Below are 56,341 nucleotides of genomic sequence, written 5' to 3' on the forward strand. Positions count from 1 at the left end.
GATCAAGCGGTGACGCTTGCCCGCAACCCCGGCCTTCACCTTGCCAGTGGCCGTGAATTTGAAGCGCTTCTTGGCGCCCGACTTCGTCTTCAGTTTCGGCATTTCAGTCTCCATATTGGAGGGGCGACCGTCCTTCGGACTGTTTGAGCCCGTCGGGGGAGGTGTCTCTCCAGAGTTATGAACCGCCCAGGCATGCCTGTTCGCCCGGCGGTTCGGTACGCGAAGGCGCGGCTTCTACGCGAAGACCGAGGCCAGCGCAAGATGAGTCAGGCCGGGGCTTTCACGCCGTCATCGACCTTGCGAATGACCCGCCCCGCATTCAGCGCCATCACCGCCGCCGGAACTGTCAAGAGCGCGCCGATCAGGAAGGGCCAGTCATGCCCCAGGCCGGAGAACAGGCCCCCAGCGACCATGGGGCCGAAGATGCGCGCCACCGAGCTGGAGGCCATGTTGAGCCCCAGCATGGCCCCCTGCCGATCCGGCGGCGAGGCCCGGCTGATCATGGCCGAGATATTGGGCATAGCCAGGGACATGCCGCAGGCGCCCACGGCCATGATGATCGGAACGACCCATCCCTGCACCACCGGCAGGGACAGGCCGCCCAGCTCCAGCCGGGCCGCCGGGAACCACTCGACCGGCGCCAGCACCTGAAGCACCAGCGAGGCCCCGAACAGCAGCATGCCGGTCGCCAGCACCCGCGCCTCGCCGAACCGGCGCGCCAGCCGCCCTGCCAGGAAGCCCTGATTCAGGACCGAAATCACGCCCACGATCATGAAGCTGAGCCCCACCTCGCGCGCACCCCACGCGTAGCGGCTTTCGGACCACAGGCCGAAGACGCTCTCCATGGCCGAGAAGCCGGCCATATAGATCAGGGTGACGACCAGAACCCGCGACACCACCGGATTGGTCCGCGCGTCCTTCAACCCCGCCAGGAAGGCCGGACGCGCCGCCGTGGGATCGGCCTTGGCCCGGCTTTCGCGCAGAAAGACCATCACCCCGACGGCCGCCAGGGCCGCCAGGGCTGCGGCCAGGAAGATCGGCAACTGGTAGCCCAGCCGCCCCAGCTGCGGCTGGGTCAGCAGTCCGCCCAGCCCCGGCCCGACGATGAAGCCCAGGCCGAAGGCCGCGCCGATCAGCCCCATCCGCCCCGCCCGCTGTTCCGGCGGGGTGACGTCGGCCACATAGCCCTGGACCGTCGAAATATTGCCCGCCCCCAGGCCGGTGAACAGCCTGACCGCGACGGCCAGCCAGATATTGGGCACGAAGGCCAGCATCAGATAGCCCAGCGCATTGGCCACGAGCGTGACCAGCAGCACAGGTTTTCTTCCCACCCGATCCGACAGCCGCCCCCAGAAGGGTTCGGCGAAGAACTGGCCGAGCGAATAGGCCGAAAACATCAGGGTGATCTGCCAGGCCTCGGCCTTCAGGCTCTGGGCGAAGAAGGGCAGCAGCGGCACGACCAGCCCGAACCCCACCAGATTGATGAAGACCACCGCAAACAGAACCGCCAGGGCGGGCGCACGAACGGCGGGGCTCGGGGTCGTCTGGGTCATGCCCCACGCTTAGCGCGACGCTTGGCCTGCGAGAAGCGCCGTCCTGACGTCGTCGATCGAATCCCCGCCGGATGCGCCGCCCAAACCTTCACTGTCCTCCGAGCCACGCCACGAGGCCGCCCGCCAAGGCTTTCCAGACAGGATTGGGATAGAGCGACGTGGCCACGACCAACCAACCGATCGCCCAGGCAGTGGCCCATGCCACACCCGCCGATATCCGTCGATGCATGACGAGGTCGAGGAACATAGGGGCGAGCAGGGCGAGAGCGCTGAACCCGCAACCGGTGATGAAGGCACAGGCGAATCCATCGCCTAGCACTGGCTGTAAGGACTGGCCCAGAAGCGCGAAACTCCAACGTCCGAAACCTGCGTCGGCGAGCGCCAGGGTCGATAACAGCATCAGCCGTTTGTGCAGCGCGCCCTTGGCGCGATTGATGAAGCCCGCGCAGACCAGACCGGCGAAGCTGATCATGTCGCTCATGGACACGGCCAGGAAGGCGGGATCCGCCGCCGGGGAACCCAGGCGATTCACTTGGACGATGAGCGCCGTCGCCGGCCCCAGGACCAACATTACCCCCGCGAGCGCCATCGCCGCCAAGCCCAGGGTCCGATGCAGGCCGAACCTGCCTTGACGGATAAAGACGACCTGGGCGGTAAACACCACCAGCCAGCCCGTGAACACCAAGGCGTGAATATGCACGATCAGCGGGTAGGTGAGATCGCCGGCGCGAGACTGGCGCACCATTTCGCCGCCGAACCCCATGATCACGCCCAGCCAGACCACTGCGGTCATGACGGGAAAGAACCAGGCGTCCGCCTTGGGCCGCGGCGCCGCAGCCGTGGCGAGATGATTCATCGGACCCCCCCTCGCGCCGATCCCCATCGACTTCGCGAAACTTAGAAGTCCTTTAGACGCGGCGCCAGTCTCAAGGACGGGCCGTCAGAAAATTTGCCTGAGACCGGCGTCAGTTCGCGCCCACTGGATTGTTCATTTCCAGGAACCGCACCGTCTCGCGCAGCATCTGCATCCGGGTGTCGGCGCGCGACAGCCAGTGATCCTCGCCCCTCAGCTCGATGAACTCGACCGGCTTGTCCGCCCGTCGCAGGGCCTCGGCCATGACCCGGCTCTGTTCGATCGGAACGACCGTATCGTCGCGGCCATGGAGCAGCAGCAGAGGGCCGGCGCTCGCCTGGGCCTGATAGGCCGGCGACAGGGCGTCCAGCCCGCGATCGTTCAGGCGTTCGGCCCCCATGAACCGGTTCCAATAGCGAACGGTCTGGCTGTCGCGGCGGGCCTCCTGGCGCGCCTCCCAGTTGACCATGCGGCGCAGATCTGAGACGCCCGCCACGGCGACGCCGCAGCGATAGACCCCCGCGTCCAGGGTCATGCCCGCCATGGCCGCATAGCCGCCGTAGCTGGCGCCCACGATACAGACCCGCTCGGGGTCGATGATCCCTTCGGACGCCAGCCAGCGGACGCCGTCCGACAGGTCGGTCTGCATCTTGCGGCCCCATTCGCCGTAGCCGGCCTCCATGAAGCTGCGGCCGTAGCCGGTGGAGCCGCGGAAGTTGGCCTGGAGCACCGCATAGCCGCGCGACGCCAGGGCCTGGGCCCACCAGTCGAAGCCCGCCTCGTCGCGAGCGGCCGGCCCCCCGTGGGCCAGGACGATCAGAGGCAGGGCCTTGGGCGTCTCTACGCCCGGCGGCAGGGTGAGATAGGCGGGGATCTCCAACCCGTCGGCGGCCTTATAGGCCACCCGTCGTGTCGCGCCGACCTGTTCGGGCAGGACCGTCGGATAGGGTTCGGCCAGAATCTCCGCCACGCCGCGGCGGAAGTCGATCAGCTGATAGACACCCGCCTCGCCCTGATCCGTGAAGACCACAATCTGGTCTTGCGCGTCGTTCCACGACACCAGCTTCGGCCGCTTGCCGGCAAAGGCGCGCTCGATGGCGGCCCAGCGACGCGCCGCATCCGCGTCGATGAACTCATAATGGACGCCGTCGTCCTCGGTCCGGCCCGCGCCGATCAGAAGTTGGGTGACGGGATGATGCACCAGAAAGTCAGGATGGTGTTCGAAAGGCAGGGGGCTCCACTCGCCGCTGTCCACATCCACCTCGAAAAGCACGTCCAGGGTTTCCGCCTCCGGATCCGCAGGCGCCAGATCGGGTCGATCCGCCCCGATGATTATCGATCGCGCCGTGCGGCCCAGACCATAGAAGGCCGGGGTGTCGATCGGCGCCTCAGTCGACCAGCCGTCGCGGAAGAAATTCCCCTGCTTGAGGCGCAGCGTCCATTGTTTGCTGCGCTCGACATAGCGGCCCATGGCGATCACGTCGCCGGACGGGTCCTGCACGAAGTCTTCGATCTCCCGGTCCATGCCCTTGACGGGACGGCCGCGCCCGGAGGTCAGGCTGATGGCGTGAAGATCGATCTGATTGGTCACCAGATTGACGCCGCGCGCATAAAGCGTCGCGCCCTCATCCGAGCGACGGATCGTAGCCGGGCCGTACAGAACGGCCAGCACGTCCGGCGTCCGGTTCAGAACCTGGACCATTCGTTGGGTCTGAAGGTCGAGGATCTGACCGAAATACAGTTCGGACCTGGGCACCCCCAGAGAGGCGATGCTCTCGGTGCGAGAGGTGACGACCAGCACCTTGTCCTCGCCGAGCCAGCGCAGGTCGCGGACCTTCACATCCCCGACGTCGGCGACGAACAGGAGCCCGCCGCTCATATCCGTAACGACCAGGGCGCGGATTTCGCCGGCGACGGTGATGCGGGCCAGGCGATCGCCGCTCGGCGACAGCTCCAGATATTCGATCGCCGGCAAGGCGCCGTAGGCCTCCAGCGGCGGCGCGTTCTGAGCCGAAGCCTGAGCCGGAATCGCACCGCCCCCGCACACGGCCGCCGCGACCGCCACGGCGGCCGCCCAAATCCTCAATCCGAACACCACGCCCGTCCTCCCCCGAGTCCCGGCTCCTTTTCAGACCCTCAAAGCCCAGGTTGCAAGACCTCTTCGCTCAGGACGCAAAAAAGAAAACGCCCCGGCCGTTTCCGACCGGGGCTTTCAGAACTCGGCGATGAATCGGTCGATCAGCGCGGGGCCAGGATCATGATCATCTGGCGGCCTTCCATCTTGGGCGCGAACTCGACCTTGGCGATTTCGTCGAAATCGGCCTGGACCTTGTTCAGCAGCTTCATGCCCAGTTCGGGGTGGGCCATTTCACGACCGCGGAAGCGCAGGGTGACCTTCACCTTGTCGCCCTCGTCGAAGAAGCGGTGCATGGCCTTGGCCTTCACCTCATAATCGTGGGTGTCGATGTTGGGACGGAGCTTGATCTCCTTCAGCTCGACGACCTTCTGGCGCTTGCGCTGCTCGGCCTTCTTCTTCTGTTCCTGGAAACGGTGCTTGCCGTAGTCGAGGATCTTGGCCACCGGCGGCTCGGAGGTGGAGACGATCTCGACCAGATCCAGCCCGGCTTCCTCGGCGGCTTCCAAAGCGGCGGAGGTGGGCATGACGCCCTGCTTTTCCCCGTTCTGGTCGATGAGAAGAACGCGAGGGGCGCGGATATCCTGGTTCATACGCGGCCCGTCTTTCACGGGTGGCGCTTGCATGGGACGGCGAATGGGCGTCGTTTCCTTATGTGGTCAAAGAAGGCGTGTGTCGTGATGAGCGAACGGGCGCGGCTGTGGCCACGGTCCCCTCTCGCCCGGCAATATGCGTCAGGAAGCCCTATTTTTCAAGGCTCGGCGGGCGCTCCGGCGATATAGGCGTCGTGCAGGGCCAGCACGGCCTCGAAGACGTGATCGACCGTCAGGTCCTCGATCGGGGCGAACTGGCCGCGCGTTTCGTTCGAGGCGGCGGTGCGCGTCTTGGCCCCCCAGGGCCCGTACAACCACCATTCCGTGGGCCCGAACAGGCCCAGGGTCGGGCGCCCCAGCGCGGCCGAGACGTGCATCAGGCCCGAGTCATTGCCGACGAACAGATCGGCCCGGTCGATGGCGGCGGCCGAGGCTAGTATGTCGCCCTTGCCGACGAAGTCGATCCCCCGCAGCCCCGCCGCCTCCAGGGCCGGGGTCGCCGGCGGCCGGTCGCCCGGTCCGCCCACGGGCATGAAGCGCCAGCCGTCGAAACGGGGCTCGGCCTTCAGCTTCTCGACCAGGGCGCCCCAGCGGTCGGCGGGCCAGCTCTTGCCCGGCTGGTGGGCGATGGGGGCGAGCGCAATGATCGGTCCGGGACCGGCGCCGCCGGCCAGCTGCGGATCGATGACGGCGGCGGCCTCGGCCCGCGCCTGGTCGTCCAGGAAGATTTCGGGATCGAGCGGCGTCTGCGACCCCATCAGGCGCGACACCATCTCGACCTTGCGCAGGCCGGTCTCCCAGGATCGGTTGTAGACGATGCGCCGTTTCGCCGGGATCAGATAGGCCAGGGCCGAACCGCGAATGTCGATCACCAGGTCCCAGCGCGTACCGACGACCTGTTTCCAAAGATCGACCCAGTGACCGGCCATCTTCTTCTTGTCGAGCACGAGGGTCCGGACCACGCCCGGCGCCGAGCGGAAGAAGGGGGCGGGCGGGCGACCGCAGGCGACGGTGATCTGCGCCCCCGGAACCTGACGCGCGATCTCTCGGATCACGCCCGAGGAAATCACGCAGTCGCCGATGCGGTTGGAGGTGACGAACAGGACCTGGGGTGCGGACAAACGACTGACCTTTCACACCGTCATCCTCGGGCTTGACCCGAGGATCGGGTGCGCCGCGAAAGACTGCGGATGGAGTGGCGACTGTCGCCGCCTTCAGCCGTCCGTGTGCGTCACGCCCGATCCTCGGGTCAAGCCCGAGGATGACGAAGACGCGAACAGGAGGATGACGCCCATACAAAGTCGCGGCACAAGAGCCCCATGAACGATCTTCAACACCTGTCCCGCCCCGATGGCGAAACGCTCGCCTTCAAACGGATCAACGGCTCCGGTCCCACCGTCGTTTGGATCGGCGGCTTCCGTTCGGACATGGAGGGGACCAAGGCCCTCGCCCTGGACGCCGCCGCGCGCGACCGCGGTTGGAGCTTCATCCGCTACGACCATTTCGCCCACGGCCAGTCGTCCGGCGACTGGCGCCGGGCCACCATCGGTCGCTGGCGCGAGGATGCGATCGCCCTGATCGACAGCCTGTCGGGCCCGGTCATCCCGGTCGGCTCGTCGATGGGCGGCTGGGTCTCGCTGCTGGCGGCCTTGGCGCGGCCACAGCGGATCAAGGGTCTGGTCCTGATCAATCCGGCCCAGGACTTTACCGAACGGCTGATGTGGCCAGGCCTGGCCGACCACGAGCGCCAGGCCATAGTGCGCGAGGGCGAGACCCTGATCGTCGAGGAGGGCCTGGGCGAATACGTCCTGACCCGTCGCATGTTCGAGGAGGCGCGGAACTGGCTGCTGCTGGACGGCGTCATCGACATCGCCGCCCCGGTCCATATCCTCCAGGGGCGGGCCGACGACGTGGTGCCCTGGCGCCATCAGGTCGAACTGATCGAGCGGCTGACGGGCGGCGACGTGCGCCTGGACCTGATCGACGGCGGCGACCACCGGCTGTCGTCGCCGGCGGACCTGACCCGGCTGGTCGAGGCGGTGGAGGGGATGCGGGGCTGATCGACCCAACTCCTCCGTCACCCTCGGGTCAAGCCCGAGGATGACGGAATCAGGGACCGCCTACTTCGCGCCCGTCAGCGCCCCATAGAGATCCGTCCGCCGATCGCGGAAGAAGCCCCAGGCCGCGCGGTACTGGTCCAGTTCGTCCAGGTCGAAGCGGTGCACCAGCACCCCCTCCTCCTCGGCGCCCAGGCTCTCGACCAGCGTTCCCTGCTGATCGGCGATGAAGGAATGGCCGTAGAAGGTCTGGCCGACCTCGGTCACCGTCTCATGGCCGATGCGATTGGCCCCGACCACCGGCACGGCGTTGGACACGGCGTGGCCCTGCATGGCCCGACGCCACGGCTCGGCCGTGTGCAGGCTGGCGTCGTGCGGCTCGGTGCCGATGGCGGTCGGATACATCAGCACGTCGGCGCCCATCAGCATCATGGCCCGCGCGGCCTCGGGGAACCACTGGTCCCAGCAGATGCCGACCCCGACCTTGCCGAATCGCGTCTTCCAGACCTTGAAGCCCGTATCGCCCGGCCGGAAGTAATATTTCTCCTGATAGCCGGGGCCGTCGGGGATATGGCTCTTGCGATAGACGCCCAAGGCCTCGCCGTCGGCGTCCAGCATGACCAGCGAATTGTAGTATTGCGGCCCGTCCTTTTCGAAGATCGAGACCGGGATGGCCACGCCCAGCGCCTTGGCCACCGGCGCCAACGCCGTGACACAGGGATGCTCGCGCCACTCATAGGCTTGGCTGAACCAGTGCTCCTCCTGCGACACGCAGAAATACGGCCCCTGGAACAGTTCCGACGGCAGGATCACCTGCGCGCCCTTCGCCGCCGCTTCGCGGATGAAGCCGACGGTCTTGGCGATATTGGCCTGCATGTCCTCGCCGTAAGAGGTCTGGATGCCGGCTACGGTGATGGTGCGGGTCATGCGGGCTCCTGCTGGGAGATACAGTGGAACGAGCCGCCGCCGGTCAGGATAGCCTTGGACGGAAGCGGGATGATCTCGCGATCGGGAAAAGCGGTCTTCAGCGCCTCGCAGGCGAAACGCGCCGCCTCGTCGTCGCCATAGGTCGGCACGATCACCGCCCCGTTGGCGATCAGGAAGTTCATGTGGCTGGCCGGGATCGGGCGCTCGTCCTCGTCCAGGACGAGGCCCGGCGACGGGATCCTCAGCACACGGATCTTGCGTCCCGCTGCGTCGGTCATGCCCGACAGGTCGCGGGCCACGGCGTCATAGACTTCGGCGTTCGGATCGTTGCGACCCCAGGCGATCGGGCAGGCCACGACACCCGGCGCGACGAAACGCGCCAGATTGTCGACATGACCGTCGGTATGGTCGTTCAGCAGCCCGTCGCCCAGCCAGAGCACCTTTTTCGCCCCGATGGCGGCTTCCAGGGCGGCGGTCGCGACCGCCTCGTCCTGGTTCCAGGCCGGGTTGCGGTTCGGGTTCAGCAGGCACTGGCGCGTGGTCAGGACCGTGCCCTCCCCGTCATGATCCAGCGATCCGCCCTCCATGACGAAGTCGTTCCAGCTCAGGGTCGCGCCGGAATGAACGCCGATCTGTTCGGCCACCGTCTCGTCGCCGGGCATCACATATTTCTCGCCCCAGCCGTTGAAGCGGAAGGCGGCGGCCGTCTTCGATCCCGCCCAGAACAGAGGACCGGTGTCGCGCAGCCAGACGTCGCCGAACACGCCCGCCACCACCTCGACGTTCGCGCCGTCGGCGAAACGCGCCCGCACGCCCTCCGCCAGCTCCGGCGCCCCGACCATCAGCTTCACCCGTTCGCGCCCCGGCCCGGCCAGGGCCCGCACCAGAGCCTCGACCTCGTCCTGGGCCTGTTCGAAGGGTTCGAACCAGTATTCGGCATGGCTGGGCCAGCCCACCCAGATGGCGCGGTGCGGAGCCCATTCGGCGGGGAGAGGAGCGGTCATGGGCGGGCGAGAGTCCTGTCAGGGTTCGAAGGCGACGGGCGGGCGACCCGCGAGCCGCGCCATATGGCCCCAACCGCCCCCGACTTCAACGGCGCCGGACGCCCAGGGGCCGCCCCCAAAGAAAAAGGGCGGCCCGCGAACGGACCGCCCTTCGTCAGCACATTGCTCGCTTCACTCAGAACGAGATGCGGGCGCCGAACTTAATCTGCCAGGTCGAGGCCGGCAGTTGGGCGTTCGGGCGCTTAGCCTCACCACCGAGCGGCGTTCCGGCAGCGCCTGCGCTTTGCAGCGAGGAGTACTGGTACACTGCATTGGGGGCGGCGCAGGAGGAGGCGACGCCGGCCGTCTGGCAGTTCAGCACAACCGTACCGACGCCGCGATAGAACGGATACTGCTCCAGAACGCCCCACTTCTCGTTGAGTAGGTTCCCGAAGTTCTCGATGTCCATGTACAGCTTCAGCTTGCCGGTCGGCAGAACCGGAACCGGGATTTCCTGCGACAGGCGCAGGTCCACCGTGGTGACGGCGCCGGTGCGGAAGGCGTTCCGCGGCGCAATCGAGCCGGCGTACTTGATCAGACCCGTGTTGTTCAGGAAGGCGTTGAAGTCCGTCAGATTAAAGCCCGACGCATAGGTGATGCGGGGATCGCTCGTGGCGGTGACGACGCCGTTGCCGTCGGTCTGGGGCACGTAGAAGAGCTGGTTCGACGTACCCAGGGCGCCGGAGTACGACTGCGGAACGGCGTTGCCGAAATCGTTGTCGTAGTTGCCCGTGCGGCTGCTGTGATAAACGTAGGAGAAGGGCAGGCCCGAGCGGCGTTGGGCGAAGACGTTGATGGACGTTTCGTTGTCGCCGAAGAAGGCGCGGGTGTAGTTCGCGTTGACCGTGAACTTGTGACGGATTTCGTAGTCCGACGTCGCCAGCACCGGGTTGTTGTGATCAGCCGAAGCGAAGCGGACATAGGACGAGTCCGGCTGCGAGCTGGTCATCGGATTGCCGTCTTCCGATTCCGTGTAGGTGTAGGTGCTGCGGACGTCCAGACCTTCGAACACACCGTCGCGCCACGTCTTCTGACCCGTCAGAGCGACCGAGGTGGAGGATCCGCCGTCCTTCAGATTATCCAGCAGCAGATCGAAGACCACCGGGCCGGTCGGGTGGGTATAGACCGGACGACCGTCCGGCGCTGAACCCGAGCGGGTTGCGAGCAGATCTCGGTAATAGAGGGCGTTCTCGAAATCCGTACGGATGACGTCCGCCTGCAGACGGAAGTCTTCGATCAGCGGCAGGCGGAAATCGCGGGCGACCGTCAGGTTGTACTTCCAGGCGCTGGGGATTTCGAAGTTCGGATCCAGCGCCACCACGCTGCCGTTGCCGGGCGTGAAGGTGCAGTTCGCGCCGGTGGGAACGACGGAGAGATCCGTCACGCCCCGAATGGCGCCGGTGCAGACCGCATTGGTGATCCGCGCGCCGTCGTTGCCGAAGGGGTTGCCGATCTGGACGTTGGTGCCGATGGCCGAGAAGCGACCGACGCCGCCCGAGATCGACCAGTCGCTGGGCGTCCAGTTGAAGCCAAGGCGCGGCATCAGCAGGTCACGACCGTCCAGATTGGCGGTGTTGTCGAAGCCGTTGCGGGTGCGGAAGTTGGTGTTCAGCACCGGACGGTCGTCCATGGCGAACCAGTCGTAGCGCAGGCCGTAATTCAGGCGAAGCGTGTCGCTGATCTGCCAAGTGTCTTCGGCGTACAGCGAGTTCACGTCGTAACCGAATTCGACGGCCCCGTCGCGCGCAGTGCCGAACCGAGCGGGAACGGTGCCGCCGGTCGGGTTGACGGCGCCGCGAATGACCAGACCGGAAGCGTTACCGGCCAGGAAGTCGGCATAGCTGTTGAACGTCCACTGACCCAGCGACTGCGACACGAAGACGTTGGTGAAGTCGCGCGTTTCAATCCGCGCGCCGGCCATGAAGTCGTGCGAACCCCAGCTATAGCGGCCGATCAGTTCGGCGTTCTTCACTTCACTGTACAGATAGTTGTCGTGACGGAAGTTGTCGGCGCCGAACTGGATTTGCGGCGTGCCCGAGCCGGCTTGAACACCCGCCAGATCGGAAACGTTGACCGTGACTTGGCCGACAGTCAGTCCGCCGACAGGCAGCTGGGTGGTTTCAGTTTCCTTGTAGCCGACCCGCAGTTCGGTCGAGAAGGCGTCCGTCCACTGCGAGTTCAACTGAGCGTTCCAGGTCGTGAGGCGCTCATCCTTGACATACTGGCTGGATTCCAGCGCCAACCGCGGCTGCGTGGTCGAGCCGCCGTTAATGAAGGCCGACGTGGTCGAACCGTTGAACGAGGTGCCGGTCGTCTCTTGGAAGGTCACGGCCAACCGGTGGTTGGCGTTGATGTTCCAGTCGATTTTCGCAAGGTACTTCTCGTCCTGGACGGGAGGCGCCACATTGACGAAAGAACCGGTTTCATAGCCGTAGCGCGTCTTGGCGCCTTGCCGGAAGGTTTCGACGGCCGAAGTGGTGATGCGCGGAATCGGATTTGCGAAGCCGGCGTCGACCGGACCTTCGTTCAGCGAGAACTGCGACTCAAACTTTTCGTAAGACGCGAAGAAGAACAGGGTGTCGCGGATGATCGGACCGCCCAGGGTGGCGCCCCAGGTCTTTTCGTCGAAGACGCGGTTATAGTCTTGGCGGGCGCGGAAACCGTTGCCGCGCGGGCCGTAACCCCAGTACCGGTCGCCCAGCAGGCTGTCGTCCGACTTCTCATAGAAGGCCGAGCCCGAGAAGGTGTTGGTGCCGGACTTGGTGACGGCGTTGATCGAACCGCCGACAAAGCCGTTGTTGATGACGCTGAAGGGCGCCACCGAAACGTTCAAAGCCTGAATGGCGTCGATGGAGATCGGCGACCGTTGGGTGGGATAGCCGTTGCCGTTCAAGCCGAACTCGTCGTTCTGGCGAATGCCGTCGACGGTGAACTGGTTCTGGCGCGTATTGGTGCCGGCGAACGACAGGGCGTCTTCGTTCGAGGGGTCAAGCGTCACAAACGGATCGAGGCGCGCGATGTCCTTCGGATCACGGCTGATCGAGGCGGCGGCGGCGATGTCGCCCGCGCCGTAGTTCGAGCCGGTGCCGTAGCCGAAGTCGTTGGAGAAGCGCTGGCCGGTCACCGTAATGGCTTCCAGCTCGGCGGCGGCCTGATTGACGATCACGTCGCCGTTGACGGCGTCGCCCACACCGATGCTGTCCAGCTGAATGCCGCCTTCACCGGCCGCGCTTGACACCGTCACCGTGTATGGTCCGCCGGCGCGCAGACCCCGCGCGCTGTAGAAGCCCGACGAGTCCGACATGGTGGTGACGGTCGTGCCGGTGGGCTCGTGAACGATGGTCACCGAGCCGACCACGGCCGCGCCGGAGCCGTCCAGGATGCGGCCGCGGATAGCGCCGGTCGTCTCTTGAGCAAAGACGGCCGTCGAGGCCGACATCATGATGGCGGCGGCCGAAACGCCATACGCCAATTTACGGAAGGTCATTCGCTATCCCCAGCTGGTGGACCAAAAAAGTCGGAAACGTGGTCGTCACGTCTAAATCCGGCCCCGTGTACGATCCATCTTGTAATGCTAGGTGACACATATGTGTCAGAATCGTGACAACACGCTTGGGTGGCTCAGAGAGCACACCCTTGACGCCCTTAAGCGCAAATTTTGTTCAGGAAACCCGTTCGAACACGTCCGCTACGCCTTCTGCGGTGCGCCGAATGGCGCGCGGCTCGTGGAAATTGCCGTTGACCTGGCTCTGGGCGATCACATGGGCGCGGAACCGGGCGAACAGAGCAGGGTCCGGGGCCTGGGGTTTGGACCAGAAGTCGGTCAGCGCCTGCTGATCCGTCAGACCGTCGAAGTTGAAGAAGGCGTCGCCCAACACCTTGACCGGCGTCTGGAACCCCAGGGCCGAAAGCGCGGCCGAAGAGTTGTTGACCACCATGCCCCGAGACGCGCGGCACAGCTGGGCCAGGTTTCCGCCGTCTATGAAATCAACCCGGCCTTGCAGCTCCCGCTCGATGACTAGGCGCCGCGTCACCGCCTCCAGGTCAATCAAGCCGGGATCCAAGGGGTGGTTCTTGATCACCAGCCGCGCCGCCTTTGGCGCATGGGTGGCGAAACTGGTCATCACCTCGGCGAGGAACGCCGTATTGTCGGCATATCGGGAATAGCGCAGCAGCTGGGCGTCGCCCTCCCGCTGAAGACAGGCGATGAAGAAGGGGCCCCGCGCCGCAATCACCTCCACATCGTTGCGTGACGGCGACTGAAGGGCCAGGCCGAAATATCGCCGGACGTGACCCAGGCACTGGCTGAGCGGAGAGGCGGTGTAGTGGTTGGCGTGGCGCGGAAAGAGAAAGCCCCCCACGGCCTGAGCCAGATGATAGGCGGTGATGTTGACCACATGGTGCGGCAGGATTCGCCCCACGGGTTTCGGATCAGGCAAAAGCGGCGCCGGCTCCGGATAGCCGTCCTTAAAACGCGGCAGGCCGCTTGAGGCGTTCACGCCGTTCTGTTCGACGGTGATCCAGTCCGGGCGGAAATAGCCGTTCTCCAACACCCAAACGCGTGGCCCAAGTCCTTCCGCCGCGGACAGAACCGCGCGATTGTAAGGGCCGCCCTCGCCGAACAGCAGAAGATCGGTGAAATCGGCCGTCAGTTCCGCCAGTCGCGAAGCCCAGACCTGGGCGGAGTGTTTGAACACCCTTCCCCCCGCTCGCGGCCAGTTCAAGGCGTCGCCCGCATTGAAGATCATTCGCTGGACGGTCGCGCCGCGGGCTTCGAGAGTCTGCGCCAAGGCGACGCCGAACGGCCCGAACGGCGCCGAGACGATAAGGAATCTCCGGCCATCCAAGCTTTGGATCGCACGACCTGGCCCGGCCTCCGCGCTGGTTCTTTGAGGCGTGGGGAAGACGGAGATTTCGGCCGCCCGCTGCGGCGTGGGGGTGCGAAGGCGAAGCTGAGGTCGAGGCGCGCTCATGACCTCTCCGCGAAGCCGGTAGCGCCTGCGCCGCCGGCCCAAGAAGGTTCGATTGGAGTGTCTTAAATCGACCATCTAAGGGGTTCCACGCCGTCTGGCCTGGCGATCATACAACGCCGGGTCGCCTCACCTCTCCGATCAAGTCGTCTGGCGCAAGAGAGATTGTTCGAGGGCTTTGTCGCGCTTAGCCGCATGGGGATCAACCCACTAAAGCTGAGCGATGGGGAAATTGCGGGGGCGGCTGAGGCAGGCGCACGAAGAAGCCGGCGCCCGGAATGCAAGGGCGCCGGCTCTCCAACTTTACGCTGACAGACTTCCAAGAACGAGACCCGATCTGACGATGTCAGACCGAGTCTTGCCTGTCTTAGAAGTTGATGTCGATGGTGGCGCGACGGTTGAGCGGTTCGCGCACGCCGTCGGCGGTGGGCTTGGCCAGGGCGGTTTCACCCTTGCCGTCCAGGGCGATGACGCCGCCGTTGACGCCTTGGGCGACCAGGGCGTCCGCGACGGTGCGCGAACGACGGTTCGACAGGCCGACGTTATAGGCGGCCGAGCCCGAGGTGTCGGTGTAGCCGACGATCAGGACGCGGGTCGGACGGCCCGTCTTGGCGTAGTTGGCGGCCTGAGCGACCACCGAACGGGCTTCAGCCGTCAGGTCCGAGCGATCCCAGTCGAAATAGACCACGAACTGACGCGCGGCCGGGGTCTGCGGAACCGGCGGCGGGGGCGGCGGGGGCGGAGGCGGCGGGGGCGGCGGGGGCGGCGGAGGCGGCGGAGGCGGCGGGGCCGCTTCTTCGGCGCCGAAGCTGTAGCGCAGGCCCAGGGTCACGGTGTGCGACTGATCGTAGTCGCCGTCCCATTCGCCGAAGGCGGTGGCGCCGGCACCCGTGCCGGCCGTGGTCGATTCCCACGAGGCGTCGCCCGTCAGATAGCGGTAGGTCAGGTCGATGTTGGCGCGGTCGCCAATGGCCCAGGCCAGACCGGCGATCGCCTGAGCGGCGAACTTGGTCGAGCTGTCGTCAATGGCGAACGCGGCGCCGCGGTTAGCGCGCAGATTGCCGATGGTGTCGACGTTGACGCGGTTCACGCCGGCGCCCAGGCCGACGAAGGGACGCACGCCCCAGGCTTCATAGCCGAAGTCATAGATGACGTTGGCCATCAGGGTGGCGGACTCGATGTCGCCTTCCGGCGAGAAGCAGCCGCCCGTCGCCGGGGTCAGGTTGCACAGGCCCTGGGTGCCCGAAACGGCGCGCACCTTGCCGATATCGCCCGAGCGGTAGCCGCCTTCGAGTTCGACGCGCCAGTTGGGGTTGAAGCGATAGCCGAGGCGAGCAAAGGCCGCCCAGCCGTCGTTCACTTCATAGTTCCAGTTCGCGCCCGTCGTCGACGACTCGGCGTTGATGTCGTCGATCATGTGGTAGCCGGCGTCGATCGCGCCATACCAACCGTTGGGATCTGCCGAGGCCGCGCCAGCTGAGAACAGCCCGGCGACAGCGACGGATGCGAGAAGTTTGAGCTTCATAGCTTCCTCGTTCTGTAAAAAATGCCCGAAGCCGAGCTGTCCGCCCGACGTTCAGGAGCCGAACGGCAGGCTGCGGCTGCGGTTCCCTCGCATCTGCGAACAATGTGGCGACTGTGGCGCCGTTTCAACACAAAAGACCTGTGCGCCGACGGCCCCTCGAGCCTCTCCGCTTGCCTTACCGCAGGGGGAGGCGCCTAAGTTCCGCCCATGAGGAAACACGGCCGCGCCTCCAAAGCGGCGAACGAAACCGGGAAGGACTCTCCATGCGCGAAGCCGTCATCGTCTCCACCGCCCGCACCCCGATAGGCCGGGCCTATCGCGGGGCCTTCAACGACACCCAGGCCCAACAGCTGGGCGCCCATGCCGTCAGACACGCGGTCCAGCGCGCCGGCGTCGAGCCGGCCGAGATCGAGGACGTGATCATGGGCGCGGCCCTGCAGCAGGGCTCGACCGGAACCAATGTCGCCCGCCAGGTCGCCCTGGCGGCCGGTCTGCCGTCTTCGGTTCCGGGCATGAGCCTGGATCGTCAATGCGCCTCGGGCCTGATGGCCATCGCCACGGCGGCCAAACAGGTGATCTTCGACCAGCAGAAGATGGCGGTCGGCGGCGGGCTGGAGAGCATCTCCCTGGTCCAGAACCAGTATATAAACCTGTACCGCGGCAAGGACGAGGCCCTGCTGAAGCTGGCGCCCCATATATATATGTCGATGCTGGAGACGGCCGAGGTCGTGGCCCGCCGCTACAACATCAGCCGCGACCGCCAGGACGAATACGCCCTTCAGTCCCAGCAGCGCACGGCGGCGGCCCAGGCGGAAGGGCGACTGGACGCCGAGATCGTGCCCATGACGACCACCATGCTGGTCACGGACAAGGCCACCGGCGAGACCGCTTCGAAAGAGGTGACCCTGTCCAAGGACGAGGGCAACCGGCCCGAAACCACTCTGGAAGGGTTGAAGGCGCTGAAACCCGTCTTCGGCAGCGGCGAGGCGATCCAGCAGGGCGAATACATCACCGCCGGCAATGCGTCCCAGTTGTCCGACGGCGCCTCGGCCTGTGTGATCATGGAGGCCGGCGAGGCGGTGAAACGCAATCTTCAGCCGCTCGGCGCCTATCGCGGCATGGCGGTGGCGGGGGTGGAGCCGGACGAGATGGGCATCGGCCCCGTCTACGCCGTGCCCAAATTGCTGAAGCGCCACGGGCTGACGGTGGACGACATCGGCATCTGGGAGCTGAACGAGGCCTTCGCCGTCCAGGTTCTCTATTGTCGCGACACCCTGGGCATCCCCGACGAGCTGCTGAACGTCTCAGGCGGCGCCATCTCCATCGGCCACCCCTATGGCATGTCGGGCGCCCGGATGACCGGCCACGTCCTGATCGAGGGCAAGCGGCGCGGGGCCAAATACGGCGTCGTCACCATGTGCGTCGGCGGCGGCATGGGCGCGGCGGGGCTGTTCGAGATTTATTAAGGCGCGGCCCCGCCCCATTCCAAATCCGTCATCCTCGGGCTTGACCCGAGGACCGGGCGTGGATCGGGCTGTGCATCGCCCTTGGCGCAAGTCGGCGGACCACCCGGCCCTCGGTCAAGCCCGAGGGTGACGGTGGCGCGGGATCAAACCTTCTCGCTGATCTTGATCGCCGCGCGGCACCCAGCCTTGATCACCCCGCTCAGCAGCCGATAGGCCGGCGCGTCGCGGCTGCCGTGCTCGACGGCGTGATCGTGGTGGGCCAGCTCCTCGTCCCGGAACTGTTTCAGCTCGGCCGCCAGGGCCGGGTCGCGGTCGCCGATCTCGGCGATCTGGTCGGCGTAGTGTTTCTCGATCACGCTCTCGACCGCCTCGGTGCAGGCGTGGGCCGCCTTTTCGCCGATCAGGGCCGTGCCGGCGCCCAGGGCCGAGGCGGCGATGCGCCACAGCGGCGTCATGGCCGTCGGCCGCACGCGGCGTTCGTTCAGCAGTCGCTCGAACCGGGCCAGGTGAACCGCCTCCTGATCCTGCATTTCGCCGAGGTCGCGCACGATGTCGCCGCGCGCCTTGCGCCCCTCGAACACGGCCTTCTGTGCGCGATAGATCAGGACCGCCGCATATTCGCCGGCGTGATCGACGCGAAGGATTTCGTCCATCCGCGCCCTGTCCGCGCCCAGGCCCGGGCGGGGCAGAGGAGTGTGCGGGGCGGCGCCAGTCATGGGGTCAGGCCCTTTCGAAGCGGGGGGCGCGGGCGTCCTTGGGGCGTTTGGTCGCCAGCAGGCTGAACCCGGCCAACGCCAGGGAGATCAGGGCGTTCCAACCGGCCATCGACAGGCCCAGCCAGCTCCAGGCCACGGAATCGCACATGGCCACCCTCTGGGCCGGCCCCGTGCCCAGGGCCAGGGCGGTCAGGCTCTCCAGATCGACCGACCCGCTGCTGACGCAGGTCGCCGGCAGGCTCCACCACTTGTATTCGCCGCCCATATGGAAGACGGCGGTGATCGCGCCCGTCGCAAACACGGCCGCCAGCAGGAAGGCGGCGATCCGGGGCGTGCCGCGTCGCCCGCCGCTCAGCACCGTCCAGGCCGTCGCCACGGCCGCCACGGCCACGGCGCCCCAATAGACCTCGCGCTGTTTCAGACAAAGGTTGCACGGCGCCAGGCCCGCGAACCGTTCGAACCCATGGGCCGCGCCCAGCATGGCCAGCGACGCGGCCAGGGCGAAGGCGGTCCACCAACGGGTCAGCAGGCGATAGAGGCTTCTCATTGCGAAACGGTCTTACTCCGGTCCGGTCCCCGCGTCGACTTACAGAAGCTTCAGCACGACGATCAGGGCGATCAGCAGAACCAGACCGATCCCGGACCACAGGGCCAGGCGCTTTTCCACCTGGGCCAGCATGGCCGGGCCCCAGCGTTTCAGAATCCAGGCCTCCAAGAAGAACCGCCCGCCCCGTGTCACGACCGACGCCGCCATGAAGACCGGAAAGCTGAAGGCCGCCAGGCCCGAGGCGATGGTCACCAGCTTGTAGGGAATGGGGGTCAGCCCCTTGATCAATATGACCCACAGGCCCCACTGGGCGAACCACTGGCGGAAATGATCCAGCCCGTCGGCATGGCCCAGGAACCTCAGGATCGCCAGGCCGACGTCGGTCAGGAAATAGCCGATCGCATAGCCCAGCATCCCGCCCAGCACCGAGGCGATCGTGCAGACCCCGGCGTAGACATAGGCGCGCTCAGGCCGGGCCAGGATCATCGGCGCCAGCATGACGTCGGGCGGAATGGGAAAGAAGGAACTCTCGGCGAAGGAGACCGCCGCCAGGGCCGGCGTGGCGTGGCGATGGCGCGCCAGGTTGAACACGCCGTCATAAAGTCTGCGAAGCATGGAGATTTCCTCGAACGCCCCGCCCTAGCAAGACCCGGTCTCGCCGTCACCCGCTGCGACACCGCAACGCTCGCGACCGGCCCCGTCGCGCGTTATGCCCCCGCCATGACCCCCTCCCGCCCCGCGCCTCAGGTTGACGACGTCAGCCACGACATCACCCGTCTGCTGCGTCGCCTGTCTGACGAGGGCGGCGAGGCCGGCCTGACCCTGGACGAGATCCGCGACCGGCTGGACGAGCGCGCCTACGGCCTTTTGATCCTGCTGCTGTCCATCCCCTGCCTGGTGCCGGGCCTTTACGGCGTGCCCCAGGTCGTGGGCGTCATCGTCATTCTATTGGCCGCACAGATGCTGGTCGGGCGCGAAGAGCCCTGGCTGCCGCGCTGGTTCCTGAAGCTGCGCGCCAAGGGCTCCTGGCTGAAGGCCATGGCCGATTTCGCCGAAACCAAACTGGGCTGGATCGACCGGCTGTCGCGCCCCCGCCTGCGACGCTTCGCCGACGGTCCGGGCGAGAAGCTGGCGGCGGTCTTCATGATCCTGGCCACGGCCACGATCGTCCTGCCCCTGACCAACACCGTTCCTTCCGTCGCCCTGGCCCTGCTGTCGGTCGGCCTGATCCAGCGCGACGGCCTGTTCGTGATCGCCGGAGCGGCGGTGACGACGGCCTGGCTGACGATTTTGGGCGCGGTGGCGACAGGGCTGCTGCTGGGCGCCGAATGGGCGACGCGGCTGCTGCCGGGCTGAACCCCGTCTTAAACGGAGGCGGATTTTGGCAGTGCGATCCGGACGCCCATCCACAGCAGGGCGCCTATGGCCGATATTCCGGCGTTGACGACCAGTCCGACGACCAGAAGAAACAGGAGAACGCCGACCGCCTGTACAGGCGAAGTGGCCGGAGCGCCGTTCATGAAGAACAGGCCGGGCGACAGAAATGCGAGAAGTAGTCCCAACAGGGCCATCAAGACCTGAAACGTCGCCGCCACCGTGAATGTGACCAGGAACAGTCCGCCAAACGGCGCGCGTTTTAGATAGTCCATGTCTGCCTCCCCCTATGGCCATCCATCTGGCACGCCAGGATTGCGGATGTCCATCAGAACGCCCTCCGCATCACGACCCCGTGGGTCTGCCTTGGCTCTGTCGTCATCCGCGACTAGGTTCCGCGCCAATCGGCGGCCCCTTTCGGTTAAGCCCGCCTCAGAACGCTACGCGGGAGACGCGCCATGAACGACATGACCCCCAACCCCCATCAACCGACGGCGGAACAGATCGACCGGGAGAACCCCCTGGGCGTCGACGGTTTCGAATTCGTCGAATTCACCGGCCCTGAGCCCCAGGCGATGATCGCGCGGCTGGAAATGATGGGCTTCACCCAGACCCATGTGAACCCCAGGACCGACGTGGTGCGCCTGAAACAGGGCGACATTTCCTTCTTGGTCCACCGCTCGCCCAAGGGTCAGGCGGCGGACTTCGCCAGGGATCACGGCCCCTCGGCCAACGGCATGGCCTTCCGCACCAATGACGCCAAGGCCGCCTATGAGGGGGCGCTCCAGCGCGGCGCCGTGGCCGCGACGGATGCCGACGGCGGCGCCCTGGGCGACTATCCCTACATCCTGCAAGGCATCGGCGGCTCGCTGCTGTACGTCATCGACCAGTACGGCGACGCCGGCTCCCTGTATGACGCCTGGGACGAGATCGAGGGCTGGGAAGAGGCCGAGCGCAAGAACAACGTCGGCCTGGAGGTCCTGGACCACCTGACCCACAACGTCCGTCGCGGTCAGATGCGCACCTGGTCGGGCTTCTACAATTCGGTCTTCAACTTCGAGGAACAGAAGTATTTCGACATCAAGGGCAAGGCGACCGGCCTCTTCTCCCAGGCCATGATCGCGCCGGACCGCGCCATCCGCATCCCGCTGAACGAGAGCCAGGACGAAAACTCCCAGATCGAGGAGTTCATCCGCCGCTACAACGGCGAAGGCATCCAGCACATCGCCCTGACCACCGAGAACATCTTCGAGACGGTCGAGGCCATGCGCGCCCGCGGCGTGGACTTCCAGGACACGATCGAGACCTATTTCGAACTGATCGACAAACGCCTGCCCAACCACGGCGAGGACGTGGAGCGGATGCGCAAGAACCGCATCCTGATCGACGGTTCGGACGAGGAAGGCCTGCTGCTGCAGATCTTCACCCAGGACACCTTCGGCCCGATCTTCTTCGAGATCATCCAGCGCAAGGGCAACGAAGGCTTCGGCAACGGCAATTTCCAGGCCCTGTTCGACTCGATCGAGCTGGACCAGATCCGTCGCGGCGTCATCAAGGTCGACGCCTGAATGAAGATGCGGCCGCCGACCTGGCTGCCCTGGCTCGGCCCGGCCCTTGCGGCCGGCGCCGGCGCCCTGGCCGGGCGCTTCTGGCTGGAGGGCGGCTTCTGGACGGTCCTGATCGCCGCCCTGATCTGCGGCTTCGCCCCCATCGTCGCCTACAGGATCTGGAAACGGCTGCACCACCGGGGGTGAGCGGGCGAGAGTGGGCTTTGACGGGGAGCGGGCCGGATGGGTGTCGGCTGGGGTGGAAAGCGGCCCTAGGCTTGTGACGCGGACAGCCAATGCGAACCCCCGCGAGGCTCATGTTTGGCGCGATCCTAGCGGTAGCGTAGGCGGCTCTCTTCATCGTCCGCTATCTGTCCAGAGGGCTTTGGCACTGCCATTGGAACGGCGAACGACACTCTGCTGACAGCGGATCGCAGAGCTTCGCGCTTGTCGTCCATAAACGGACCCATTCGATTCAGAGGAGCGCGTCCGACATAGCCTCCGATCTCGCTATCCGCGTGCGCTTCGCGCACGCCCTGTGCAGTGGTACGGAGCGTCTCTCTATATATTCTTGCTGGTTCTCCCATCAGCCATCGGATTTCTCATCGTTTGCGGTCGAGGGTGTGGCGAACTGCTGCTGTTTGCGCAGTGCACCCTTATCGCGTTCTTCAATCCATTTCAGTTTCTCGGGTGGTAGGGCAGCGAACGCTTCCTCGACATGCTTAGGCTCGGAAATCATTTTCTCAGCGATCAGGTTCACCATTTTGAAGAGGGTCGTCACCGTAGCGGGGTCGTCGCCGAAGCTTATGGTGCCAGGATGAACCGCGTCGTTTCCCGTGACCCTAACCACGTCCAGCGCTTGCTTTACCCGCACGTTTAGGCCGTCCGTAACGAGCTGACCAATCATGGCATCTATCTTACCGTTCTTGCCGAGGTGAATGCACAGGCGCTCTATAGCTAGGCGGAGAAGCGCAGCAGCTCCCCTCGGCGACACAGCCGCAATTGCTGCAGCCTCTGCAACATCTGCCTTGATGTGATCGGGGAGGTCGGCGTTCGGTTGGACATCGAACTTCTGCATCGGCCAAACCATTCGGTCGCGGAGCCAGATGGCTGATCCGCCGCAAATGTAGCATTGCGACAAATGTAGGTTGACCACGTGGCTGGATACGTAGTGGCCTTGGTTACTTCGCTCGTACTCCGGTACGTGCCCGAGCAACTTGTTGGTGTAGGCTTCGAGCGATGCGCGTTGCTCGCGGTCGGCGATGCCCAGTAGCACCTGTCGAAAGTGATCGGGATCAGGCGTGTGGGGGACCTCCCCGACTTTTTGGGCTTCACCGTAAACCCTGTACCAGCGCTGCTGAGTATGGGCGTTGCAATGCGGGCAAATGAATGCTGCCAAGTCCATGCTCGGCTGCTGCACCAAGCGCGTCGTAGGAGCACCGCCAGTATCGATCTCATCAGTCATAACGCTACGCTAGCGCCAGATGCACATCCCTCCAACCATCGCGAGAGAGTGACTTACCGTAAGGTCTGTTAGGGGTCGATTTGCGACCCAGCCTATCCGCCGCAAAGCGGTCCTCCGCGCATAGGCGGTGCCCTCTCACATTGACGAGCCGTCCCATCGCCCAAGGCCAACACTCTAATTTTCAGACGTTTCCAATTTTCTTCGGCCAATCGACCTGACACGCGCGAAGGCGGCGTTACACTGCGACAGACCGGCGTCTCTTAAGAAGGTGCGCCGATTGCACTCGGTTTTCGGCGCCCGGAGGGACTTCACCATGCGCATCGCCTGTTCCGGACTGATTGCACTCTTTGCACTGTGCTTTTCCTCGGCCCGGGCCCAGGTCGAGGCCCAGGACGCCGCGCCCCAATGGTCGCTGGCGATCCACGGCGGGGCGGGCGTGATCGAGCGGTCCAGCCTGACGCCCGCGCAGGACGCGGCCTATCGCGCCGCGCTTCAAGCCGCGCTGGACGCCGGTTCGGCCGTGCTGAAGAGCGGCGGCTCGGCGCTGGATGCGGTCCAGGCCGCCGTCCAGGTCATGGAGGACGATCCCCTGTTCAACGCCGGGCGCGGAGCGGTCTTCACCGCAGCGGGTCGTAACGAGTTGGACGCCGCCGTCATGAACGGATCGGACCTGACCGCCGGCGCGGTCGCCGGCCTGACTGCGACCCGCCACCCGGTCGCCGCCGCCCGGGCGGTGATGGAGCGGTCGCCCCACGTCATGCTGATCGGTCCCGGCGCCGACGCCTTCGCCGCCTCGGTCGGGTTGGAGCAGGTCGATCCGGCCTTCTTCTTCACCGAGCGACGCTGGCAGGGTCTGGTCAAGGCCCTGACCGAGGCTGGCCTGCCCATACCGGAACGCCCCGCCGGCGCCCCCGCGCTCGTCGACCAATCGGCCGCCCCCCACGCCAGCGTCGCCCCGCCCCTGAACGAGAAGAAGTTCGGCACGGTCGGCGCCGTGGCCCTGGACAGCCAGGGCCGTCTCGCCGCCGCCACCTCGACCGGCGGCATGACCGCCAAACGCTGGGGCCGGGTCGGGGACGCGCCGATCATCGGCGCGGGCACCTATGCCTCCAACGCCGACGGCTGCGCCGTCTCGGCCACCGGCTCGGGCGAATATTTCATCCGCTCCACCGTCGCCCGCGACATCTGCCGCCGCACCGCCGACGGCGCGACCGTCCAGGCGGCGGCGGAGGCCGAAATCGCCGACGTCGGCTCGATCGGCGGCGACGGCGGCGTCATCGTCATGGGCCTGAACGGAACCCCCGCCTTCGCCATGAACACCTCGGGCATGTATCGGGGGGCGGTGTCTTCGAATACCCCGACCCGCGTCGCCATATACGCCGACGAAGACTGACCTCCTCTTTCGTCATCCTCCGACAAGCCGCGCAGCGGCGCAGATCGGGGGACCCAGCGGCGCGCGCGAGCGCGAACCTGTCGCGGACTCGCCCCTTAGCGTTCTTGCGGCGGATGGATTTCGCCTTCGGCGCCGCTGGCTCCCCCGGTTCCGCTGCGCGGCCCGGAGGATGACGAAAGCAAAAAGCCGTTTCCTCCTGTAAGACTGACCCCATGACACCCACCGACGACGAACTGACCAAGATGGCCGAGGAGGAGCTGGACGCCGCCTGCGCCATGCCCTTCGTCGAGTTGAAGAAGATCACCCCCTGGGGCGATACGTTCGAGGGCTTCGCCCCCTCCGGCCGCACGGTCGAGGTCGAGCGTCGCTATCTGTGGGCGGTCGAACCCGAGGGCGGCGTCATCGTCGAGGTCGAGGTGCGCGATCCCGCCGCCCGGGCCGGCGCCGAGGCCCGCGCCCTGCTGACCCCTGCCGCCTGAGGGCTGTCGTTAACCTTTTTCTTGGCCCGGCTTCGCCGCTGCGGCATCATGGTTCGGCGAATAACGGGTCAGACAGGGTGCGGCATGTCGGCGAGCGTCTCCAACTATCCGCAGGATTTCCAGACACCCGATCCGGCGGCGTTAGAACCCGTTGACTCCACTCTACTCCTTGGCGTCCACCCGCTGCTGCTCCTGCTGCTGGCGGCCCTGATCCTGGGTCTGACGGTCCTGGCCTGGCGGGCCGGCAAGGGCGCCACGACCACCCAGGCCGACGCCGCCGAATCAATCTGGCGCGCCGTCGACCGCGCCTGCCACGCAGCCATGACCGCCAACAGCGACGCCCTGGTCGGCGCCGCCAAGGCCCTGCGCGCCACCTATGACGACTGTCTGGGCGCCGTCGTCGTCCTGGCCGAGGGGCCGTCCAAGCCGCTGAAAGCCGTCGATCACGCCCTGAAGGGCCGGATCAAGGAGGCGGTCAAACCGAAGGAAGAGACGCCGCCGCAGGAGCCGACGGCCAAGTCCGACCAAGGGGCCCACCGTCCATCCCCCCTTCACCCCGCCGTCCCGGCCAATGTGACCGTGGTCTCCAACAGCCATGTGGTCATCAAGGGCGACCGGGTGGAGCACGGCCCCGCCGATGAATCCGGCCCCGCCCAAGCCCCCGGCGTCGCCGTGCTGGACAAGCCCTCCTACGCCCCGCTCCCGCCCCAGCCCGTCCCGCCGCCCGTTCCCGTTCCCGTTCCCGCCAAGCCGGTCGAGAAGGAGATCGAGCGAGAGATGACAAAGGCCGAACAGCTGACCGCCCTGCGCGAGGCCGTGGCCCAGTTCAACGACCACTGGTGCCGCCGCAAGGAGCGGATCGAGGAACTGCGCGCCGCCCACCGCCAGCTGTCCACGTCTCGCCCCGGCGGTCAGGCGCCCGGCCACGGCCGCAGCGTCCACTGATCCCTCCCTCTGTTCCCCCCGGCGCGATTTCGGTCTAGGCGTGGGGCATGAAACTCGCCTCGCTCAAGCACGGCCGCGACGGCCGCCTCGTGGTCGTCTCGCAGGACCTGCACTGGTTCACCGACGCCTTTCTGATCGCCCCCACGCTCCAGGCGGCTCTGGACGACTGGGCCCGCTGCGGCCCCCAGTTGGCGGCCCTGGCCGAGAGCCTGGAGCATGAGGCCGTGCCGCGCGGCCGTTTCCACGAAAGGGACGCCGCCTCCCCCCTGCCCCGCGCCTATCAGTGGGCCGACGGCTCGGCCTATGTGAACCATGTCGAACTGGTGCGCCGCGCCCGCGGCGCCGAAATGCCCGAAAGCTTCTGGACCGACCCCCTGATGTACCAGGGCGGCTCCGACGGCTTCCTGGCTCCCCGCGATCCCATCCCGCTGGCCGATCCGGCCTGGGGCTGCGACCTGGAGGCCGAGATCGTGGTCGTGACCGGCGACGTGCCCCAGGGCGCGACGCGGGAGGAGGCCCTGGCCACCGTCCGCCTGGTCGGCCTGGTCAACGACGTCTCCCTGCGCAATCTGATCCCGGCCGAACTGGCCAAGGGTTTCGGCTTCGTCCAGTCCAAGCCCTCAAGCGCCCTCTCGCCCGTCTTCGTCACGCCCGACGCCCTGGGCGACCGCTGGAAGGACGGCAAGCTGCACGGAACCCTGTCGGTTCAGCTGAACGGCCAGGATTTCGGCAAGGCCGACGCCGGGGTGGACATGACCTTCGACTTCGGAACCCTGATCGCCCATCTGGCCAAGACCCGGTCCCTGTCGGCCGGGACGATCATCGGCTCCGGCACCGTCTCCAACCGCGACGCCGACGGCGGACCCGGCAAGCCGGTCACGGAAGGCGGCCTGGGCTATTCCTGCATCGCCGAGGTCCGCACGGTCGAGACGATCCTGCGCGGCGCGCCCGAAACCCCCTTCCTGACCCACGGCGACACGGTGCGGATCGAAATGCTGGACGATCATCACCGCTCCATCTTCGGTGCCATCGAACAGACGGTGGCCCCGCTTCCGGCCGGGTCCTGACGGGTGTAGGCTGCCCCACGTCGGCTTCCGGGGGGGGGAGGCCCGGAGAACGACATGCCGCCTGAAAAACTGATTCCGCTTCTGGTCTTCCCAGCCGTCCTGGCGCTTGTCCTGCTGCGGAACCGGCGGCGGCGGCCGCTGAAGCTGAAGTTCATCTGGGTGACGCCGGCGGTGGTCCTGCCGCTGATCGCGCTTGGCCTTTGGGGTTCGACCCAGGCGCCCGGCGCGGTCCACGCGCCGTTCGGCCCCGCCGGCTGGGCGATCCTGGCCTTGGGCGGACTGTTGGGGGGCTTGGCCGGCTGGTATCGCGGCAAGACCGTGGCCATCGAAAAGGAGCCGGACGGCAGCCTCATGGCTCAGGCCTCGCCCCTGGGGCTGATCCTGCTGGTCGCCCTGTTCGCGGGCCGCACGGCCCTGCGCGACCTGATCGAAGGTCATGCGGCCCAGTGGCATCTGAACGCAATGGCCGTGACCGACGCCTTCCTGGTCTTCGCCATGGGGCTGATCGTCATGCAGCGCGTCGAAATCTACATTCGCGCCAAACGCATCCTCGCCGGCGGGACCGACGCCCATGTGGAGGTCGCGGCGCCGCCCGCCGCTTGACGGTGGGCCGACGCCGACGCGGTTGAATTGCGGCCGAGGCCGGTATAGGAGCGGTGCCTTCGCGCCTGTGCGGGTGTGGTGGAATTGGTAGACGCGCTGGACTCAAAATCCAGTTCCGAGAGGAGTGTCGGTTCGAGCCCGACCACCCGCACCAAAGATCAGATCCGGCGGACGCCGCCGCAGCCGCGCCCGCCGTCTCTCTTCTCGTCTCTTCAGTCTTCGATCGGGGTCGTCCGACCTGCGCCCGCCCCTGCGCCCAGGTCCGCGCCGGTCACGGGGTCCGACTCGGGGTCCGACATGGTCCGGCTCATGAAGGCTTCCACCGCCTTGCCCGCCTTGGCGTCCATCTCGACCGTGGCGTGGCCGTCGCCGCCGTCCACCGCCATCTGCATCTCGCGATCGGACACCACCTCCCACTGCTCGCCCTCGTTCCAGGGACCGGAGGCGTCGCCCTCGCCTTGGGACATGTTGTAATATTTGTCGGCGAACTCCGGCCGGCCGGGGATCTTGCCGGGCGGGAAGTTGGCGGGGATGGCGTAGAGCGCCTTTTCGAACGACTTCTGGTGCGCCACTTCGCGCGTCATCAGGAAGGACAGGGCGTCCTTGACGCCCGGATCGTCGGTGACGTTGATCAGCCGCTCATAGACGATCTTGGCCCGCGCCTCGGCGGCGATGTTGGAGCGCAGGTCGCAGGCCGGATCGCCGATGGAGTCGATATAGGCGGCCGTCCACGGCACGCCGGACGAGTTCACCAGGGCCGTGCCGCCGCCATAGAGGATCGACATGGTGTGGCTGTCTCCGCCAGAGGTCATGCTGGCGTAGAGATCCGCCTCTTCCTCGGCCGCCTCGGCCAGCTTGCCCTTGGCGCCGCGGTTCAACATGGCGACGATGGAGCCGATGACTTCCAGGTGGCTCAGTTCCTCTGTCGCGATGTCCATCAGCATGTCGCGCCGATTGACGTCCTCGTCGGCCAGTCCTTGGGTGAAGTAGCGCATGGCCGCCGCCAGCTCGCCTTGCGGCCCGCCGAACTGCTCCAGCATCAGGGTGGCCAAGCCGGGGTTCGGCTCGGCCACTCTTACCGTATACATCAGCTTCTTGTTGTGCATGAACATGGAGCAATCCTAGATTGTATCGCCGATCAACGGCTGGGGTTTTCGCCTTCGCGCTTAAGGCGCAGGAATTTATCGGTCAGGGTCGGCAGGCTCTCATCGACCCAGCGGGCCATCCGCTGCTCCTCCTCCAGGGTCGCAGCGAGCGGATCGAGCGCTGAGGTATAGTCGCCGTGCCGGGCCAGGAGGATCAGCCCCTTGTAGACGGCCGCCTCATAGTTCTCGAAGGCGAAGTTGGCGAAGGCGTTCTTCAGGATCTCGTCCTCGGCGAAGACATGGCCCATGGCCGCCATGGATCCGCCCATGGAAAGGGCGGCGTCCTTCAGGCCGGAAGGCGTCTCGTCAAACTGTCCCAGCAGCTGTTCCAGTCGGGTGATCTGCTGTTCGGTCTCGGCCCGGTGCGCCGTCAGCTGATCGGCGACCTCGGTGAAGTTCTTGGCGCGTTCGATCTGACGGTCCATCAGGGCCAGGGCCTGATGTTCGACCCCATGGGCGTTCTTCAGTCCGGTCACGAACACCTCGCGCCAGACGTCGTCTGTCATCACAGCCATACATCCGCTCCTTGATTGGGATGCGGAGGTAACCGGACCTGCCGGCCGATGTTTCCGGGTGTCGAATAGCGGACGCGCCGGAACGATCGCCGCCGTAATGCGCGTGCCGGACGGCCGGACCTGTGATGTGGAAGGGTCGCCTCTGCGGCGCGATCGGGGCGGCGATTACGCCGGGCCGACACTGCACGGCCTGTACCGGAGCCAGTCAGGTTCGGCGCGTCGCCGCGTCGGAGCCAGTCAGGTTCGGAACAGGCCGTGGAAGATCGAGGTACGATACAGGTTCGACCTGCGAAGGCTTTTGCCACTAAGTCGCAGTGTTGAAAAGATGCTTTTGTGCTTAAGCAAGTGTTTCGTCGTCCCGGTCCAAGGCGCGTCGCAGGAATCCGGTCACATCCTTCAAAACCGGGGCCTTGGCGCGAAACAGGGGCGAGAAGCTCGCCACCAGATCGGCGTGATCCAGGCCGGGATAGAGCTTGGCCTCAGACCGGCCGCCGACGGCGCGCTGGCGCGCGTGCAGCAGGCGGGTGTCCTCGTCATGGACCACGACGTCCGCCGTGCCGTGGCCCAGCCAGATCGGCGGAGCGTCGGGGCGGACGAAGGTGATCGGCTGGGTCAGGGTCGGATCGGGCGCCCGGCCGAAGGCGTTGCGGGACGCCGCCACATCGAAGGGCAGAAAGTCGTAAGGTCCCGCCAGACCGGCCGCGGCCCGGATCAGGTCCGGCCGCTCGACCGCCGCCATATAGCGCCGATCCAGGGTGATCATCATCGCCAGATAGGCGCCCGCCGAATGGCCCAGCACGCCCAGGCGGCGCGGCTCCCCGCCGTGGTCCGCCGCCGCCTCGGCCGCTGCAGCCGTCGCGGCGGCGGCGTCCTGAACGAAGGCGGGAAAGACCACCTGCGGAACCAGACGATAGTCCGGCAGGGCGACGACGAACCCCTGGGCCGCCAGGGCCTGCGCCGCCCAGCCATACAGGTCGCGCGACCCCGAATCCCAGCCCCCGCCATAGAAGAAGACCAGGACCGGATGGGGACCCGGCGCCTTGGGCGCATAGAGGTCCATGCGCTGGCGCGGGTCGTCGCCGTAAGGCAGGTCGCGCGCCACGCGACGCGCGCCGGCATCCCGCGGCCCCAGGCTGTTCAACAGGCCGAGCGGCGAAAGCGCCGGGGAGCTCAGGGGCGAACAGGCCGCCGCCACCAGTCCCAGGGCGGGCGCGAAAAGGCCCCGGCGCGTCATCTGATCCGATCCATGGACCTCAATACGCCCGACGAGGCGGATCGGCTCACACCGTCGAGACTCTTTTCCGGAAGGCCCTAGCGCGCGCCGGCGATCAGCTGGCCGCAGTTGGCGTCCTCCGCCAGACCGGGATCGACGAAGGCGAACAGGGCCGTAACCGGCGCCGCCACCGTGGCCAGGAGGCCGGCCAAGCCGCCCTGGCTCGCCACCGCGCCGACGTCCACCCCGACGCGGGGCGCCGTCAGCGGCCCCTGGACGGTGATGGGCGCCCAGACCCGCAGCAGACGCGGCTTCTTGGACTCGCCGTCGATCCGCAGGTTCAGCGTCTCCTGCCCAAGGTCGATCGTCCCCCCGCCCTGAGCCAGCACCACATCGGTGTCGATGACCAGGGTCTTGGCGGTGGCCGTCCCGCCGCTGACGTTGAAATCGGCGACGGCGCAGCGGATCTGGGCGGTCGACTGATCTCCGCTCAGCAACTTCAACAGACCCGCGCTGGCGTTGATGCCCAACAGTTCGGCGAAGGCGGCCCGCATCCGCCCGTCCGGCACGACCAGGCTGATCGTGCCCTTGGACGAGGCGGCGAACTGGTGGACCGAGGCGCCCGGTCCCTCCAGTCGGGCGCGGCCCAGGGCACGACCCGTCAGCGGCGGCGCGCCGTTCCGGGCGGGCACGATGGACTCAAGAGGATAGCCGCTCAGCCGCAGGTCGACCCGGCTGTAGGGTCGCGCCTGGGTGGCGTCGATCCGCGCCGTCCCGTTCAGCGCCCCGCGATTGAAGTCGAAGCTGATCGGGTCGAGGTTCAATATCCCGTCCTTCAGCTCGGCGCCCAGGTTCACCGCCCGCACGTCCAGCTCATTGGCCTTCACCGCAGCGGCGCGATAGGTCAGGCTGCCGTCCATCTGGCGCAGCCGTTCTGTCTGGAGCGGCGCGTCCGGCAGCAGTTTTCCGCCCTTCGCCACCGGCGCCTCCGTCTCGGTTCCGCGCGCATTGGTGACGGTCCGCGCCCCCAGGACGGCCGCCAGGTCGTCGATGTCCAGACGACGCGACGCCAGTTCGGCCTCGACCCGCAGCCGGCCGCCGCCCTGGACCCGCAGATCGCCGGACAGGTCCGAGGCCCCCACTCGGCCGTCAAAGTCGTTGAAGGTCCAGACGGCCTCGTTTCGCTTCAGCGCGCCGCTCAGCCGATAGGGGGGCGTATTGGGCAGGGTCAGGCCGGTCAGCAGATAGAGGTCCGCCAGATCGCGCCCCTCCAACGTCAGGGTCGCGTCGAACCGACCCAGGTCGAAGGGCCGGGTGACGGCGCCCGTAGCGGTCAGGCTGGAGCCCGCTCCCGCCATCCGGGCCTTGAAGCGATAGGGCCGGTCGCGGCGAATATTGACGAAGGGCCCGCCCTCGATCCGCAGCGTCAGAGGCGACCGGTTGACCGTCCCTTCGCCTTGCAGGAGGAAGCCCGCGTCGCCGTCTGCGCCTTCGTGCGCATCGACGGCCGCATCCAGGGTCATCTTGCGCCGCCGCTCTTCGAACACCAGACGCCCGTCGGTGATGACCAGCTTCTGAATCACCGGCAGTTTCATGCCTTGGCCGTCGTCGGCGTGGTCGGCGTTCAAAGCCCAGCTCTTGCGGCCGTCTTCGGCGGCGATCAGGACCACCTGCGGCCGGGTGAAGCGCAGCAGGGGCATTTCGACCTGGCCCGCCAGCAGCCGCCGCAACCGCACCGAGGCCTCGACCGTGTCGATTCTGGCCGTGTCGCGATCGCGCGCCCAGTCCGGGCCGCCGATCTTCAGTCCCTGGACCCTGACCGAGGGGGTCCAGCTGAAGAGATGAACATTCAGATCGCCGTCGATGGCGATGTCGCGGTGATATTCCGCCGAGGCCCAACGGCCGATCGGTCCCCTCAGCCGGTTCCAGTCGAAACAGGCCAGAAAGATCAGGACGACGGCGATCAGAAACAGGGTCAGGCCGCCGGCCCACCATTCGGCCGGTCCTGGGCGGCGCACGGCGGCGTAGACGGGATCATTGCGCCTGATCCAGTCGCGTCCCTGGACGGCGCGCGCCTTGGCCGAGGCGGCGCCCGCGCCGATCCGCGTCCTTAAGGCGTTCCAGTTCAACATCTTGGGCAAGGGCCGGCCTCCAGAAGCAGAGACAACGCCCCAAGGCGGTTTTGGCGCCGCCGCCCCTTTCGGGCCCGCCTCATCCGCCTCGATATTGGTCCGTTTACCGCATATTTTTCGCAATAGCTTTACATTGTAGAAAATGCGCGCATATTTGGTCCGAGTCCTGACTTTAATTCAGGCCGTAGGAGGATGCCCGATGACCCGTTTGATCACCCCCGCCCTGATCGCCGCCGCCTTGATCGCGCCCGGTCTGGCGCACGCCCAAACCCAGCCCGAAACGCAGGATAAGCCCCGTCTTCAGGCCGTTCGCGCCGAGCTCGACCGCGCTCAGACGCGCAGCTCTGCCGTCCAGCCGGTGATGATCTGTGAAACCGACGCCGCCACCCGGCGCGCCTACCAGCGCGAGTTCGGCGCCGCGCCCGTCTTCGTCACGGCGGAGGACGCCATGGCCGCGCGCCGGGCGGGTGAACATTGGGCCGCGCCCCGTTGCATGACCGAGCGGCAGTATGAGCGGCTGGTCTCCTCGACCCAGGACCGCGCCGGCCTCTAACCCCGTCGCGCCTTAAAAAAGGGGCGCGGCCTTTGCGGCTGCGCCCCTTCGTCGTTCCGGCGTCGTTCCGGCGCACCGCCCCTATTGGGCGGGGGCCAGGTGTTTGTTCAGCCAGCCGAACACCTCATTGTGCCATTGCAGGCTGTTGGCCGGCTTCAGCACCCAGTGGTTCTCGTTCGGGAAGACGATCAGGCGGCTGTCGATGCCGCGGCGTTGCAGGGCGGTGAAGGTGGACAGGCCCTGAGCCGTCGGAATGCGGAAGTCCAGGTCGCCCTGGACCACCAGCATCGGCGTCTTCCAGTTCTCGACATGGTTGGCCGGGTTGAACTTCTGATAGCCCTCCGGCCTGTCCCACGGCGTGCCGCCGTATTCCCACTCGGTGAACCACAGCTCCTCGGTCGAATAGCCCATGCCGAAGGTGTCGAAGACCCCGTCGTGATTGACCAGGCATTTGAACGCGTTCGACCAGTTCCCCGCGATCCAGTTGATCATATAGCCGCCGTAGGAGGCCCCCAGGGCGCAGGCGTTGGCGCCGTCCAGGAAGGCGTACTTCGCTTGAGCCGCCGCCCAGCCCTTCTGAAGGTCCTCCAGCGGCCGGTCGCCCCAGTGCTGGCTGATGGCGTCGGTGAAGGCCTGGCCGTAGCCGGTCGAGCCGTGGAAATCGATCATCACCACCGCATAGCCGGCGCCGGCGTAGGTTTCGGGATTCCAGCGATAGGACCAGCTGTCGCCGAACGAGCCCTGGGGGCCGCCATGGATCAGGAAGGCGACCGGATATTTGCGACCCTCGACATAGCCGACCGGCTTGATGACATAGCCGTGGACCGTCTCATTGTTCCAGCCGGGGAAGCTGAACTGCTCGTATTCCCCGAAGGCCTTGGCGTCCAGGGCCGGATTGGCCTGGGTCAGGCGACGCGGCGTTTCACGACCCAGATAGGTCTTGAAATACAGATCGCTGGGCGACTTCAGACTGTCCTGGGCGAAGACGAAGCCCGACGGCGTCTGCTGGAAGGCCGAGACATGGCCGGGTCCGGTGACCGGCGTCACCACCCCGTTGCGCGTATCCACCGCGAACAGCTTGGTCGAGCCGACGTCGCCGGCGGTCGTATAAAGGGTCTGGCCGTCGCGCGACCATTGCAAGGTGTCCGCCGAACGATCCCAGTTCGAGGCGATCTCGCGCTTCTGGCCCGACTGAACGTCCATCAGCACGATCTGATAACGATCGGCCTCAAAACCCGGACGCGCCATGGCGCGATAGGCCAGGGTGCGGCCGTCCGGCGAAAACACCGGGCCCGCGTCCCAGGCCGGATTGTCCTGGGTCAGATTGGTGAAGGTCCCGTCCCCGCTCAGGCCGTTGGTCTTCCACAGGTCGAAATTGGTGCTCCACGGCTCGCTCTTGCCGGCCAGACGCGCCGAAAAGACGATGGAGTCGCCGGCCGGGGTGAAGACGAAGTCGCTTTCGTCGCCGAACGGCTTGGACGGGGTGTCGCCGTCGAAGCCCTTGGTGACCCAGACCGGATTGCCGGTCGCCTGGCCGTTGCGGCCGATCGACTGGACGAACAGGTGGTTCTGGGTGTGGTCATTCCACGTGTCCCAATGGCGCACGAACATCCGGTCATAGACCTGGCCGGTCGACTTCCGCTCTGCCACGGCCTTGCCCATCTCGACCGAGGCATTCAGGTCGGCCGCGTCCGGATAGACGGCCAGAGACACCGCCACCTTGTCGCCCGAGGGACTGATCCGATAGGCGTTCACGTCCAGCGGCAGATTGGTCACCTGCACCGGCGCGGCCGTCGGCGAGGCGACGCGCCACACCTGGCTGGTCCCCGACTTGCCCGACAGGAAATACAGATTGCCGTCGGCGCCCCAGCGGGCGGTGTTGGCGCCCTGGTCCGAAATGGCCAGCCGGCGCGGCGCGGCGTCCGGCGTTTCCAGGTCCAATATCCACAGGCTGCCGCTGCGGCGGTTCGCCTCCACATCCGTCGTCGTCACCGAATAGACGACGTAACGGCCGTCCGGCGACACCTGCGGATCGCCCAGCCGGTTGGCCGAGATCATGTCCTGATAGGTGAAGGCGTCAGGCGTCGCGGCCGGCGCCGGAACCGGGGCGGGCGGAACCTGGGCCAGGGCCGGGGCGGCGCTCATCAGGGCGCCCGAGAAGGCGACGGCCGCGCAGGCGGCGAACAGGAGGGAACGGTGGCGCATGAAGCAGTCCTCGCAAAGCTTGCAGCGGCGAGGCGTAGCACCCTCGTTCGCCGGGCGGAAGTTGCTGACAGCTCAGAAGTTAGCTAAGCTGCTTGGACCAAGGAGCGCGACATGACCACCGTCACCGTCCACCACGCCAAGACCCATCTCTCCAAACTGATCGCCGCCGCCGAACGCGGCGAAGAGGTGGTGATCGCCCGCGGCGACAAGCCGGCGGTGCGGATCGTGCCGTTCGAGGCGGCGAAACCTGAACGCAGGCGAGGTCGGCTGAAGGGCATGGGGCGTTTCGACGAGAGCTTTTTTGATCCGCTGCCCGAAGAGGAACTCCGCCTCTGGGAGGGCCGGGGAGATTGAACCTCCTGCTCGATACCCACGCCCTGATGTGGTGGGTTTGGGACGACGAACGGCTGTCGGGCGCAGCCGACGACGCCATCCGGAACGCTGACGCCGTCTTTGTCAGCAGCGTGTCGGCCATCGAGATCGCGATCAAGTTTCGCATCGGCAAGCTGCCGAACGCCCACGCCCTGGCCGAGCAGTTTGCGGACGTCATGCGTCGAGAGGGGTTCGCCGAACTCCCTGTGAGCTGGCGCGAAGCCAGCCTGGCCGGTCGGATGGCCGGCGATCACCGCGACCCTTTCGACCGGCTGCTGATCGCCCAGGGCCTGCTCAACGACCTGACCCTGGTCTCGAACGAAACCCTGTTCGACGGCTTCGGCGTGGCCCGGCTCTGGTAGGCTTGCTCCCTTTCGCCGAACCGGCGACAAGCGGTCGTCCATGAATTCCGCCGCCCTTCCCGTCCGCCGCTCGCCCCACATCGTCGATGTGCTGATCGCCGAGCGTGCGCCCCGTCTGACCGCCTCGCCGCTGTGGCCGGCGGTGCGCCCGCTGCTCTATTCGATCTTGAACTACAAGGCGGCCGTGCGGATGGCCGACGCTGTGCGTGACCGCTCGGGCTCCGAGAGCCTGGACTATGTGTCGGACCTGCTTCGGCTGAAGGTGACGGCGTCCCCTCTGGACCGCCTGCCCGCGACGGGCCGGTGCGTCGTCGTCGCCAACCATCCGACCGGCATAGCCGACGGGGTCGCGGTCTATGACGCCGTAAAACGGCGCCGTCTCGACGCGGTCTTCTTCGCCAACGCCGACGCCCTGCGCGTCTCGCCCCGGCTCGCCGAGACGGTGATCCCGGTCGAATGGGTTCACGACAAACGCACCCGCGAGAAGACCCGCGCGACGCTGAACGCCGCCAAGGCGGCCTTCGAAGCCGAACGCTGCGTGGTCATGTTCCCCGCCGGCCGTCTGGCCCGCGTCGGCGCCGACGGCCTGCTGACCGACCCCGAATGGGCGCCGACCGCCGCCTCCCTGGCGCGGAAATACGGCGCGCCGGTCGTGCCCATGCACGTCGCCGGCCCCTACAGCCGGCTGTTCCACCTGTTCGACAAGGTTTCGCAGGAGCTGCGCGACGTGACCCTGTTCCACGAACTGCTGAACAAGGCGGGCAAGCCTTTCGATATCTTGGTCGGCCGCCCCATCCCGCCCGAACGGCTGGACGTGGACGCCGTAAAGGCCACCGTGGCGCTGAAACATTTCACCGAACGCACCCTGGCCGCCGATCCAGACGCGGTCTTCCCATGAAGGTCGAACTCCCTGACGCCGAGGCCACCACCCGTCTGGGCCAAGTCATCGCCCCCCTTCTGGCGCCGGGCGACAGCCTGCTGCTGTACGGGCCGCTGGGCATGGGCAAGTCCACCCTGGCGCGCGGCCTGATCCGCGCCCTGACCACGCCGGACGAGGAGGTGCCGAGCCCCACCTTCACCCTGGTCCAGTTCTATGAATCCGACCTGCCCGTCGCCCATTTCGACCTCTATCGCCTGACCCGGCCGGAAGAAGCCTTCGAGATCGGCCTGGACGAGGCCCTGGACGAGGGCTGCGCCCTCATCGAATGGCCCGAGCGGCTGGGCGAGGATCCGGGCCGGTTCTTGGGGCCCGACCGCCTTGTCATTGAGATTTCCGAACACGGCGACGGCCGTGTTGCGACCGTTTCCGGCGTAGGCCGGTGGGAAGACCTGATCGACCATGTCCGTCTCTGATCGCGAACAGCTTCGCCTCGACTTCCTGGCCGCCGCCGGCCTGGCCGAGGCTGCGCGCGCGCCTCTGCCGGGCGACGCCTCGACGCGGCGCTACGAACGGCTGACCCCGCCGGGCGGCCCCACCCTGATGCTGATGGACCAGGCGCCCGCCGCCGAGAGCCCGCCCGCCGATCCGGCCTGGACGCCCGAGCAGCGTCACGCCGCAGGCTGGAACGCCGTCGCCCGCCTTTCGGCCGGTCGGATCGAGGCCTTCGCCGCCGTCGCCGCCCATCTGAAGTCGCTGGGTCTGTCCGCGCCTGAAATCCCGGCCTTGGACGCGCCCAACGGCCTGGCGGTGCTGGAGGATTTCGGCGACGCCCTGTTCGCCCGCGTCATCGAGGACGGCGCCGAGGAGACGCCCCTCTATCTGACCGCCATCGAGGCCCTGGCCGCCCTGCACGAGGCCGGGACCCCGCCTGAGGTGCTGACCGGTCCCGGCGGCGACTGGCCGCTCCTGACCTATGACGAGACGGCGCTCCAGGGCGGGGCCGACCTGTTCGTCGACTGGTTGCCCCGTCTGGACGCGCGCGTCGCCTTCGACGCCGCCGCGGTGGCGGAATGGCGAGAGGCCTGGGCGCCGATCGTCGCCTCGGGCGCCGCCGGGGCCTCGGTCATGGCCCACCGCGACTATCACGCCGAGAACCTGATCTGGCTGCCCGAGCGTGAAGGCGCCGCCCGCGTCGGCATGATCGACTTCCAGGACGCGGTGCGCGCCCACCCGTCCTGGGATCTGCACTCCCTGCTTCAGGACGCCCGCCGCGACGTGTCGCCGGCGCTGGAGGCCGAGGCCCTGGACCGCTATTTCGCCCTTCGCCCCCAGGTGGACCGCGCCGCCTTCATGGCCGACTATGCCGGGCTAGCCGCGCTGAACGAGGCGCGGATCATCGGCGTCTTCGCCCGACTGATCGCGCGGGACGGCAAGCCCCGCTACCGCCAGTTCCTGCCGCGCATGTGGCGGCATCTGAACGCCAATCTGGACCAGCCGGCCCTGGCGCCCGTCGCCCGCTGGTTTGATCGCCACGTCCCTGTCGAGGTGCGCGCATGACCCCGCCGAAAACCGCGATGGTGCTCGCCGCCGGCCTGGGCACCCGGATGCGTCCCCTGACCGACGACCGGCCCAAGGCCCTGGTCGAGGTGGCGGGCCGCGCCCTGATCGACCATGTGTTGGACCGTCTGGCCGACGCCGGAGTGGAGACGGCGGTCGTCAATGTGCACTGGTTCGCAGACCGGCTGGAAGCCCATCTGGCCGCGCGCGGACGCGGCCCCCGCATTCTCATCTCCGACGAACGGGCCGAACTGCTGGAGACCGGCGGCGGGCTGAAGAAGGCCCGCCCCCTGCTGGGCGACGCCCCCGTCTTCGTCGCCAATATCGACAGCGTCTGGATCGACAGAGGCGACGCCCTGACCGATCTGATCCGCCTGTGGAACCCGGACATGATGGACGCCGCCCTCTTGCTGGCCCGCCGCGAGGGCTCCATCGGCTTCGAGGGCGACGGCGATTTCTTCCTGGCCGACGACGGCCGCCTGACCTTCCGCGGCGACGCCCCGTCCGCCCCCTTCGCCTATATGGGGGTCCACATCACCCGCCCCGGCTATGCCGACCAAGGCCCCGACGGCCCCTTTTCCCTCAGCCCCCTGTGGCGCAAGTCCGCCGCCGAGGGCCGTCTCTACGGCTGCGTTCTGGACGGCGACTGGATGCACGTCGGCGATCCCCAGGCGCGGGATCAGGCCGAGGTGAAATTGGCGGGATTGGAGTGAGCGCGTTCGATCCCTTCACGGCGGCCGGCCCCCGCTGCTACGCCGTCCCCGCCCACCGGCCCTTCCTCGAAGACCTGGCCGCCGGCGTCCTGGCCTGGCTGGGCGATCTGCCGCCCGAGACCCTGTCCGACGCCACCCTCCTTCTGCCCAACCGCCGCGCCGCCCGCGCCTTCACCGGCGCCCTGTCGAAACTCTCGCAGGGCCGCCCCATCCTGCTGCCCCAGGTCCGGCCGCTGGGCGATCTGGAGGAGGACGAGCCCCCCTTCACCCCCGGCGCCCTCGGCCTCGACCTGCCGCCCGCCATCCCCGCCCTGACCCGCCGGTTCGAGATGGCGCGGATGATCGTCGAACAGTTCGACGGCACCCTGACGCCGATGCGCGCCCTGGATCTGGCCGATGCCCTGGGCGGCTTCCTCGATTCCTGCCAGCTGGAAGAGGTCCAGAACCCCGAACGGATCGCGACCCTGGTCGATGGCGAAATGGCCGAACACTGGGAACGCTCGGCCGAGTTCCTGGGCCTGGCGGTCGAGGCCTGGCCCAAACGCCTCGCCGAACTGGGCCTGGTCGATCCGGCCTGGCGCCGCGCCACCCTGCTGAGACGCCTGGCCGAACTGTGGGACCACACGCCCCCGACCCAGGCCGTCATCGCCGCCGGTTCGACCGGCACTGTCCCCGCCGCCGCCGACGTCCTGGGCGCCGTGGCCAGAGCGCCCCTGGGCTGCGTCGTCTTGCCCGGCCTCGATCTCGATCTGGATCCGGCGGTCTGGGACCGGCTGGACGAACAGCATCCGCAAAGCGCCATGAAGCGACTGCTGGACCGGGTCGAGGTCGCCCGCGCCGACGTCCGCCCCTGGTTCGCCCCGACCCAGCCCCCCGCCGCTCTCGCCCGCCGCCAGGCCCGCCAGCGCCTGGTCAACGAGGCCCTGCGCCCCGCCGAGGCCACCGACGACTGGCGCCGCGCGATCCGCGACCTCCGCTCGACCGCCGCCGCGCGCGGCGAGGCCCGCGACCCCATAGCCGAAGGTCTGCAAGGCCTGTCCCTGCTGACCGTCCGCGCCGAGGAGGAGGCCGCCGCGGCCATCGCCCTGATGATGCGCGAGACGCTGGAAACCTCCGGTAAGACCTGCGCCCTGGTCACCCCGGACCAGGCCCTGGGCCGCCGCGTCGCCGCCCGGCTGGAACGCTGGGGCGTCATCCCCGATTCCTCGGCAGGCAGCCCCCTGTCGCGCCTGCCCGCCGGCGCCCTGGTCGATCTGTGCGCCCGCTGGATCGCCGATCCGGTCCAGCCCCATCTGCTGCTGGCGATCGTCAAACATCCGCTGGTCCGGTTCGACCTGGGCGACGCCCCTCAAGCCGCCGCCGTCGCGGCCCTGGAAGAACACGCCCTGCGCGGCCCCCGCCCCCGCGACTTCGCCGCCGTGCGCCGCCGTCTGCTGGAAGCCGTTCAGCCCGACCGGCGCGGCAAGGCTCCGCCCGAGTGGAAGCGCGACCGCCTTTCGGCCGCGACGCGCCTGGTCGAGCGTCTGCAAATCGCCGTCGAGACCGCGACCGCCGTCTTCACCCCCGAGGCGGATCTGAACGTCGCCGCCTCGGCTCTGACGCGCCTGATCGAGACCTTGGCCAGCCAGGACGCCTGGGCCGGTCCCGACGGCGAGGCCGCCGCCGCCCTCCTGTCCGGCCTGATCGAGGGCGGCGCCGCCCTGGGCCGCATCGACCGGGCCGACTTGGCCGAGCTGACCTCGTCCCTGGTGCGCGAGACCGTGGTCCGCACCGGGGGCGCCACCCATCCGTCTCTGCGGATTCTCGGGGCCATCGAGGCCCGGCTGGTGCGCGCCGACCGAATGATCCTGGCGGGCTTGGAGGAAGGCGTCTGGCCCCAGGCCGCGCCCACCGACCCCTTCCTGTCGCGCCCGATGCGAAAAGCGCTCGGCCTGCCCCCGCCCGAACGCCGCCTGGGCCAGACCGCCCAGGACTTCGTCCAGGCCGCCTGCGCCGAGGAGGTGATCCTGGTCCACAGCGAAAGGCGCGGCGGCCAGCCCGCCGTGCGTTCGCGCTGGCTGTGGCGGCTGGAGATGCTGACGCGGGGGGCGGGAGTCGACCTGCCCCGCCCCAGCACGGTCCTGGACTGGACCCGCGCTCTGGACGCGCCGCCGCCCGGCCCGCCGCGCTTCGCCAAACGGCCCGAGCCGCGCCCGCCGGTCCATCGCCGCCCGCGCAGCCTCTATGTCACCCGCATCGAACGCTGGGTGCGCGACCCCTACGCCATCTACGCCCTGTGGGTGCTGGGGCTGGAGGCGATGGAGCGGCCCGGCGCCTCGGCCGAAGCGCTCGCCCGCGGCAACGCCGTCCACGCCGCTGTCGAACGGCTGACGCTGGACTGGCCCCATGACCTGCCCGACGACTGCGAAACCATCCTGCACGACCATCTGCTGCGTGAACTGGGCGCGCGCGGTTTCGAGGATGCGGCCATGGCGCGCGAGGCGCCGCTCGCCCGCAACTGCGCCCGCTGGCTGACCGAGTTCGAGCGCCGCCGCCGCGCGCGCGGGATCGACATCCTGGTCGAGCAGCAGGGTGCCCTGACCTTCGACGCCCCCGCCGGCCCCTTCACCGTCAAGGCCTTCGCCGACCGGATCGAACTGTCGTCCGACGGGGCGGCGGTGATGGACTTCAAGACCGGGGCCGCGCCGTCCGCCAAACAGGTCAAGTCCGGCTTCGCCCCGCAACTGACCCTGACCGCCGCCATCCTGGCCGACGGCGGGTTCGAGGGCGCCAAGGGCCCGGTCACGCCCGACGAACTGACCTATGTCCGCGTGGTCGGGCGCAAGACGGCGGGCGAGGTCATCACCCGCGCCTCGGGCGCCGAGGCGGCCGACCTGGCCCAGGCGGCGCTGGACGGACTGAAGCGGTTGGTTGCCAAATACGACAACGAGTCCATGCCCTATCTTTCGTGGACAGCACCGCACTCGATCAAAAACCAGGGCGGCAACTACGACCATCTGGCCCGCGTCTGGGAATGGTCGGTGATCGGCGACGGCGAGGACGGCGAATGAGCCTCTCCCCTCAGATCGTCGCCGCCGATCCGCGCCTGACCGTCTTCGTCACCGCCAACGCCGGCTCGGGCAAGACCACCACCTTGGTCAACCGGGTGGCGCGGCTGTTGCTGGATCAGGTCGATCCCGGCGCCATCCTGTGCGTCACCTACACCAAGGCCGCCGCCGCCGAGATGCAGGCCCGGCTGTTCGACCAGCTGGGCGGCTGGGCCGTGCTGGACGACGCGGCCCTGTCGCGCGAACTGGCCCGGCTGGACGACGGCGACCCGCAGACGATGGATCACGCGGCGCTTTCCCGCGCCCGCAAACTGTTCGCCCGCGCGCTGGAGACGCCCGGCGGGCTGAAAATTCAGACCCTTCACGCCTTCTGCGAAAAACTGCTGCGTCGTTTCCCGCTGGAGGCCGGAGTCTCGCCCCGCTTCACCGTGTTGGAAGACCAGGCCGCCGCCGCCCTCAGCCATGCCGCGCGCGAAGACCTGGCCCGCGCCGCCGTCGCCGACCCGGACGGTCCCATCGGCCGGGCCTACAGCCATTTCGCGGTCGAGCTGGACTGGCAGAGGTTCCAGGCCCTGCTGTCGATGATCGAGGCCAGGCGCGCCGATCTGCTGGACTATATCGACCGCGCCGAGGCCGGGACCGCGCCCGACCCTTACGCCCTCACCGGGGCCGAAGCGGGCCGCAGCCTGGAAGACCTGGAGCGGGACTTCATCGCCTGGATCGACCCCGCCGAATGGAACCGCATGGCCGAGGCCATGGCGACCGGCTCGACCAACGACCGCAAGATCGCCGACGCCATGAGCGTCGCCGCCCCGCCCCACGCCGGCTTCGCCGCCCTGGCGGGCGTCTTCTGCACCCAGGCGGGCGAACCGCGAAAAAGCATGGGCACCAAGTCGGCGCCCCAGGGGGCCGTCGGCTGGCTGCTGGACCTACAGGCCAAATTCCTCGCCACGCGCGAAGCCCTGAGGAAGGCCAAGGTCGCCGACGACACGATCAAGGTCCTGACCCTGGCCCGCGCCCACGCCGCCTTCTACGAGGCCGCCAAGGCCCAGCGCGGCGCCCTGGACTTCCCCGACCTGGTCGCCCGCGCCGCCGCCCTTCTGACCCGCAGCGGGGCCGCCGCCTGGGTGCTGTACAAGCTGGACGGCGGGGTCGACCACGTCCTGATCGACGAGGCCCAGGACACCGCCCCCGACCAGTGGGCCATCGTCCGCGCCCTCACCGGGGAGTTCTATTCCGGCCAGACGTCGGGCCGCACCGTCTTCGCCGTCGGCGACGAGAAACAGTCGATCTACTCCTTCCAGGGCGCCCGCCCGGAACGTCTCCGCCAGGAGCGGGCCGACTTCCTGGCCCTGGCCGAGGGCGCCGGCGAGCCCTTCGCCGGGCCGGAGCTGAACACCTCCTACCGTTCGACCGAGGAGGTGCTGGCCTTCGTCGACGCCGTCTTCGCCGATCCCGACCGCACCCGCGCCCTGACCGGCCCCCAGGGCGACATCGCCCGCCACATCCCCGCCCGCATCGGCCAGCACGGGGCCGTCGACCTGTGGCCCCTGTTCCTCGACGAGCCCGCGCCCGAAACCGACGCCTGGGACGATCCGGTCGATCAGGAGAGCGCCGGCAGCGCCCGGAAGCGCCTGGCCCGCGACCTGGCCCGCGAAATCCGCCGACAGGTCGAGAGCGGCCTGGCCGTCTTCGACAGCCGCACCCGCGACCTGCGCCCCGCCGGCTACGGCGACTATATCGTCCTGGTCCGCCGCCGTGACGCCACCTTTGAAGAAATCATCCGCGCCCTGAAGACCGAAGGCGTGCCCGTCGCCGGCGCCGACCGGCTGAAACTGTCCAGCCATATCGTCTTCGACGACCTGATCTCGCTGGCCCGCTTCGCCCTCTTCCCCGACGACGACCTGTCGCTGGCCGAGGTGCTGCGCAGCCCCCTGTGCGACGTGGACGAGGACGGCCTCTACGCCCTCGCCGGGCGCGAGAACCGGAAAGGCGGCCAGCTGTGGCGCGACCTGCGCGACCGGGCGCACGAACGCCCCGAATGGACCCGCGCGCGCGACACGCTCCAGGCCGCCATAGCGGCGCGCGGCGGCGACCCGTTCGCCTTCTTCTCCCAGGCCCTGAACCGCGTGGACGACTTGGGGCTCTCCGGCCGCGCCCGCATCCTGGCCCGGCTGGGCCGCGAGGCCGAGGAAGCCATAGACGAGACCCTGAACCAGGTGCTGGCGGCCGAGAACCGCGGCGCGATCGATCTGGAGACCTGCCTGGCCCAGCTCGAGGCCGCCGACGTCGAGGTGAAGCGCGAACTAGAAGGGGCGCGCGGCGAGGTCCGCGTCATGACCGTCCACGGCGCCAAGGGGCTGGAGGCGCCGATCGTCATCCTGCCCGACACCACCATGAAGGCGAAGGCCCAGGGGCCGTCCCTGATGCCCGCCGTCACGCCCGAGGGCGAAGGCGAAGCCTGGCTGATGGCGCCCGGCTCGGCCCGTGACGACTGCCCCGCCTCGGCGGACGCTCGCGCCGCGCGCCAGGCCCGCACCGACGACGAGACCCTGCGCCTGCTCTATGTGGCCCTGACCCGCGCGCGGGACCGCGTCATCGTCATGGGCCGCGCCTCCAGCCGGGGCGCCGAGGCCGGCAGCTGGTGGTCGGTGATCGAGGAGACCTTCGACCGGCTGGGGGATCAGGTGCGCGAGGTGGAGAACGGCGTCCGCCGCTTCGGCGTCGATCCCGAACATCGCCCGACCCAGGCCGCCGCGACCGCCTCCGCCGACGCCCTGCCCGCCTGGGCCGCAGTGCCGCCCCCGCCCGACGCCGCCGCCCGCTTCGCCTCGCCGTCGCGGATGGAAGGCCAGGTCCGCATCCCCGCTCCCTCGCCGCTGGCCCGCAGCGCGGCCGGCGGCGCGTCTTTGGGCCGGTTCCGCCGCGGCGACCTGATCCACCGGCTGCTGGAGCGCCTGCCCGAGATCGCGCCCGCCGATCGCCCCGACGCCGCACGGCGCCTCTTGGCGCGCGAGACCGATCTGGACGAGGCCCAGCGCGCCGAGATGATCGCCGCCGCCTTCTCGGTGCTGGACGACGCCCGCTTCGCCCCCGTCTTCGGCCCCGGCTCCCGCGCCGAGGTCGCCCTGACGGGGTCCGCCCCCGGCCTGCCGTCCGGCGTCGCCGTCAACGGCCGCATCGACCGGCTGGTGGTCACGCCCGAGCGGGTCCTAGTCATCGACTACAAGACCAACCGCCCCGCCCCGGACGCCCTGGACCGGGTCGATCCCGCCTATGTGCTCCAGGCCGCCGTCTATGTCGCCGTGCTGAAACGCCTCTATCCCGACCGCCCGGTCGAGGCCGCCCTGGTCTGGACCGACGGACCCAAGCTGATGCCGATCCCGCAGGCCATGCTGGAGGCGGCGCTCGCGCCCTAACCCCCGTCATCCTCGGGCTTGACCCGAGGACCGGGCGTCGATCGGGCTGTGCGTCGCCGTCTTCGCACGATCGGCGGAACATCCGATCCACGGGTCGAGCCCGAGGATGACGGACGGAGAGAGGGAGCGACGGCGGGAGTTGAATTGCCCGCGATTCGCTCCCACATCTGCGGCCGAACCCGGACGGATCCGGCCAACCCAATTTGCGCGCGAGCGGCAAGGCCCTAGCGCCGAGCGTCAGCGCCCAAGGAGCCATTTATGGCGACAGTCAAAGTCACCGACGAAAGCTTCGACGCCGACGTCCTGAAATCCTCCACCCCCGTCCTGGTGGACTTCTGGGCCGAATGGTGCGGCCCCTGCAAACAGATCGGCCCGGCCCTGGAACAGATCGCCGACGAACTGGGCGGCCAGGTCACTGTCGCCAAGATCAACATCGACGACAGCCCCCTGACCCCGTCCAAACTGGGCGTGAAGGGCATCCCCACCTTGATGCTGTTCAAGGACGGTCAGATGACCTCGATGAAGGTCGGCGCCATGCCCAAGGGCAAGATCGTCGAATGGCTGGCCGAGGCCGGCGTCAAGGCCGACGCCTGATCCTTCCGCCTGTCCGACAGGATCGAACGCCCGCCGGTTCCGACCGACGGGCGTTTTTGCTAGAAGGCCGCCTATGAGCGACGAAACTCCGCCCGCCGACCTCCCCGACGACATCCCCGGCGAAACCCCGGTTCAGAAGGCCCTGCGCCTGAAGAACGCCAAGCTGGAGGCTCGGCCCAAGCCGCCGCGGGGCGGACGTTTCCAGCGCGAACAGGCCGCCCGCATCGCGGCGGGCAAGTCCAAACCCTGGATGACCCGCTAGACGGGCCAGGTCTCCGGGCTGGCGCCCAGCACCTCGCCCGCCAGATACAGAGACCCGCAGATCGCCACCCGGCCCGCACCCAGGCGCAGCGCCAGGTCCAGGGCCTCGCCGACCGAGCCTGCCGGGGTCGCCGCCAGACCATGGCCGCGCGCCACGGCCGCCAGGGCCGCCGGCTCGGCCGCCGCCCCGTCGAAGCCGACAGTGAAGACCGTGGCCTGACTGTCCTTCAAGGCCGCAAAGAAACCGCCGGCGTCCTTATTGCCCAGCATGCCGCAGATCAGGGCCAGGGGGCGCGGCGCCCGCGCCTGCCGTTCGGCCAGAAAGGCCGCCAGCGCCCGTCCGGCATGGGGATTGTGCCCCCCGTCCAGCCACAGCTCCGCCTCCGCCGCCTTGGCCGCCTGCCCATGGGGTCCGGTCGAGATCCGCTGGAGCCGCGCCGGCCACCGCACGGCCTTCAGCCCCTCGACGATCGCGCTTTCCGGCAGGTCCAGCTCCAGGGCGGCGGCTATGGCCACGGCCGCATTGTCGATCTGGTGCGCCCCCGCCAGGGCGGGCGCCGGCAGGTCCATGAACAGGTCCGCCGTCTGGAAGGCCATGCCGCCCCGCTCGGCCCAGGCGTCGAAATCCACCCCCAGCACCGTCAGCCGCGTATGGACGTCGGCGGCCCGGCGCTCGATGGCCTTGAACGCCTCCTCGCGCTGGCGCCCGATGACGGCCGGCGCCCCCGCCTTCAGCACCCCGGCCTTTTCCGAGGCGATCCCGGCCAGGTCCGTGCCCAGAAACTCGGCATGATCATAGTCGACCGGAGTGATCACGCTCAGCAGCGGCCGTTCGATCACATTGGTGGCGTCCAGCACCCCGCCCAGTCCGACCTCTATCACCGCCAGATCGGCCGGGGTCTCGGCCATGGCCAGGAAGGCGGCGGCCGTGGTGCTCTCGAACACCGTGGCCTCACCGGACACGGCCTCGATACGATCCAGGATGGCGCTGAGCTGATCGTCCTCGACCAGCTTGCCCGCCAGCCGGATCCGCTCGTTGAACCGCACCAGATGGGGCGAAGTATAGGCATGGACCTTCAGCCCCGCCGCCTCGGCGACGGCCCGGATCAGGGCCACGGTCGATCCCTTGCCGTTCGTCCCCGCCACATGGACCACCGGCGGCAACCGATGCTGCGGATCGCCCAGGGCCGCGCACAGGGCGCGCATCCGATCCAGCGACAGATCGATCCGTTGCGGATGTCGGGCGCGCAGCCGTTCGGAGATGGGGTCCAAGGCCGTCAGGCCGCCTGGCGGTTTCCGCCCATCAGCATGGACAGGATCCGCCCCAGGACTTGGGGCAGATCGGCACGGGTCACGACCCGATCGACCATGCCCTTCTCCTGCAGATATTCGGCGCGCTGGAAGCCCGGCGGCAGTTTCTCGCGGATGGTGGCCTCGATCACGCGCGGACCGGCGAAGCCGATCAAGGCGCCCGGCTCGGCCAGATGGACATCGCCCAGCATGGCATAGGAGGCGGTCACCCCGCCCGTGGTCGGGTCGGTCAGCACCACCACATAGGGCAGTTTCGCCGACTTCAGCTCTTCGATGGCCAGGGTGGTGCGCGCCATCTGCATCAGCGACAGGGCGCCCTCCTGCATCCGCGCCCCGCCGGCGGCGGTGAAACAGACCAGCGGAACCTCACGCATCACGGCCTCGCGCGCCGCCTTGATGAAGGCTTCGCCCGCGGCCATGCCCAGCGACCCGCCCATGAAGGTGAAGTCCTGAACGATCACCACCGCCTTCTGACCGCCGACCGAACCCCAGCCGATGGCCATGGTGTCCTTGCGCCCCGCCGCCTTGCGCGCGGCGTTCAGCCGGTCCTTGTAAGACTTGCCGTCCGAGAATTTCAGCGGATCCTCAGGCACGTCCGGCGTCTCGATGGGCTCGTATTGGCCGCCGTCGAAGGTGGCCTTCAGCCGCGTCGGCGCATCGATCCGCATATGGCGGCCGGTCGGCGTCACCCACAGGGCGGCCTCCAGGTCCGAGCGGTACAGCATCTCGCCGGTGTCGGGATCCTTGACCCACAGATTGTCGGGGGTGTCGCGGCGCGAAACGATCTTGCGGACGCCGGGCGCGAAACGGCTCAGCCAGCCGCCGCGCTTTTCCTGGGGTTTGTTCTTGTCGACCATGGGCGGGCTCTTAGACGGTTTCCGTCACGGAAGCACTAGTCACCGATCGAACCGCGTCGCCCAGCGCCTTGACCCGGGCCAGCACGCGCGGCGCGGCCGGCTCATGGGCTTCCAGAGCGGCGGCCACCTCGTCCACCAGGGCCGAGCCGACCACCACCGCATCGGCGACGCGGGCGATCTCGGCCGCCCGTTCCGGCGTCTTGACCCCGAAGCCGACCGCAACCGGCAGGCCCGAGGCCTTGCGCACCCGCTCCACCGCCGGCGCCACGACGTCGGCGTTCGCCTCCTTGACGCCGGTCACGCCCGCGACGGCGACATAATAGACGAAGCCCGACGTGCCCTGGACCACGATCTTCAGCCGGTCGTCGTCCGAGGTCGGGGTCGCCAGCCGGATCAGCGAGATCGACACCTTGTCCAGCGCCTCGATCAGCGGCCCGGCCTCTTCCGGCGGACAGTCCACCACGATCAGCCCGTCGATGCCGCACTCGGCCGCATAGGCGGCGAAGGCGTCATAGCCCAGGCTTTCGATCGGGTTCAGATAGCCCATCAGCACGATGGGCGTGACGTCGTCGCCCTTACGGAACTCGCGCGCCAGATCCATCGTCGAGCGCAGGCCGAAACCCGCCTTCAATCCGCGAATGGCGGCCCGCTGGATCGGCGGCCCCTCGGCCATCGGATCGCTGAACGGAAAGCCCAGTTCGATGATGTCGGCCCCGGCGGCAGGCAGCCCCTTCAGGATCGCCAGCGCCTCTTCGCGCGACGGATCGCCCCCCATCACATAGGGGATAAAGGCCGCCCGGCCCTCGGCCTTCAGTGCGGCGAAACAGGCGTCGATACGGGCGGTGGTCATTGGGTCGATGTGTCCGAAGCAGGCTTCTCGGCGGCGGCGGCCTGCCCGCACACGTCGCCCGGAATGGTGGCGAAGCCCAGATAGGCGGGCAGTTCGGCGACGGCGGTCTTGGTCGTGTCGTAGAAGGCGATCAGCTGCATCCCCTCGCAACCGCCGCCATCGCGACGCTTGATCAGGACGACGCGGTTCTCATCGCCGCCAGCCGCCAGCCAACCCTTGGTCGCCAGATCGGCAATATAGGCCTCGGCCAGGGCGCCGACCTGGCCCAGGGGCGCGGTGACGCACCAGGCGCGGCCGGCCAGATTGTTCAGCCCGCCGCAATCGGGCGACAGCTGCGCGCCGGGCAACAGGCCGACATCGGCCGGTTTAACCTCAACCGGCGTCTGGGCCTGAACGGCGGTCGAAAGGCTCAGGAGGGCGGCGGCGATCGCCGACAGGCTGCGGATCACAATTCCACTCCCAGATGACGGGCGACCTGGAAGATGTCCTTGTCGCCCCGGCCCGACATCAACAGGACGACATCGCCGCCCTTGCCGACTTCGCGCGCCACTTCGCCGGTCCGCGCCAGCGCATGGGCCGGCTCCAGGGCGGGGATGATGCCTTCCAGCTTCGAGCACAGCTGGAAGGCCTCCAGCGCCTCATTGTCGGTCGCCGACCGATATTCGGCCCGGCCGATGTCGTGCAGCCAGGCGTGTTCCGGCCCGATGCCCGGATAGTCCAGACCGGCCGAGATCGAATGGCCCTCGACGATGTTGCCGTCCTCGTCCTGCAACAGATAGGTGCGGTTGCCGTGCAGCACGCCCGACCGCCCGCCCTTCAGCGAGGCCGCATGGTCCGGCGTATCCAGCCCGTGGCCCGCCGCCTCGACCCCGATCAGCCGCACGGCCGCGTCGTCGATGAAGGGGTGGAAGGCGCCGATGGCGTTCGATCCGCCGCCGATACAGGCCACGACGGCGTCCGGCAGCTTGCCGAACTGAGCCTGGGACTGGCGCTTGATCTCCTTGCCGATCACCGACTGGAAGTCGCGCACCATGGCCGGGTAGGGGTGCGGCCCCGCCGCCGTGCCGATGATGTAATAGGTGTCCGAGACGTTTGTGACCCAGTCGCGCATCGCCTCGTTCATCGCGTCCTTCAGGGTCGCGGCGCCGGCGGTGACGGGGAAGACCTCGGTCCCCAACAGACGCATGCGGAAGACGTTCGGCTGCTGCCGCTCCACGTCGACCGCCCCCATATAGACGGTGCAGGGCAGGCCGAACCGCGCCGAGACGGTCGCCGAGGCGACCCCGTGCTGGCCGGCGCCGGTCTCGGCGATGATCCGGGTCTTGCCCATGCGCCGGGCCAGCAGAATCTGGCCCATACAGTTGTTGATCTTGTGCGCGCCGGTGTGATTCAGATCCTCGCGCTTCAGCCAGATCTTGGCCCCGCCGAAATGTTCGGTCAGCCGCTCGGCGAAATACAGCGGGCTCTCGCGACCCACATAGTGGGTCAGATAGCCGTCCAGTTCGGCCTGGAAACTGGGGTCCGCCTTGGCCGCCTTATAGGCCGCATCCAGCTCATGGATCAGCGGCATCAGGGTCTCGGCCACGAACTGCCCGCCGTAAGGCCCGAACCGTCCCTGCGCGTCCGGCCAGGCATAGGCGTTGGAGAGCGGCTGAGCGGGATCAGGAGCTTGGATGGGCGTTTGAGCGTTCACGGTTTCGACTTTCACGCGGAGAGGCGTCGTAATTACGACCGGCGCGCATTTCGGATGAAGGCCGCGATCCGGTCGGCGTCCTTAACACCCGGCGCGCTTTCGACGCCAGAGGAGACGTCCACCATCGGCGCCCCGGCGATCCGCAGCGCCTCGGCCACATTGTCGGGATTGAGCCCCCCCGCCAGGAACCACGGATGACGGAACGCCCGATCCGCCAGCAGGGTCCAGTCGAAACTGTGCCCCACCCCGCCGGGCAGGACCGACCCCTCCGGCGGCTTGGCGTCGAACATCAGATGATCGGCGTGGTAATCCCATTCGTCGGCGGCGGCGAAGTCGTCGCCGTGCCGGATCGGCAGGGCCTTGATCACCCCGGCGCCGGTCAGGGCCCGCAGGGCCTCCGCCCGCGCCGGGCTCTCCGCCCCGTGCAGCTGGATGAAGTCCGGCCTCAGCGTCCGCGCGATCTCTTCCAGCAGGGCGTCGTCCGGATCGACCGTCACCGCCACGATCTTCGCCCGCCCCCGCGCCCGTTCGAACAGGGCGGCCGCAGCCTCAGGCGCCAGGTGGCGCGGGCTCTTAGGGAACACCACCGCCCCCACGAAATCCGCCCCGCCCTCCAGGGCGGCGTCCAGGGTGTCGGTGGTGGTCAGGCCGCAGATCTTGATGGCCGTCATAACGAAACAACCTCCACGCCCTTCAGCCTTGCGGCCGCCGCAAGCTCCTTGTCGAGAGTGGCCAAGTCAAAACCGTGCCGCAGGACCACGGCCAGATGTAGGGCGTCGGGTGTTCGTAGCCGTGCTCCATCGCGCAACAGCGCACGGCATCTCACAAAATCCAGGTCGTCCAGACGGCATTCGTCACGCCCGACGCGCCAGCCATCGAACTCCGCCTCGATCTGATCGCGCTTGTCCGCCTTCATAGCGCCCGACCGCACACGCAAGCCCAAGGCTGAGCTGAACTCGGCCTCGACCCACCGGCTGACCACCACGTCAGCCCTGCGGATCAGCAACGCCGCCGCCCATTCCGAATGCTCGTCTTGAACAAAGGCCGAGACGAGGACGCTGGTATCCAGGTAGAGGGCCAAAATCAGTCTTCGTCGCGCATCTGGCGGACCAGATCGACGGCGTTCAGACCGTCCTCCGGCTTGGCGCGGATCCGTCTGAACCATTCCATATCGACATGTCTGGGCGCTGGCTTGCTCTCCTGCGCCGGCTCAAGCCGAGCGATCGGCACGCCGCGTCGTGTGATGGTCACGGCCTCGCCCGCCAGCATGCGATCCAGCAGCTTGGGCAGGTTGTTCTTGGCTTCGGCGACGGAATAGCTGGACATGGCCATCAAGATAGCCATCTGGCGTCAGATGTCCATGATCTCGGCTCAGACGAAGATCGACGCGATCTCCTCCGGAGTCAGCAGCCGCCACGCCCCCGGCGCCAGATCCTCCGGCAGAACCAGCCCGCCCAGCCGCTCCCGGTGCAGGGTCTCCACATGGTTGCCGACGGCGGCGAACATGCGCCGCACCTGGTGATAGCGGCCCTCCGTCACCGTCAGCAGGGCCTCGGTCGGGGACACCACCTCCAGCATCGCCGGCGCCAGGGGCTTGTACTCGCCCTCCAGCACCAGTTCGCCGGAGGCGAACAAGGCTCCTTCCGTTCCCATCAGCGGCCGCGCCAGACCGGCGCGATAGACCTTGGCCACATGGCGTTTGGGGCTGATCACCCGGTGCAGCAGGTCGCCGTCGTCGGTCAGCAGCAACAGGCCGCTGGTTTGCTTGTCCAGCCGGCCGATGGTCGAGATGGCCGGATCGCGCCGCCGCCACCGGTCCGGCAGGATGTCATAGACCAGCGCCCCCTCTTCCTTGTGGGAACAGGTCATGCCCAGCGGCTTGTTCAGCAGGATCACCAGACCCTGGACCGGGTCCAGCGGCTCCCCGTCGATCTCCATCCGGCTGGGCAGGTCCGGCGTCACGGCGATCCGCTTCGACACGTCCGTCAGGTCCGCGCCGTCCAGCACGATCCCGCCCGCCTTGGCCATCCGCGCCATCTCGGCCCGCGACCCGTAGCCCATCGAGCCGAGCAGTCGATCGACGCGCGATGTGGGGGTCTTTTTCATGCGCTGACGCCCTTCGGGCTGCGGGAGCGCGGGCTCACTTCACCGCCTCGAACAGCTTGTACCCGCCCTCGTCGGCGACCAGTCGCACCCGGCCGAAGGCGGCGTTCAGCTCGGCCTCATAGGGCAGGTGCCGGTTCGCCACGATCCAGGCGACCCCGCCCTTCTTCAGCAGCTCCGCCGCCTTGCGGATGAAGGCCTGGCCCAGCCGTCGATCCTCGGCCCCGCCGTCGTGGAAGGGCGGATTGCTGACGACGAAGTTCAGTTCGCCCGCCGCAGCCAGCGTTCGCACGTCGGCCCATTCAAAGCTCGCCCGCGAGTCTTCGACATTCTCCCGCGCCGCCTCGATTGCGCGGCGATCCAGGTCGATCAGCCGCAGGCCCGTCACCCCCGCCGACCGCAGGACCACCGTCGCCAGAGCCCCGTAGCCGCAGCCCAGATCGGCGCCCGCCCCATTCAGCGCCGGCAGGTATTCGGCCAGCAGGGCCGAGCCTGCGTCGATCCGGTCCCAGGCGAAGATCCCCGGCTGGGACCAGGCCTCCAGCCCCGGCACGATCCGCGCCGCGCCCTCGGCTATGGCCTCGTCAATCCCGGCCATCGTCTCGGGTCTGATTACGATGCAACGCCGGTGGTGCGCCTTGGCCGTCTCGCCCACCTCGACGCCGAAGCCGGTCAGCTCCTTCTTCAGCCGCGACCCGCCCTTGTCCTTCAAGGCCATGACGTCCAGCCGCCCCCCGACCTTCAGCGCCCTCAGCGCCAGGGCCAGCACATGGCGCCGCTCCAGCACGCCGGGCGGGGCGTAGATCATGATCTCGTCGACCGAGCCTTCGCTCACAGCCTCCAGGGCGGTCGAGCCGGGGATCAGGGGCGAGACTTGGATCGCGGCGCCGGCGCCGGTGCTGGGCGGATCGAAGACGACCGGCGGTCGGCCGTAAAGAAGCGTGCTCATGCCCGCCCCTTAGATGGTGAACGCGAAAATCGCCAGCCGGCGCCTCAGAACCCCGCCTGCAACAGGGCCAGCCCGACGACCCCGACCACGATCCGCCACCAGGCGAAGGGACCGAAGCCGTGCTTGGACACGAAGTCCAGCAGGAAGCGCACCACCACCAGGGCGGTCAGGAAGGCCACCACAAAGCCCACCACAATCAGGCCCACGTCGCTGAAGTCCAGCGTCTTGTGGTTCTTCAGCAGGTCATAGGCCACCGCCGCCCCCATGGTGGGCAGGGCCAGAAAAAAGCTGAACTCGGCCGCCGACCGCTTGTCGGTCTTCAGCAACAGGCCGCCGGCGATGGTGGCGCCGGATCGCGACACGCCGGGAATCATGGCCAGGCATTGGAACAGGCCGATCAGGAAATAGACCCGCATCGGATACTGGCTGGCGTCCAGCCACTGGGGCCGCTTGTCCATCCGGTCCAGGGCCAACAGGATCAGCCCGCCGACGATCAGGGCGATACAGATCACCTGGGGCGTCTCGAACAGCACGTCCTTGATGAAGCCATAGGCCAGAAAGCCGATCACCACCGCAGGTGCAAAGGCGACCAGCAGGCCGATCAGGAACCGCCGCGCCTCCGGATCGAAGGGCCAGCGCGTCGCCAGGGTCCACAGCCGTTTGAAATAGACGCTGACGATGGCCAAGAGCGCCCCCAGCTGGATGACGATCTCGAACGTCTTGCCCGCGCTCTGGAAGCCCATGAAATGGCCCAGCAGCAGCATGTGCCCGGTGGAGGACACCGGAATGAACTCGGTCAGTCCTTCGACCAGGCCGAGAATGATCGCCGCAAGCCAGTCCGACATGAAGTCCCCGTCACAGGCCGGAGGTCAGTGCGCGCCCGGCTCGGGCCCCACATAGCGCAATCGCGCCCGGATAGGCGAGCCGTCCGTCGCCTGATCCACAGCATGGGCCAACAGGCCGACCAGCCGCCCCAGCAGCAGCAGGTCGCCCGCCCCCGTGGGCCCCAGATCCAGCCGTCGCGCGATCAGGGCCAGGGCCAGATGGAAGCCGGCCGGCCGGCCCGCCGCCGCCTCGCCCTCGGCGAGCAGGGCCTGGAGGTCCGCCGGCAGCCCCGTCGCCTCCAGCAGGGGTCGCGTCCGCGGATCGACCCGGCCGAAGGCCGCCGTCTCCTCGAAGCCCGGCACCCCGCCCTTCAGGGCCAGCCAGCGTCGCGCCGCGCCCGACGGATCGCGCCGCGCCTCCCCCACATAGGCCACGACCTCGCCCAGTTCGCCCAGAGGGGCCCCGCTCAGGGTGGTGATCCCGGCCAGGACCGCCCCGGCCAGGGGCGCGCCGCCGAAGGCCGCCGCCCGCGTCGCCAGCACCGCCTCGTCCAGACCGCAGTCGGCCCCCAGCACCAGGGCGCGGCGGATCAGATGGCTGTCGCGTTCGAACGCCTTGAAGCCGCGCGCCAGACGCTGGTGCAGATACAGGCGCGGGCCGGGGCCGGAGACGCTGTCCACCACCTCGTTCAGCAGCGAGGCCGCCTCCTGTTTCAGTCCCGCCGGGTCGTGACTGCGCAGGGAGCGGTCCTCGATCGCGCGACGGCCCAGCACGGCCAGAACCCGCCTCTGTGTCGAACCGCCGACGATCGGATCGATACGCGGCTTCAGTCCGACGAAGGGGTCCCCGTCCCGCACGTCCCACAGCAGGCGGGCCGCCGCCTCGACGGTCGCCGTCTCAGCCAGCTGCACCGCGTCCAGACCGCGATAGAACAGCCGGCCTTCGGCGATCAGGCCTACGGAGGATTGAATGTCGGCCTCGCCGCGCGCCGCCGCCCCCACGACCGGCGCCCGCACCTCGGTCTCGCCTTCGGCCCCGTCGCCGCACAGCCGGGCCACGTCGGCGGCGGCGTACAGGCTTCTGCGGGGGTCGGCGGGGTCGGGACGGGCGGCGATCCGGCCCCGACTGACATAGGCGTACAGGGTCTGGGCCTTGACCCCCAGGCGGGTCAGGGCCTCATGTCTCGCGATCCAGCGTTCGTCAGCGTCCATGCCGCCCCCACGACTACGACCGATGCCCCGTATGAACGGAAACCGACATAGCGCCGTTTCGTCTCCTTAATCCTAATGACGCGCCCGATCCAGTTGGACCAGTCCAAATGAGCGCCCCGGTTGGCTTTCCGCCACGATTGCGCGACAAGACCAGCCGATGACGACGCCGCCCGCCCCCGCCCGACCGCCCGCCCCGACCCCTTCGGAGGATCCGCATCTGGCCACGCGCCGCATCACGCGGCTGTCGGTCGGCGCGGCCCTGACCCTGATCGCGCTGAAGGCCTTCGCCCTGGGCGCCTCCGGCTCGGTCTCCATCC

Annotated in this window: 55 protein-coding genes and 1 tRNA gene (2 of these 56 running past the window's edge); 23 read left to right on the plus strand and 33 right to left on the minus strand. The window is 68.0% G+C overall.

Going from position 1 to position 56,341, the window contains the following annotated elements:
- The 6 genes from rpmI to JL11_RS01375 all read right to left on the minus strand — a co-directional run.
- A protein-coding gene (gene rpmI, locus JL11_RS01350; RefSeq protein WP_054766748.1) for a 50S ribosomal protein L35 crosses the window boundary here: on the minus strand, nt 1–102 show its 5' portion. It extends 96 nt beyond the left edge of the window; the window shows 102 of its 198 coding nt (coding positions 1–102); it begins with the start codon at nt 100–102; the stop codon falls past the left edge of the window.
- A gap of 164 nt (nt 103–266) precedes the next feature.
- Nucleotides 267–1,553: an MFS transporter gene (locus JL11_RS01355; protein ID WP_054764101.1), complete on the minus strand. Its 1,287-nt coding sequence runs from the start codon at nt 1,551–1,553 to the stop codon at nt 267–269.
- An 88-nt stretch (nt 1,554–1,641) separates the two neighbouring features.
- Nucleotides 1,642–2,409, minus strand: coding sequence for a hypothetical protein (locus JL11_RS01360; RefSeq protein ID WP_152949079.1), 768 nt, complete (start codon nt 2,407–2,409; stop codon nt 1,642–1,644).
- 109 nt (nt 2,410–2,518) lie between these two features.
- A complete protein-coding gene (locus JL11_RS01365) occupies nt 2,519–4,501 on the minus strand; it encodes an alpha/beta hydrolase family protein (RefSeq protein WP_231681365.1) in 1,983 nt (660 codons plus the stop codon).
- A 143-nt stretch (nt 4,502–4,644) separates the two neighbouring features.
- The gene (gene infC / locus JL11_RS01370) at nt 4,645–5,166 is read right to left on the minus strand and encodes a translation initiation factor IF-3 (RefSeq protein WP_039244129.1); all 522 of its coding nucleotides are present in this window, start codon (nt 5,164–5,166) and stop codon (nt 4,645–4,647) included.
- A gap of 125 nt (nt 5,167–5,291) precedes the next feature.
- Entirely contained in the window at nt 5,292–6,254 is a 963-nt protein-coding gene (locus JL11_RS01375; protein ID WP_054764103.1) for a glycosyltransferase family 9 protein, read from the minus strand.
- A 198-nt stretch (nt 6,255–6,452) separates the two neighbouring features.
- On the opposite strand from JL11_RS01375, the gene JL11_RS01380 reads away from it, so the two are divergent.
- The gene (locus tag JL11_RS01380; RefSeq protein ID WP_054764104.1) at nt 6,453–7,193 is read left to right on the plus strand and encodes an alpha/beta fold hydrolase; all 741 of its coding nucleotides are present in this window, start codon (nt 6,453–6,455) and stop codon (nt 7,191–7,193) included.
- Between the two features lie 60 nt (nt 7,194–7,253).
- On the opposite strand, the gene aguB is transcribed toward JL11_RS01380, so the two are convergent.
- The 5 genes from aguB to JL11_RS01405 all read right to left on the minus strand — a co-directional run bounded on the left by aguB (nt 7,254) and on the right by JL11_RS01405 (nt 15,655).
- Entirely contained in the window at nt 7,254–8,117 is an 864-nt protein-coding gene (gene aguB, locus JL11_RS01385; protein WP_054764105.1) for an N-carbamoylputrescine amidase, read from the minus strand.
- Nucleotides 8,114–9,121, minus strand: coding sequence for an agmatine deiminase family protein (locus tag JL11_RS01390; RefSeq protein WP_082382553.1), 1,008 nt, complete (start codon nt 9,119–9,121; stop codon nt 8,114–8,116). Before JL11_RS01390 ends, aguB begins: the two co-directional genes overlap by 4 nt.
- A 175-nt stretch (nt 9,122–9,296) precedes the next feature.
- The gene (locus JL11_RS01395) at nt 9,297–12,647 is read right to left on the minus strand and encodes a TonB-dependent receptor (RefSeq protein WP_054764106.1); all 3,351 of its coding nucleotides are present in this window, start codon (nt 12,645–12,647) and stop codon (nt 9,297–9,299) included.
- 175 nt (nt 12,648–12,822) lie between these two features.
- Nucleotides 12,823–13,950, minus strand: coding sequence for a capsular biosynthesis protein (locus JL11_RS01400; protein ID WP_227976011.1), 1,128 nt, complete (start codon nt 13,948–13,950; stop codon nt 12,823–12,825).
- 547 nt (nt 13,951–14,497) lie between these two features.
- Entirely contained in the window at nt 14,498–15,655 is a 1,158-nt protein-coding gene (locus tag JL11_RS01405) for an OmpA family protein (protein ID WP_054764107.1), read from the minus strand.
- 263 nt (nt 15,656–15,918) lie between these two features.
- Here JL11_RS01405 and JL11_RS01410 point away from each other — a divergent pair, with 263 nt between their 5' ends.
- A complete protein-coding gene (locus JL11_RS01410; RefSeq protein ID WP_054764108.1) occupies nt 15,919–17,121 on the plus strand; it encodes an acetyl-CoA C-acyltransferase in 1,203 nt (400 codons plus the stop codon).
- Nucleotides 17,122–17,264: 143 nt separating this feature from the next.
- Here the strand turns inward: JL11_RS01410 and JL11_RS01415 are convergent, their stop codons facing one another.
- From JL11_RS01415 to JL11_RS01425, 3 genes are read right to left on the minus strand one after another with little or no spacing between them, the layout of a single operon-like run.
- The gene (locus JL11_RS01415; RefSeq protein ID WP_054764109.1) at nt 17,265–17,837 is read right to left on the minus strand and encodes a demethoxyubiquinone hydroxylase family protein; all 573 of its coding nucleotides are present in this window, start codon (nt 17,835–17,837) and stop codon (nt 17,265–17,267) included.
- A gap of 4 nt (nt 17,838–17,841) precedes the next feature.
- Nucleotides 17,842–18,384, minus strand: a complete 543-nt coding sequence (locus tag JL11_RS01420; protein WP_054764110.1) for a disulfide bond formation protein B — start codon at nt 18,382–18,384, stop codon at nt 17,842–17,844.
- 39 nt (nt 18,385–18,423) lie between these two features.
- A complete protein-coding gene (locus tag JL11_RS01425; RefSeq protein WP_054764111.1) occupies nt 18,424–18,999 on the minus strand; it encodes a YqaA family protein in 576 nt (191 codons plus the stop codon).
- A gap of 105 nt (nt 19,000–19,104) precedes the next feature.
- Between JL11_RS01425 and JL11_RS01430 the strand changes: the two genes are divergently transcribed.
- Entirely contained in the window at nt 19,105–19,740 is a 636-nt protein-coding gene (locus tag JL11_RS01430) for an exopolysaccharide biosynthesis protein (protein WP_054764112.1), read from the plus strand.
- Nucleotides 19,741–19,748: 8 nt separating this feature from the next.
- Here the strand turns inward: JL11_RS01430 and JL11_RS01435 are convergent, their stop codons facing one another.
- Nucleotides 19,749–20,033 (minus strand): hypothetical protein, encoded by a 285-nt coding sequence (locus JL11_RS01435; RefSeq protein ID WP_054764113.1) that lies wholly within the window; start codon nt 20,031–20,033, stop codon nt 19,749–19,751.
- 183 nt (nt 20,034–20,216) lie between these two features.
- On the opposite strand from JL11_RS01435, the gene hppD reads away from it, so the two are divergent.
- Together hppD and JL11_RS01445 are read left to right on the plus strand one after the other, a co-directional pair.
- Nucleotides 20,217–21,326 carry a 4-hydroxyphenylpyruvate dioxygenase gene (hppD, locus tag JL11_RS01440; protein ID WP_054764114.1) on the plus strand — a complete coding sequence of 370 codons (1,110 nt, stop codon included), beginning with the start codon at nt 20,217–20,219 and terminating at the stop codon, nt 21,324–21,326.
- A complete protein-coding gene (locus JL11_RS01445; RefSeq protein WP_054764115.1) occupies nt 21,327–21,512 on the plus strand; it encodes a hypothetical protein in 186 nt (61 codons plus the stop codon).
- A 379-nt stretch (nt 21,513–21,891) separates the two neighbouring features.
- Here JL11_RS01445 and JL11_RS01450 read toward each other — a convergent pair whose 3' ends face one another.
- Nucleotides 21,892–22,770, minus strand: coding sequence for a DUF4145 domain-containing protein (locus tag JL11_RS01450; protein WP_054764116.1), 879 nt, complete (start codon nt 22,768–22,770; stop codon nt 21,892–21,894).
- 313 nt (nt 22,771–23,083) lie between these two features.
- Here JL11_RS01450 and JL11_RS01455 point away from each other — a divergent pair, with 313 nt between their 5' ends.
- The 6 genes from JL11_RS01455 (at nt 23,084) to JL11_RS01480 (ending at nt 27,411) form a co-directional block, all read left to right on the plus strand.
- On the plus strand, nt 23,084–24,163 hold the full coding sequence (locus tag JL11_RS01455; RefSeq protein ID WP_054766752.1) for an isoaspartyl peptidase/L-asparaginase family protein: 1,080 nt from the start codon (nt 23,084–23,086) through the stop codon (nt 24,161–24,163).
- 212 nt (nt 24,164–24,375) lie between these two features.
- Entirely contained in the window at nt 24,376–24,642 is a 267-nt protein-coding gene (locus JL11_RS01460) for a hypothetical protein (protein WP_054764117.1), read from the plus strand.
- An 84-nt stretch (nt 24,643–24,726) separates the two neighbouring features.
- The gene (locus JL11_RS01465) at nt 24,727–25,587 is read left to right on the plus strand and encodes a hypothetical protein (RefSeq protein WP_054764118.1); all 861 of its coding nucleotides are present in this window, start codon (nt 24,727–24,729) and stop codon (nt 25,585–25,587) included.
- Between the two features lie 47 nt (nt 25,588–25,634).
- Nucleotides 25,635–26,654, plus strand: coding sequence for a fumarylacetoacetate hydrolase family protein (locus JL11_RS01470; protein WP_054764119.1), 1,020 nt, complete (start codon nt 25,635–25,637; stop codon nt 26,652–26,654).
- Between the two features lie 54 nt (nt 26,655–26,708).
- Nucleotides 26,709–27,257: a CcdC protein domain-containing protein gene (locus JL11_RS01475; protein ID WP_054764120.1), complete on the plus strand. Its 549-nt coding sequence runs from the start codon at nt 26,709–26,711 to the stop codon at nt 27,255–27,257.
- 69 nt (nt 27,258–27,326) lie between these two features.
- A tRNA-Leu gene (locus JL11_RS01480) sits at nt 27,327–27,411 on the plus strand.
- 58 nt (nt 27,412–27,469) lie between these two features.
- Here JL11_RS01480 and JL11_RS01485 read toward each other — a convergent pair.
- From JL11_RS01485 to JL11_RS01500, 4 genes are all read right to left on the minus strand, one after another.
- Complete coding sequence (locus JL11_RS01485; RefSeq protein ID WP_054764121.1) at nt 27,470–28,369, minus strand: manganese catalase family protein; 900 nt, start codon at nt 28,367–28,369, stop codon at nt 27,470–27,472.
- Between the two features lie 26 nt (nt 28,370–28,395).
- Complete coding sequence (locus tag JL11_RS01490; RefSeq protein ID WP_231681367.1) at nt 28,396–28,917, minus strand: ferritin-like domain-containing protein; 522 nt, start codon at nt 28,915–28,917, stop codon at nt 28,396–28,398.
- Nucleotides 28,918–29,254: 337 nt separating this feature from the next.
- Nucleotides 29,255–30,151: an alpha/beta hydrolase gene (locus tag JL11_RS01495; protein WP_054764122.1), complete on the minus strand. Its 897-nt coding sequence runs from the start codon at nt 30,149–30,151 to the stop codon at nt 29,255–29,257.
- 77 nt (nt 30,152–30,228) lie between these two features.
- The gene (locus JL11_RS01500; protein ID WP_082382751.1) at nt 30,229–32,262 is read right to left on the minus strand and encodes an AsmA family protein; all 2,034 of its coding nucleotides are present in this window, start codon (nt 32,260–32,262) and stop codon (nt 30,229–30,231) included.
- Nucleotides 32,263–32,461: 199 nt separating this feature from the next.
- Here JL11_RS01500 and JL11_RS01505 point away from each other — a divergent pair, with 199 nt between their 5' ends.
- Nucleotides 32,462–32,815, plus strand: a complete 354-nt coding sequence (locus tag JL11_RS01505) for a hypothetical protein (RefSeq protein ID WP_054764123.1) — start codon at nt 32,462–32,464, stop codon at nt 32,813–32,815.
- Between the two features lie 81 nt (nt 32,816–32,896).
- Here JL11_RS01505 and JL11_RS01510 read toward each other — a convergent pair whose 3' ends face one another.
- On the minus strand, nt 32,897–35,020 hold the full coding sequence (locus JL11_RS01510; RefSeq protein ID WP_054764124.1) for a S9 family peptidase: 2,124 nt from the start codon (nt 35,018–35,020) through the stop codon (nt 32,897–32,899).
- Between the two features lie 111 nt (nt 35,021–35,131).
- On the opposite strand from JL11_RS01510, the gene JL11_RS01515 reads away from it, so the two are divergent.
- From JL11_RS01515 to JL11_RS01560, 10 genes are all read left to right on the plus strand, one after another.
- Nucleotides 35,132–35,374, plus strand: coding sequence for a type II toxin-antitoxin system Phd/YefM family antitoxin (locus tag JL11_RS01515; protein WP_054764125.1), 243 nt, complete (start codon nt 35,132–35,134; stop codon nt 35,372–35,374).
- The gene (locus JL11_RS01520) at nt 35,371–35,754 is read left to right on the plus strand and encodes a type II toxin-antitoxin system VapC family toxin (protein ID WP_054764126.1); all 384 of its coding nucleotides are present in this window, start codon (nt 35,371–35,373) and stop codon (nt 35,752–35,754) included. The genes JL11_RS01515 and JL11_RS01520 overlap by 4 nt, the downstream gene beginning before the upstream one ends.
- Before the next feature lie 40 nt (nt 35,755–35,794).
- The gene (locus tag JL11_RS01525) at nt 35,795–36,652 is read left to right on the plus strand and encodes a GNAT family N-acetyltransferase (RefSeq protein ID WP_054764127.1); all 858 of its coding nucleotides are present in this window, start codon (nt 35,795–35,797) and stop codon (nt 36,650–36,652) included.
- Nucleotides 36,649–37,107 carry a tRNA (adenosine(37)-N6)-threonylcarbamoyltransferase complex ATPase subunit type 1 TsaE gene (gene tsaE, locus JL11_RS01530; RefSeq protein ID WP_054764128.1) on the plus strand — a complete coding sequence of 153 codons (459 nt, stop codon included), beginning with the start codon at nt 36,649–36,651 and terminating at the stop codon, nt 37,105–37,107. The genes JL11_RS01525 and tsaE overlap by 4 nt, the downstream gene beginning before the upstream one ends.
- A complete protein-coding gene (amgK, locus tag JL11_RS01535; RefSeq protein WP_054764129.1) occupies nt 37,094–38,191 on the plus strand; it encodes an N-acetylmuramate/N-acetylglucosamine kinase AmgK in 1,098 nt (365 codons plus the stop codon). Before tsaE ends, amgK begins: the two co-directional genes overlap by 14 nt.
- Nucleotides 38,188–38,904 (plus strand): N-acetylmuramate alpha-1-phosphate uridylyltransferase MurU, encoded by a 717-nt coding sequence (gene murU, locus JL11_RS01540; protein ID WP_054764130.1) that lies wholly within the window; start codon nt 38,188–38,190, stop codon nt 38,902–38,904. Before amgK ends, murU begins: the two co-directional genes overlap by 4 nt.
- Nucleotides 38,901–41,954 carry a double-strand break repair protein AddB gene (gene addB, locus JL11_RS01545; RefSeq protein ID WP_054764131.1) on the plus strand — a complete coding sequence of 1,018 codons (3,054 nt, stop codon included), beginning with the start codon at nt 38,901–38,903 and terminating at the stop codon, nt 41,952–41,954. The genes murU and addB overlap by 4 nt, the downstream gene beginning before the upstream one ends.
- Nucleotides 41,951–45,370, plus strand: a complete 3,420-nt coding sequence (gene addA, locus JL11_RS01550; RefSeq protein WP_054764132.1) for a double-strand break repair helicase AddA — start codon at nt 41,951–41,953, stop codon at nt 45,368–45,370. The genes addB and addA overlap by 4 nt, the downstream gene beginning before the upstream one ends.
- A gap of 258 nt (nt 45,371–45,628) precedes the next feature.
- On the plus strand, nt 45,629–45,964 hold the full coding sequence (gene trxA, locus JL11_RS01555; protein WP_054764133.1) for a thioredoxin: 336 nt from the start codon (nt 45,629–45,631) through the stop codon (nt 45,962–45,964).
- A gap of 73 nt (nt 45,965–46,037) precedes the next feature.
- Complete coding sequence (locus JL11_RS01560; RefSeq protein WP_054764134.1) at nt 46,038–46,226, plus strand: hypothetical protein; 189 nt, start codon at nt 46,038–46,040, stop codon at nt 46,224–46,226.
- Here JL11_RS01560 and JL11_RS01565 read toward each other — a convergent pair.
- From JL11_RS01565 to JL11_RS01620, 12 genes are read right to left on the minus strand one after another with little or no spacing between them, the layout of a single operon-like run.
- Nucleotides 46,223–47,497 (minus strand): bifunctional folylpolyglutamate synthase/dihydrofolate synthase, encoded by a 1,275-nt coding sequence (locus JL11_RS01565; RefSeq protein WP_054764135.1) that lies wholly within the window; start codon nt 47,495–47,497, stop codon nt 46,223–46,225. The two genes, JL11_RS01560 and JL11_RS01565, sit on opposite strands and share 4 nt — an antisense overlap.
- 5 nt (nt 47,498–47,502) lie before the next feature.
- A complete protein-coding gene (locus tag JL11_RS01570; protein WP_054764136.1) occupies nt 47,503–48,393 on the minus strand; it encodes an acetyl-CoA carboxylase carboxyltransferase subunit beta in 891 nt (296 codons plus the stop codon).
- Nucleotides 48,394–48,403: 10 nt separating this feature from the next.
- Nucleotides 48,404–49,243 (minus strand): tryptophan synthase subunit alpha, encoded by an 840-nt coding sequence (gene trpA / locus JL11_RS01575; protein WP_054764137.1) that lies wholly within the window; start codon nt 49,241–49,243, stop codon nt 48,404–48,406.
- Entirely contained in the window at nt 49,240–49,692 is a 453-nt protein-coding gene (locus JL11_RS01580; RefSeq protein ID WP_054764138.1) for a hypothetical protein, read from the minus strand. The genes trpA and JL11_RS01580 overlap by 4 nt, the downstream gene beginning before the upstream one ends.
- Nucleotides 49,689–50,918: a tryptophan synthase subunit beta gene (trpB, locus tag JL11_RS01585; RefSeq protein ID WP_156314223.1), complete on the minus strand. Its 1,230-nt coding sequence runs from the start codon at nt 50,916–50,918 to the stop codon at nt 49,689–49,691. Before trpB ends, JL11_RS01580 begins: the two co-directional genes overlap by 4 nt.
- 50 nt (nt 50,919–50,968) lie before the next feature.
- Nucleotides 50,969–51,607 (minus strand): phosphoribosylanthranilate isomerase, encoded by a 639-nt coding sequence (locus JL11_RS01590; RefSeq protein ID WP_054764139.1) that lies wholly within the window; start codon nt 51,605–51,607, stop codon nt 50,969–50,971.
- Nucleotides 51,604–52,017 carry a type II toxin-antitoxin system VapC family toxin gene (locus JL11_RS01595; protein WP_054764140.1) on the minus strand — a complete coding sequence of 138 codons (414 nt, stop codon included), beginning with the start codon at nt 52,015–52,017 and terminating at the stop codon, nt 51,604–51,606. The genes JL11_RS01590 and JL11_RS01595 overlap by 4 nt, the downstream gene beginning before the upstream one ends.
- A 2-nt stretch (nt 52,018–52,019) precedes the next feature.
- Entirely contained in the window at nt 52,020–52,280 is a 261-nt protein-coding gene (locus JL11_RS01600; RefSeq protein ID WP_082382556.1) for a type II toxin-antitoxin system Phd/YefM family antitoxin, read from the minus strand.
- A 27-nt stretch (nt 52,281–52,307) separates the two neighbouring features.
- Complete coding sequence (locus tag JL11_RS01605) at nt 52,308–53,042, minus strand: pseudouridine synthase (protein ID WP_054764141.1); 735 nt, start codon at nt 53,040–53,042, stop codon at nt 52,308–52,310.
- Nucleotides 53,043–53,076: 34 nt separating this feature from the next.
- Nucleotides 53,077–53,988, minus strand: a complete 912-nt coding sequence (locus tag JL11_RS01610) for a class I SAM-dependent methyltransferase (RefSeq protein WP_054764142.1) — start codon at nt 53,986–53,988, stop codon at nt 53,077–53,079.
- Nucleotides 53,989–54,032: 44 nt separating this feature from the next.
- Nucleotides 54,033–54,833, minus strand: coding sequence for an undecaprenyl-diphosphate phosphatase (locus JL11_RS01615; RefSeq protein WP_054764143.1), 801 nt, complete (start codon nt 54,831–54,833; stop codon nt 54,033–54,035).
- A gap of 24 nt (nt 54,834–54,857) precedes the next feature.
- Nucleotides 54,858–56,024 carry a citrate/2-methylcitrate synthase gene (locus JL11_RS01620; RefSeq protein WP_054764144.1) on the minus strand — a complete coding sequence of 389 codons (1,167 nt, stop codon included), beginning with the start codon at nt 56,022–56,024 and terminating at the stop codon, nt 54,858–54,860.
- Between the two features lie 157 nt (nt 56,025–56,181).
- Between JL11_RS01620 and JL11_RS01625 the strand changes: the two genes are divergently transcribed.
- Nucleotides 56,182–56,341, plus strand: the start of a protein-coding gene (locus tag JL11_RS01625; RefSeq protein WP_054764145.1) for a cation diffusion facilitator family transporter. 851 nt of this gene lie beyond the right edge of the window; the window shows 160 of its 1,011 coding nt (coding positions 1–160); it begins with the start codon at nt 56,182–56,184; the stop codon falls past the right edge of the window.

Origin of the sequence: Brevundimonas sp. DS20, from assembly GCF_001310255.1 — a bacterium.
GTDB classification, from domain to species: domain Bacteria; phylum Pseudomonadota; class Alphaproteobacteria; order Caulobacterales; family Caulobacteraceae; genus Brevundimonas; species Brevundimonas aurantiaca.

Bases quoted from the DNA above. Each gene is read 5' to 3' on its own strand.
- JL11_RS01355 (WP_054764101.1), bottom strand. From the start codon at position 1,553: ATGACCCAGACGACCCCGAGCCCCGCCGTTCGTGCGCCCGCCCTGGCG.
- JL11_RS01360 (WP_152949079.1), bottom strand. From the start codon at position 2,409: ATGAATCATCTCGCCACGGCTGCGGCGCCGCGGCCCAAGGCGGACGCC.
- infC (WP_039244129.1), bottom strand. From the start codon at position 5,166: ATGCAAGCGCCACCCGTGAAAGACGGGCCGCGTATGAACCAGGATATC.
- JL11_RS01380 (WP_054764104.1), top strand. From the start codon at position 6,453: ATGAACGATCTTCAACACCTGTCCCGCCCCGATGGCGAAACGCTCGCC.
- aguB (WP_054764105.1), bottom strand. From the start codon at position 8,117: ATGACCCGCACCATCACCGTAGCCGGCATCCAGACCTCTTACGGCGAG.
- JL11_RS01390 (WP_082382553.1), bottom strand. From the start codon at position 9,121: ATGACCGCTCCTCTCCCCGCCGAATGGGCTCCGCACCGCGCCATCTGG.
- JL11_RS01395 (WP_054764106.1), bottom strand. From the start codon at position 12,647: ATGACCTTCCGTAAATTGGCGTATGGCGTTTCGGCCGCCGCCATCATG.
- JL11_RS01405 (WP_054764107.1), bottom strand. From the start codon at position 15,655: ATGAAGCTCAAACTTCTCGCATCCGTCGCTGTCGCCGGGCTGTTCTCA.
- JL11_RS01410 (WP_054764108.1), top strand. From the start codon at position 15,919: ATGCGCGAAGCCGTCATCGTCTCCACCGCCCGCACCCCGATAGGCCGG.
- JL11_RS01415 (WP_054764109.1), bottom strand. From the start codon at position 17,837: ATGACTGGCGCCGCCCCGCACACTCCTCTGCCCCGCCCGGGCCTGGGC.
- JL11_RS01420 (WP_054764110.1), bottom strand. From the start codon at position 18,384: ATGAGAAGCCTCTATCGCCTGCTGACCCGTTGGTGGACCGCCTTCGCC.
- JL11_RS01425 (WP_054764111.1), bottom strand. From the start codon at position 18,999: ATGCTTCGCAGACTTTATGACGGCGTGTTCAACCTGGCGCGCCATCGC.
- JL11_RS01430 (WP_054764112.1), top strand. From the start codon at position 19,105: ATGACCCCCTCCCGCCCCGCGCCTCAGGTTGACGACGTCAGCCACGAC.
- JL11_RS01435 (WP_054764113.1), bottom strand. From the start codon at position 20,033: ATGGACTATCTAAAACGCGCGCCGTTTGGCGGACTGTTCCTGGTCACA.
- hppD (WP_054764114.1), top strand. From the start codon at position 20,217: ATGAACGACATGACCCCCAACCCCCATCAACCGACGGCGGAACAGATC.
- JL11_RS01445 (WP_054764115.1), top strand. From the start codon at position 21,327: ATGAAGATGCGGCCGCCGACCTGGCTGCCCTGGCTCGGCCCGGCCCTT.
- JL11_RS01450 (WP_054764116.1), bottom strand. From the start codon at position 22,770: ATGACTGATGAGATCGATACTGGCGGTGCTCCTACGACGCGCTTGGTG.
- JL11_RS01455 (WP_054766752.1), top strand. From the start codon at position 23,084: ATGCGCATCGCCTGTTCCGGACTGATTGCACTCTTTGCACTGTGCTTT.
- JL11_RS01460 (WP_054764117.1), top strand. From the start codon at position 24,376: ATGACACCCACCGACGACGAACTGACCAAGATGGCCGAGGAGGAGCTG.
- JL11_RS01465 (WP_054764118.1), top strand. From the start codon at position 24,727: ATGTCGGCGAGCGTCTCCAACTATCCGCAGGATTTCCAGACACCCGAT.
- JL11_RS01470 (WP_054764119.1), top strand. From the start codon at position 25,635: ATGAAACTCGCCTCGCTCAAGCACGGCCGCGACGGCCGCCTCGTGGTC.
- JL11_RS01475 (WP_054764120.1), top strand. From the start codon at position 26,709: ATGCCGCCTGAAAAACTGATTCCGCTTCTGGTCTTCCCAGCCGTCCTG.
- JL11_RS01485 (WP_054764121.1), bottom strand. From the start codon at position 28,369: ATGTTCATGCACAACAAGAAGCTGATGTATACGGTAAGAGTGGCCGAG.
- JL11_RS01490 (WP_231681367.1), bottom strand. From the start codon at position 28,917: ATGGCTGTGATGACAGACGACGTCTGGCGCGAGGTGTTCGTGACCGGA.
- JL11_RS01495 (WP_054764122.1), bottom strand. From the start codon at position 30,151: ATGACGCGCCGGGGCCTTTTCGCGCCCGCCCTGGGACTGGTGGCGGCG.
- JL11_RS01500 (WP_082382751.1), bottom strand. From the start codon at position 32,262: ATGTTGAACTGGAACGCCTTAAGGACGCGGATCGGCGCGGGCGCCGCC.
- JL11_RS01505 (WP_054764123.1), top strand. From the start codon at position 32,462: ATGACCCGTTTGATCACCCCCGCCCTGATCGCCGCCGCCTTGATCGCG.
- JL11_RS01510 (WP_054764124.1), bottom strand. From the start codon at position 35,020: ATGCGCCACCGTTCCCTCCTGTTCGCCGCCTGCGCGGCCGTCGCCTTC.
- JL11_RS01515 (WP_054764125.1), top strand. From the start codon at position 35,132: ATGACCACCGTCACCGTCCACCACGCCAAGACCCATCTCTCCAAACTG.
- JL11_RS01525 (WP_054764127.1), top strand. From the start codon at position 35,795: ATGAATTCCGCCGCCCTTCCCGTCCGCCGCTCGCCCCACATCGTCGAT.
- tsaE (WP_054764128.1), top strand. From the start codon at position 36,649: ATGAAGGTCGAACTCCCTGACGCCGAGGCCACCACCCGTCTGGGCCAA.
- amgK (WP_054764129.1), top strand. From the start codon at position 37,094: ATGTCCGTCTCTGATCGCGAACAGCTTCGCCTCGACTTCCTGGCCGCC.
- murU (WP_054764130.1), top strand. From the start codon at position 38,188: ATGACCCCGCCGAAAACCGCGATGGTGCTCGCCGCCGGCCTGGGCACC.
- addA (WP_054764132.1), top strand. From the start codon at position 41,951: ATGAGCCTCTCCCCTCAGATCGTCGCCGCCGATCCGCGCCTGACCGTC.
- trxA (WP_054764133.1), top strand. From the start codon at position 45,629: ATGGCGACAGTCAAAGTCACCGACGAAAGCTTCGACGCCGACGTCCTG.
- JL11_RS01560 (WP_054764134.1), top strand. From the start codon at position 46,038: ATGAGCGACGAAACTCCGCCCGCCGACCTCCCCGACGACATCCCCGGC.
- JL11_RS01570 (WP_054764136.1), bottom strand. From the start codon at position 48,393: ATGGTCGACAAGAACAAACCCCAGGAAAAGCGCGGCGGCTGGCTGAGC.
- trpA (WP_054764137.1), bottom strand. From the start codon at position 49,243: ATGACCACCGCCCGTATCGACGCCTGTTTCGCCGCACTGAAGGCCGAG.
- JL11_RS01590 (WP_054764139.1), bottom strand. From the start codon at position 51,607: ATGACGGCCATCAAGATCTGCGGCCTGACCACCACCGACACCCTGGAC.
- JL11_RS01600 (WP_082382556.1), bottom strand. From the start codon at position 52,280: ATGGCTATCTTGATGGCCATGTCCAGCTATTCCGTCGCCGAAGCCAAG.
- JL11_RS01605 (WP_054764141.1), bottom strand. From the start codon at position 53,042: ATGAAAAAGACCCCCACATCGCGCGTCGATCGACTGCTCGGCTCGATG.
- JL11_RS01610 (WP_054764142.1), bottom strand. From the start codon at position 53,988: ATGAGCACGCTTCTTTACGGCCGACCGCCGGTCGTCTTCGATCCGCCC.
- JL11_RS01615 (WP_054764143.1), bottom strand. From the start codon at position 54,833: ATGTCGGACTGGCTTGCGGCGATCATTCTCGGCCTGGTCGAAGGACTG.
- JL11_RS01620 (WP_054764144.1), bottom strand. From the start codon at position 56,024: ATGGACGCTGACGAACGCTGGATCGCGAGACATGAGGCCCTGACCCGC.